General features: G+C 70.6%; 34 protein-coding genes. 20 read left to right on the top strand and 14 right to left on the bottom strand.

The features are described 5' to 3' along the window. Positions 1-645, top strand: a 645-nt coding sequence (locus AB0L65_RS60320) for an MATE family efflux transporter (protein ID WP_364266257.1), incomplete at its 5' end; no start/stop codon positions are given. Between the two features lie 5 nt (positions 646-650). On the opposite strand, the gene AB0L65_RS60315 is transcribed toward AB0L65_RS60320, so the two are convergent. From AB0L65_RS60315 to AB0L65_RS60300, 4 genes are all read right to left on the bottom strand, one after another. Next, positions 651-1310, bottom strand: a complete 660-nt coding sequence (locus AB0L65_RS60315) for a GNAT family N-acetyltransferase (protein WP_364266254.1) — start codon at positions 1308-1310, stop codon at positions 651-653. 287 nt (positions 1311-1597) lie between these two features. Next, positions 1598-2416 carry a site-specific integrase gene (locus AB0L65_RS60310; protein WP_364266251.1) on the bottom strand — a complete coding sequence of 273 codons (819 nt, stop codon included), beginning with the start codon at positions 2414-2416 and terminating at the stop codon, positions 1598-1600. Positions 2417-2643: 227 nt separating this feature from the next. Continuing rightward, a complete protein-coding gene (locus AB0L65_RS60305) occupies positions 2644-3768 on the bottom strand; it encodes an erythromycin esterase family protein (protein WP_364266248.1) in 1125 nt (374 codons plus the stop codon). After that, on the bottom strand, positions 3765-4352 hold the full coding sequence (locus AB0L65_RS60300) for an NAD(P)H-dependent oxidoreductase (protein WP_364266245.1): 588 nt from the start codon (positions 4350-4352) through the stop codon (positions 3765-3767). Before AB0L65_RS60300 ends, AB0L65_RS60305 begins: the two co-directional genes overlap by 4 nt. A gap of 103 nt (positions 4353-4455) precedes the next feature. On the opposite strand from AB0L65_RS60300, the gene AB0L65_RS60295 reads away from it, so the two are divergent. Then, on the top strand, positions 4456-5121 hold the full coding sequence (locus AB0L65_RS60295) for a TetR/AcrR family transcriptional regulator (RefSeq protein WP_364266242.1): 666 nt from the start codon (positions 4456-4458) through the stop codon (positions 5119-5121). 312 nt (positions 5122-5433) lie between these two features. Then, positions 5434-5913, top strand: a complete 480-nt coding sequence (locus AB0L65_RS60290) for a hypothetical protein (protein WP_364266239.1) — start codon at positions 5434-5436, stop codon at positions 5911-5913. A 194-nt stretch (positions 5914-6107) separates the two neighbouring features. Here the strand turns inward: AB0L65_RS60290 and solA are convergent, their stop codons facing one another. Genes solA through AB0L65_RS60260 form a run of 6 tightly spaced genes read right to left on the bottom strand, consistent with a single transcriptional unit; the run spans position 6108 to position 12418 of the window. Next, complete coding sequence (gene solA, locus AB0L65_RS60285; protein WP_364266236.1) at positions 6108-7298, bottom strand: N-methyl-L-tryptophan oxidase; 1191 nt, start codon at positions 7296-7298, stop codon at positions 6108-6110. Then, complete coding sequence (locus AB0L65_RS60280) at positions 7295-8827, bottom strand: NAD-dependent succinate-semialdehyde dehydrogenase (protein ID WP_364266233.1); 1533 nt, start codon at positions 8825-8827, stop codon at positions 7295-7297. The genes solA and AB0L65_RS60280 overlap by 4 nt, the downstream gene beginning before the upstream one ends. Beyond that, positions 8802-10064: an aspartate aminotransferase family protein gene (locus tag AB0L65_RS60275; protein WP_364266230.1), complete on the bottom strand. Its 1263-nt coding sequence runs from the start codon at positions 10062-10064 to the stop codon at positions 8802-8804. The genes AB0L65_RS60280 and AB0L65_RS60275 overlap by 26 nt, the downstream gene beginning before the upstream one ends. A 53-nt stretch (positions 10065-10117) precedes the next feature. After that, on the bottom strand, positions 10118-10531 hold the full coding sequence (locus AB0L65_RS60270) for a hypothetical protein (RefSeq protein WP_350740211.1): 414 nt from the start codon (positions 10529-10531) through the stop codon (positions 10118-10120). Beyond that, complete coding sequence (locus tag AB0L65_RS60265; RefSeq protein ID WP_364266227.1) at positions 10515-11105, bottom strand: GNAT family N-acetyltransferase; 591 nt, start codon at positions 11103-11105, stop codon at positions 10515-10517. Before AB0L65_RS60265 ends, AB0L65_RS60270 begins: the two co-directional genes overlap by 17 nt. Next, positions 11102-12418, bottom strand: a complete 1317-nt coding sequence (locus tag AB0L65_RS60260; protein WP_364266224.1) for a cation diffusion facilitator family transporter — start codon at positions 12416-12418, stop codon at positions 11102-11104. The genes AB0L65_RS60265 and AB0L65_RS60260 overlap by 4 nt, the downstream gene beginning before the upstream one ends. 485 nt (positions 12419-12903) lie before the next feature. On the opposite strand from AB0L65_RS60260, the gene AB0L65_RS60255 reads away from it, so the two are divergent. The 11 genes from AB0L65_RS60255 to AB0L65_RS60205 all read left to right on the top strand — a co-directional run bounded on the left by AB0L65_RS60255 (position 12904) and on the right by AB0L65_RS60205 (position 25233). Further along, positions 12904-13578: a haloacid dehalogenase type II gene (locus tag AB0L65_RS60255; protein ID WP_364266221.1), complete on the top strand. Its 675-nt coding sequence runs from the start codon at positions 12904-12906 to the stop codon at positions 13576-13578. A 16-nt stretch (positions 13579-13594) separates the two neighbouring features. Next, positions 13595-14875, top strand: a complete 1281-nt coding sequence (locus tag AB0L65_RS60250; protein ID WP_350740199.1) for an FAD-binding oxidoreductase — start codon at positions 13595-13597, stop codon at positions 14873-14875. A 37-nt stretch (positions 14876-14912) separates the two neighbouring features. After that, positions 14913-15857, top strand: coding sequence for an ABC transporter permease (locus tag AB0L65_RS60245; RefSeq protein WP_350740196.1), 945 nt, complete (start codon positions 14913-14915; stop codon positions 15855-15857). Next, complete coding sequence (locus AB0L65_RS60240) at positions 15844-16776, top strand: ABC transporter permease (protein WP_364266217.1); 933 nt, start codon at positions 15844-15846, stop codon at positions 16774-16776. The genes AB0L65_RS60245 and AB0L65_RS60240 overlap by 14 nt, the downstream gene beginning before the upstream one ends. Before the next feature lie 113 nt (positions 16777-16889). Next, positions 16890-17693, top strand: a complete 804-nt coding sequence (locus tag AB0L65_RS60235; protein ID WP_364266214.1) for a GntR family transcriptional regulator — start codon at positions 16890-16892, stop codon at positions 17691-17693. Next, positions 17690-18694: an ABC transporter ATP-binding protein gene (locus tag AB0L65_RS60230; RefSeq protein ID WP_364266211.1), complete on the top strand. Its 1005-nt coding sequence runs from the start codon at positions 17690-17692 to the stop codon at positions 18692-18694. The genes AB0L65_RS60235 and AB0L65_RS60230 overlap by 4 nt, the downstream gene beginning before the upstream one ends. Then, a complete protein-coding gene (locus AB0L65_RS60225) occupies positions 18691-19719 on the top strand; it encodes an ABC transporter ATP-binding protein (RefSeq protein WP_364266208.1) in 1029 nt (342 codons plus the stop codon). The genes AB0L65_RS60230 and AB0L65_RS60225 overlap by 4 nt, the downstream gene beginning before the upstream one ends. Continuing rightward, the gene (locus AB0L65_RS60220) at positions 19716-21209 is read left to right on the top strand and encodes an aldehyde dehydrogenase family protein (RefSeq protein ID WP_364266205.1); all 1494 of its coding nucleotides are present in this window, start codon (positions 19716-19718) and stop codon (positions 21207-21209) included. The genes AB0L65_RS60225 and AB0L65_RS60220 overlap by 4 nt, the downstream gene beginning before the upstream one ends. Before the next feature lie 123 nt (positions 21210-21332). After that, positions 21333-22865 carry an ABC transporter substrate-binding protein gene (locus tag AB0L65_RS60215; RefSeq protein WP_364266202.1) on the top strand — a complete coding sequence of 511 codons (1533 nt, stop codon included), beginning with the start codon at positions 21333-21335 and terminating at the stop codon, positions 22863-22865. Next, complete coding sequence (locus tag AB0L65_RS60210) at positions 22862-23959, top strand: tartrate dehydrogenase (RefSeq protein ID WP_364266199.1); 1098 nt, start codon at positions 22862-22864, stop codon at positions 23957-23959. Before AB0L65_RS60215 ends, AB0L65_RS60210 begins: the two co-directional genes overlap by 4 nt. Continuing rightward, entirely contained in the window at positions 23956-25233 is a 1278-nt protein-coding gene (locus AB0L65_RS60205) for an amidohydrolase (RefSeq protein ID WP_364266196.1), read from the top strand. The genes AB0L65_RS60210 and AB0L65_RS60205 overlap by 4 nt, the downstream gene beginning before the upstream one ends. A gap of 51 nt (positions 25234-25284) precedes the next feature. Here AB0L65_RS60205 and AB0L65_RS60200 read toward each other — a convergent pair whose 3' ends face one another. Beyond that, entirely contained in the window at positions 25285-28785 is a 3501-nt protein-coding gene (locus tag AB0L65_RS60200; protein ID WP_364266194.1) for a carboxypeptidase regulatory-like domain-containing protein, read from the bottom strand. A gap of 8 nt (positions 28786-28793) precedes the next feature. Next, positions 28794-31397, bottom strand: coding sequence for a M4 family metallopeptidase (locus tag AB0L65_RS60195; RefSeq protein WP_364266191.1), 2604 nt, complete (start codon positions 31395-31397; stop codon positions 28794-28796). 290 nt (positions 31398-31687) lie between these two features. On the opposite strand from AB0L65_RS60195, the gene AB0L65_RS60190 reads away from it, so the two are divergent. After that, a complete protein-coding gene (locus AB0L65_RS60190) occupies positions 31688-34570 on the top strand; it encodes a choice-of-anchor L domain-containing protein (protein WP_364266188.1) in 2883 nt (960 codons plus the stop codon). Positions 34571-34673: 103 nt separating this feature from the next. Here AB0L65_RS60190 and AB0L65_RS60185 read toward each other — a convergent pair whose 3' ends face one another. Continuing rightward, positions 34674-35660, bottom strand: coding sequence for a polyprenyl synthetase family protein (locus AB0L65_RS60185; protein ID WP_364266185.1), 987 nt, complete (start codon positions 35658-35660; stop codon positions 34674-34676). Between the two features lie 104 nt (positions 35661-35764). Further along, positions 35765-35944, bottom strand: a complete 180-nt coding sequence (locus tag AB0L65_RS60180) for a hypothetical protein (RefSeq protein ID WP_364266182.1) — start codon at positions 35942-35944, stop codon at positions 35765-35767. Between the two features lie 201 nt (positions 35945-36145). Here AB0L65_RS60180 and AB0L65_RS60175 point away from each other — a divergent pair, with 201 nt between their 5' ends. The 5 genes from AB0L65_RS60175 (at position 36146) to AB0L65_RS60155 (ending at position 41695) form a co-directional block, all read left to right on the top strand. Further along, positions 36146-36907, top strand: a complete 762-nt coding sequence (locus tag AB0L65_RS60175; RefSeq protein WP_364266179.1) for a phosphotransferase — start codon at positions 36146-36148, stop codon at positions 36905-36907. 194 nt (positions 36908-37101) lie between these two features. Then, positions 37102-38226 (top strand): ThiF family adenylyltransferase, encoded by a 1125-nt coding sequence (locus AB0L65_RS60170; protein ID WP_364266176.1) that lies wholly within the window; start codon positions 37102-37104, stop codon positions 38224-38226. A 245-nt stretch (positions 38227-38471) separates the two neighbouring features. Next, positions 38472-39374 (top strand): LysR family transcriptional regulator, encoded by a 903-nt coding sequence (locus AB0L65_RS60165; protein WP_364266260.1) that lies wholly within the window; start codon positions 38472-38474, stop codon positions 39372-39374. A 348-nt stretch (positions 39375-39722) separates the two neighbouring features. Continuing rightward, positions 39723-40667: an alpha/beta hydrolase gene (locus tag AB0L65_RS60160; RefSeq protein WP_364266173.1), complete on the top strand. Its 945-nt coding sequence runs from the start codon at positions 39723-39725 to the stop codon at positions 40665-40667. Between the two features lie 32 nt (positions 40668-40699). After that, positions 40700-41695: an NAD(P)H-binding protein gene (locus AB0L65_RS60155; protein WP_364266166.1), complete on the top strand. Its 996-nt coding sequence runs from the start codon at positions 40700-40702 to the stop codon at positions 41693-41695. Positions 41696-41765 lie beyond the last annotated feature (70 nt).

Genomic DNA, 41765 nt, shown 5'->3' with positions numbered 1-41765 from the left:
ACGAGAGTCCTCTCGGGCGGGCGACCGGCAGTGAAGCAGGAAGGCCAACCGGCGACGGTTGGAATCCCCCTCGTTCACGAGGGGGAGGAGGTCAAGGGTGGCGCGGCCTACGCCGCCGCGCGGACAGGGGTTCAGGGCGCTGCCGCCCACGCGATCCTCACGTCGCTGGCCGGGCCCCTCGGCCTGACCGCCTTCGCCGTCGGGCAGGCCGCGACGCCGGAGATCGCCAGAGCGACCTCCCCTGGCGAGGCCCGCCGCGTCAACCGGGCGGCCATGACGGTCGCAGCCATCGGCGTGCTCGCGGGCGCGCTCATCGTCCTCTCGCTCGGCGAGCCGGTGTTGGGCCTGTTCACCTCCGACGCCCGGGTGCTCGCCCTGACCCTGCCCCTGTTACCGCTGCTGGCGGCCTACACCCTGGCCGACAACTGCGGGATCGTGATGGCCACCGGCCTGACGGGTCTCAAGCGCTCGACCTGGACCCTGGGCTCGGCCATCGTGGGGAACGGCCTGCTCGCTCTGGCCATGACACCGGTGACGACGGCCTGGGGCCTGGCCGGCCTGTGGATCGCGTTGACCGCCGGTCGCCTGCTCGTTCTGGTCACGCAGACCGTCGGTTTCATGCGGCACAGCGCACGCGCTCAATGACAAGCTCAGCGGCTCGACGGCACGTCCAGGCCCATCAGGGGCAGGCAGGGCTCAAGCCCGTCGATCTGGACGGGAACGGTGCGGTGCCGCTCCCACGCGTCCCTGGTCAGGCGCAACCGGTGCTCCACGACCATCCTCCCGTCGAGCGCGTGCCGCCAGTGGCCGTCGGGCTCGTAGCCGAGCTTGCGGGAGACGGCCAGGGAGGCGGCGTTGTGCTCGAGCGCGCCTGACAGCGCCACCTCGGCGGCCAGACCGGCGAAGGCGAGGTGGAGTACGGCGGCCCGCATCTCGGTGCCGATCCCCTGCCCCTGGTGGCGGCGGCCGAGCCAGGAGGTGGTGCGTACCTGACGCGTGATGCCCAGGTCCCGGGCGGAGAGGCTCTGCTGCCCGGCCACCACGCCGTCCCGGAACACGGTGAGGTCGAGCGACCACTCCTGCGGCGTCCACGCGCCGAGCTGCCGCCAGTGGTGGTGGACCACACTGCGGGCGGCCTCGGCGGGCGGGGCGTCGGTCCACCGCACGAGGAACGGTGAGGCGTCGGGGTCATGGACGCCGTCGGCGGCCAGCTTGGCCAGCTCGGCCAGTTCCTCGGGCGAGGGCAGCCGCAGTTCGAGCCGCGGCGTGGTCAGGCGCAGCCCGGCCGGCGGAAAGTGATCGACCAGCATGACCCCATCGTGATCGCTGACCGGCGGCACGTCATCCGAGTTTCCGCCCATCCCGAGACCACGTTCGACGACCGCTTCATTCGCGTCGAAGGGGTCAGAGGTTCGAATCCCCTCATCTCCACCAGACCAGGAAGATGCAGGTGAGAAGGGTCTTTGGAGTAATCCAGAGGCCCTTTTCGCATGTCTGGAAGTCGATGGGAGCCAATCGGGGAGCCATCTCAGTCGGATTCTCTACCCGTGTCGGCTGTCGCCGAAGATGGTGTTCATCGTGTGGGCACCCTTGGTGATCACCGGTCTGAGCTGGTGCCGGTAGACCGCTTCCGTGACGCTGGTGCCCGCGTGCCCGCGTGCCCGACGAGATCGGCGATGGTCTCGATGGGTACGCCTTGGTCACTCATGATGGAGACGAATGAGTGACGTAGTTCTCGGGGGCTCCAGGCGGTTCCGGGTCCCGCTCGTTTGGCGATCTTGCGGAATGCCCGCCGCACGTTCGAGGCGTTCAACGGGGTGCCGACGCTCGTGCAGAACACCAGTTGGTGATCTTGCCAAGCCTCGCCGGCCTTGAGCTTGGGCACGGCTTGGCGGGTGTGGTGTTGTCGGAACGCCTGCGCCGCGAGCTTGGGCAGTTCGAGCGTGCGACGTGACTTGCGGGTCTTGGTGTCCCCTCCTTCTCGATCGGCACGCCATACGTGGATGGCGAACTTCCTGTGCTTGAACCCCACCTCCGTCACCGGATGCCAGGTCTTGAGGCTCGGTATCCAGGCGACGACGTGATCCCAGCGCAGCGCGCGTGCCTCCTCGGTGCGGACTCCCGTGGTGAGGCTGATCACCACGTAGGCATGGAGTTCTGAGACCTCGGCGGCCTTGAGCACGGCCTCTGCCTGTTGCCGCGTGAGTGCCTTGCTGGGGCGTCCATCCGTACCGGTGGGGGAGGTGACCAGCGCGGCAACGTTCCTGAGGACCATGTCGCGTGCCTGAGCTTGCCGGATGGCTCGCTTCAGGACGCTCTGAATCTCCCGGAGAGTGGTGGTGGCCAGCGTGTTGGCGAGCTGGTCAAGCCACTCATCCACATGATCGGCACATAGCTGCTTGAGCTTTCTTCTCACGCCTGTCTTCGGGTTCGGGGACAGGACGGCCAGGCCACTTGCGCCATGTGAGCGGGGAGAGCCGGAAAGGTGGGCGGGGAGGGGGCGGGGGGCGGCCGCGAGGTGTTATCGCACCGTCGAGCTCGTCAGAAGTGCTTGGAGTTCGGCGGGGCCGGGGGCTCCGGAGAGGACGGGTGTGCCGTTGATGGGACCTGGTTCAGCGGTACGTCGGACTCCTCGGCGCGCCTCTACGCGGTCAACCAGTGGACGGCGGACACCTGGCGCAGGTGAACGAGCACGTCGAACGCGGCGGGCAGGGAGGCGACGGCGAGGTGTTCGGCCGCGTCCCTGGAGGGGTCGTAAACGCCGCTGATGACGCGGGCCTTCATCGGCCCGTCCCATCCGCCGTCACGCAGGTCGAGCCAGTGGGCGGGCTGGTCCGTGGCGCCGAGGCGGGCGTCGAGCCAGTCGGGGGCCGGTTCCGGGACGGTGACGGCACCGAGGTCGCCGTGGTGGAAGCCGATCGCCACAGAGACGTAGCGGGTGCCGTAGTGGTCGCGCAGCACACTGCCGAGCGTGGGCTGGGGGCCGCGTTGGGGTGCCACACCCAGGGTCGCCGGAGCCGCCGAGGTGTGCGCGATGCCGTCCCAGTAGGCCACGCGGCGGCCGGTCCGGTGCTGGTGGTCGATGATCGTGTCGGCCCAGGTCTGGGGGTCGTCGCCGGCATAGTTGTCGCGTCCGGCGACGCTGCGCTGGTGGAAGTCCACGATGAGGCGCATCCGCTCCAGGACGTCGTCGCCGGGCAGTTGCTCGATGATCGCGAGTGCGTCGCGGGCGTGTTCGGCGAAGGGACGGCCCGGGTGCAGGCCTCTGGCCCGCTGTACGTGCTCGTCGGTCTCGTGGGCGGTGCGGATGGGCTCCAGGTGGGCGGCCAGTTCGGCCAGCCGGTGCGGGGCGGTACGGCGAGCGTGCTCCATGACGGCGTCGTAGTCGGCGGGCTGTGCTTGGGCGGGCTTGACCCCGAAGATCCGGACCGGGTCGTCCGGGTGGTCCTGGTTGAAGGCGCGGATCCACTCCAGCGCCGCGGCCATTTCGGCGGTGCGCCAGGGCCGCCAGGCGCCGGCCAGGGCGGATGGCGCCGTGCCCGCGCCGCCGGTGACGTACGCGTCGAGGGCCGTCCCGACGGAGGCGTTGTCCTGTACGGCCAGCGCGCGGAAGCCGTGCCTGCGGACGAGGCGGCGGAAGAGCTGGTCGCGCACCTGGAAGGTCTCGTGAGCGAATCTGGTGGACTCGCCAAGTCCGGCGACGGTCGCGCCGGTGGCGATCGCGTCGGCCAGGTCGTCGAGCGCGGTCTCGGTCATCAAGATGGTCATGCCGGAACTCCTTCACGGATCGGTGCGAGCGCCTGCGACCAGGCGACGACGTCGTTCAGCAGGGCGGTGAGGGCGGTGTGCTGGTGCGGGCCGGGGGTGAGGTCGCCCGGCTCGGTGGGGGCGGTGAAAGCGAAGTCGTGGTGCAGGGACAGCGCCACCTGGCTGCGTACGGTGGCGACCTTCAGCTCGGCCAGGATCAGCCGGAGGTGCTCGACCGCGCGGGTCGCGCCGTGCAGGCCGTAGCCGACGAAGCCGGCCGCCTTGTCGTTCCACTCGGCGTAGACGAAGTCCAGGGCGTTCTTCAGTACGCCGGGGATGGAGTGGTTGTACTCCGGCGTGACGAACACGAACCCGTCGTAGCCGGCGATCGTCTCCGCCCAGCGGATGGTGTGCGCCTTGCCGTACAGGCCGGACGCCGGCGGGTGCGGCTCATCCAGCAGCGGCAGGCCGAAGTCGGCGAGGTCGATGATCTCGAAGTCGGCCGCCGGCTGCTCCCGCGCGGCGACTTCGGCCACCCACTCGGCGACGGTGCGGCCACGGCGGCCGGGGCGCGTGCTGCCGACAATGATGCCGATCTTGGTCATGGATGTCTCCTCAGCTGAAGGGTGTTGCACCGATCGGTGTAGACGTTACGCCGATAGGAGTAGCGAATGCAAACGTCGGTGTAATCGGTTAGGCTCGGGGAGCGTGACCGAGAGAAAGAAGCCGGTCGGCCAGCCGGACAAGCGCCGGGCGATCATGGCCGGGGCGCTGGCCCTGTTCGCCCGCGACGGCTACACGCGCGCCGGGCTGGACGCGATCGCCGTTGAGGCGGGGGTGTCCAACCGCACCATCTACAACCACTTCACCGACAAGGCCGAGCTGTTCCAGGCGGTGATGCAGGAGAGCACGCAGCGGGTCGCGGACACCATGGTCGACATCATCGACCGCCATCTGACCAAGGTGATCGATCTCCAGAGCGATCTGATCGACTTCGGACTGGCCTGGCTCGGCGTGCTGACCTCCGACCTGGCCCCGCACTTCGCGCTCATCCGCCAGATCAACGCCGAGATCGAGCACATCCCGCCGGCCGCGCTCAAGCTCTGGCAGGAGACCGGCCCCGGCCGTACCCGGCGCGAACTGGCCGAACGCCTGCGCCGGATCGCCGAGCGCGGCGACCTCACGATCGATGACCCCGCTCGCGCGGCCGGGCACCTGATGCTGCTCCTCTCCGCCGACAACCTCACCGACCGGGCGGACCTCCACAACGAGGACGCGCTCCGGAAGATGGTCACCGCAGGGGTTTCGACCTTCCTGTACGGCTATGCGGAACGGACCGCGGCTGGCGGGCGCGCTGCCGCTGACGGCTCGTGATGCGGTTGCCAGGACGGGAAACGATCAGTTCGGTTGCGGGAAGCGATCTTTCTGAGCCTCGGTTTCGCGAGGTCGCACCCTCTCGTGAACACCCCTGGTGGCCCGGGCCAGCCGCTCGGGCGTCAGAGGGCAGGCCTTTGTCGGGGCGGGGCGGGCCGGGGTGGGCGGACCGCGGGGGCGGGGCGGGGGCGGGTTCGCTTAGGTGGGCAGGGCGGTGGCGTGAATGCCGACGTCTCCCTCGTAGCGCTCGCCCTTGATTGCCGGGCGCGTTGACCGGCAGCATGATCGCTTGGTCGAGGAGGTGCAGGTGGCATGGCACTGTCGTACGTACGCGGCTGCCTGAAGAGCATCGTGGTTCCGTTGGCTGTCGTGCTCTTGATGGTGGGCCTGGGGTGGGCCGCGCCGCGCTTCTTCTTCGGCCCCCATGTGTCGCGCGTAGACCCGGCCGTGCTCTCGGAGTTACGGGCCATCGGCCGGGTGGTCGGCGAAGACGCCAGCGTGGGTCACGCGTGGGAGAACACTTACGTCGAAATGAACGACCTCGTGGTCTTCCTCGATGGAAACGCTAAGGAGGACGTGGTCACCGAGGTCGAGCGTCGGCTCAAGCAGCGTGGCTGGCACATATCGCGCAGGGAGCCGCCCGAGATCTGGCTGGAGTCGGCCAGATGGCCTTCCGCCCTCGTCACGGTTGAGCGGCTCGAAGAGACGCACATGAGCAGCGAACTGCGCGTGCAGGTCACAGGCGCAGGGCTGCCCGTGAAGAACATGGCGTACATAGGTGTCCAGCCGTGAGCCTGTGGCCCCCTGAACAGGAACGCCAGTGGAGATTTGGCCGCCTCCCGCCCTGCTCCGACATGAGCCCGAGCGGTAAGCGATCTTCCCATCCCTCTCGCGCGCGGCCGGAGTGACGCTCCCCTGCGCCATCGCCCTGGCGAACGAAGGGGTTGGGGAACGCCCTCACCGTCCCCTGAGGCTGGGCGATCTGCTCACACTGTCGCCGAGCGGCCCGGTGCGAATTGCCGGATTCCGGCCTCGGTGGCGCCGTCCGCCAGGAGGTCGCCCAGGGCCTCGCCGATCGCCGGTGCGTACTTGAATCCTCCGCCCGAGAACCCGACGGCGACCGCGACGTGCGCCGCGCCCGGGAGCAGCCCCACGACGGGCCGGCCGTCCGCTGTGTACGACTCCACGTGCACCGAGGCCTGCACCGGACGCGGGTTGAGCCCGGGCAGCCAGCGCCCGACGACATCGCGGATCTCCGCCAGGTGGTCGGCGGTGAGGTGGGGATCCGGGCGTGCCGGGTCGGCCACCTCCGGGTGCGGGCGGCTCTTCACGCCGATCTTCACCGTGGCGCCGTCCAGGCTGGGAAAGCCGTAGATGGAGGCGCCGTCCGGCATGGCGACGCGTTCGAAGACCGGAAAGCGTTCCGCGTCGTACAGCGAGAGGTCGTCCGGCACGAACCAGGTCTGCGCCAGCCGGCGCGCGGTCAGCCCGGCCACTCCGATCGCCTCCCGCAGCCCGTCCGGCAGCAGCGTGGCCGCCCAGGCGCCGGGGGCGATGACCACCGCGTCGAACGTCTCGCTGTGCGGCCGGTCCGCGCCGCTTCGGCAGGTCAGCCCGACGGTCTCGGACCTCACGTCGATGTCGAGGACCTCGGTGTCGTGGCGCACGGTCGCCCCGAGCGTCGTGGCCTGTTCGATCGCGGCGAGGATCGCCGGCTCGGGACGGAGAAAGCCGGTCGCGGGGTCATGGACGGCGATGTCCTCGTCCTCGACGGCGTGCTGGGGGAAAGCCTGCCGCAGGTCCTGTGCGTCGAGGACGCGATGGACCAGCCCCCAGTTCTCGCAGCTGGTCACGGCCTTCCGGACCGAGGTGCTGCCGGCGGGGCCGAGGATCAGTCCGCCGGTCTGCTGGAGCAGACGCCGTCCGGTCGCCTCCTCCAGCCGGCGCCACAGCTGCTCGGCCCGGAGGACCAGCGGCGGCAGGTCCGGGTCGCCCATGCTGATGACCGCGAACCGGCGGCTCTGCCCGCCGGAGGCCCCGCGGTGGTGCGGGACGCCCCAGCGGTCGAAGGCATGCACCTCCAGGCCGCGCTCGGCCAGCTGCCAGGCGGCCATGCTCCCCGCCGCTCCGGTCCCGATGACCGCCGCCCTCCTTCGAGCGGTTCCGGCGAGTCTCATGAGGCCAGCGCCGGGGCGGCGAGGTACTTGAGGTTCTGGTATTCGACGAGTCCTTCGGCGCCGCCTTCCCGGCCGAGCCCGGACTCCTTGATCCCGCCGAACGGCGCGGCCACGTGGGACAGCAGCCCCCGGTTGATGCCGACCATGCCGCTGTCCAACCGGCCGGCGACCCGGGCGATCCGGTCGCCGTCGCGCGCCACCAGGTACGCCGCGAGCCCGAACGGGGTGTCGTTGGCCAGCGCCACCCCCTCGTCCTCCGTCCGGAACCGGCGGATGCCCGCGACCGGGGCGAAGACCTCCTCCTGCTGCAGGAGAGCGTCGGCGCTGAGGTGGTCCAGCACCACCGGGGCGAACCAGCTGCCGGGTCCGCCAGGTACGTCGGCACGCCCCAGCAGCGTCGCCCCCTTCGCGACGGCGTCGTCGACCAGCCGGTCGGCCTTGGCCACCGCGCGGTCGTCGATGAGCGGGCCGAGGTCGACGTCCGAGGTTCCCAGCCCGACCCTGATCGCGGTGAGAGCCTCGGTGAGGCGGGCCGCAAACTCGTCGGCCACCGGTTCCTGGACGAGGAACCGGTTGGCCGCCACGCACGACTGACCCCCGAGGCGCATCTTGGCGATGACCGCCTCACGGACCGCGAGGTCGAGGTCGGCGTCGTCGAAGACCAGGAACGGGGCGTTGCCGCCGAGTTCCATCGACGTGCGCAGCACGTGCGCGCCGGCCTGCTGCAGCAGCAGTTTCCCGACGGGGGTGGACCCGGTGAAGGACACCTTCCGCAGCCGTGGGTCGGCGATGAGCGTGCCGCAGACCGCCCCCGGGTCCGTGGTGGTGACCACGGTGAGGACTCCTGCCGGGACCCCCGCGTCCCGCGCGAGTTGTGCGAAGGCCAGCGTGGTGAGCGGGGTGAGCTCGGCCGGTTTCAGCACGACCGTGCAGCCGGCGGCCAGGGCGGGCGCGACCTTGCGGGTGGCCATCGCCAGCGGCACGTTCCACGGGGTGATGAGCAGGCAGGGGCCGACCGGGCGCGGGGCGGTGACGATGTGCCAGCCGCCGTCGGGGGTCGGGGTGCTACGGCCGGAGCTGCGGACCGCCTCCTCGGCGTACCAGCGGACGTACTCGGCGGCGTAACGGACCTCGCCGCGCGCCTCGGCGAGAGTCTTGCCGACCTCGAGGGTGATGAGGGCCGCCAGGCGCTCCTCGTCGGCGAGCATCGCCTGGTAGAGCCCGTACAGGATGTCCGCCCGCCGCCGGGCCGGGGCGGCCGCCCAGGCGGGGAAGGCGTCGTTCGCCGCGGTCAGCGCGAGCAGCGCGTCACCCGGTTCGCAGTCGGCGACGGCCGCGACCGGCCGGCCGAGCGCGGGGTCGGCGACGTCGAAGGTCCGCCCGGAGCGCGGCGCCGTCCACCCGGCGGCCAGGAAGCCGCCGGGCAGCGACGCGGCCGCGGTCTCCGTGAGGTCGCGGTGCCGGGCGATGTCAGCCGGCCGCAGCGCCGACGACTGCGCGGGCTCAGGCGGATTCGAGGGTACGGGCACGGTCGAGAGCAGACTTGAGGACGTCGGCGGCACGGGAGATCTCCTCGGCGGTGATGACGAACGGGGGACTGACGTGCAGGGAGTTGTCGGCCAGCAGCCGGGTGAGGACGCCCTGCTCCCGCGCGGCGCGCAGTACGGGCCGTGCGTCGACGTCGGGGGCGAGCTGGACCGCCGCGAGAAGTCCGGCACCGGCCCGGACGTCGACGACGGCCTCGTGGTCGCACAGCGGGGTGAGGGCCTGGGCCAGGACGGGCTCGAGGTCCAGGACGCGCTCCAGCAGCCCTTCCTCCTCGAGGATGCTCAGGTTCACCTCGGCGGCGACGCAGGCGGCGGCGTGGCCCGAGTACGTCAGACCGTGGCGGAAGGTCGGGGCGTCGGGGGTTTCGGCGAAGAAGGGCTCCCAGACGCGCCGGGACACCAGCACGCCGCCCAGCGGCAGGTAGCCGGAGGTGATGCCCTTGGCCATGGTGAGGAGATCCGGCTCGATGCCGAAACGCTGGCAGGCGAACCACTGCCCGACCCGCCCGAAACCGGTGATGACCTCGTCGGCGATGAGCAGGATGTCCAGGCGGCGGCACAGTTCGGCCAGCCCGGTGAGGTAGCCGGGCGGGGGCAGCAGCACGCCCCCGGTGCCGATGATCGGTTCGGCGATGACGGCGGCGACGTTGTCGGGTCCGAGCCGGAGCAGCTCCGTCTCGGTGGCGGCCAGGTCGTTCCACGGCACGCGGGCGGTCTCGGGGATCAGCGAGTCGCTGCCGTACCCGTCGCGGTTGCTCTGGATGCCCGTGATGCTCGTACCGAACCCGTGCAGACCGTGGTAGGCGTGCTGCCGGGAGACGATGACGCGCTTGCCGGGCCGCCCGGCCAGCTGCCAGTGCCGGCGCGCGAGCTTGCAGGCGGTGTCGACGGAGTCGGAGCCGCCGCTGGTGAGGAAGACCTTCGCGTCGGGGATGGGGCTCAGCTCCGCGAGGCGCTCGGCGAGCCGGATGGCGGGGCGGTTGGCCATTCCCTGGAACAGGTGGTACGTCTCCAGAACGGTCATCTGCCGGCGGACGGCGTCGGCGATGCGGGTCCGGCCGTGTCCGACGTTGGCGTGCCACAGGCCGGCCGGCAGGTCGAGCAGGTCCTGGCCGTCCTCGGTACGCACCGAGGCGCCCCGCCCCGACGCGATGACCGTGAGGGTTTCCTCGATGGTGGACATCGCGGTCTGCGGATGCCACAGGCTGGTGCTCGTCAAGAAAGGCTCCTCATCACATCGGGGTGGGGACTACGGGTGGGGAACGGTGCAGGTCAGGCGGCGACCACGACGTCCTCGACGACCTCGGCGTGGATGTGCAGCATCCGGGCCACCAGGCCGTTGCCGCGGGTGAACCTCAGGTCCTCCGGCGCCACGGGAGCGTCCGCGCCGGTGAAGAACGCGGCGCCCTGGTCGATCGACTTGTCGGACTTGTCATCGGGGTAGAGCGGGTTGATCGTGTTCTCGATCTTCGGCCACAGGGCCCGGGCGGCCTCGGTGCTCTCGAACTCCAGCGTCATCACCAGCGTGTTCGGGATGAGCTCGCCGGCGCACTCGCGCAGGACCGAGCCCCCGAGGTAGCCGGGGTGGCCCTCGAGGCTGCGCAGCCAGTCGACGAGGCTGGTGCGGGCATCCTCGATCTTGGTGGGCTCGGCAACGAAGATGAAGACGTCACGACGCTTGGACATGGTGTTCTCCTGTCTCGCCAGTGCGGTGGGGGTGGCTGTGAGGGCTGCGCGGCAGGTCGTAGAAGACCGCGCCGCTGGCTCCCTGCGTGTCGTCATGGACGAGCCGGGCGCCGAAGGACTCCCAGAAGGCGATGGCGCCCGGGGAGTGGCGATAGGTGTGCAGAGCGATGGCCTGGTAGTGCCCCTCCTGGTCCGCGCGGTCGAGAACCGCGCGGACCAGGGCCCTGGCGATGCCGGCGCGGCGGGCCTCCTTGCGGACGTAGACGCGTACGAGCTGGCCGTGCCGGCCGTCCTCGTACCGGTCGACGACGTGTTGCGGGGTGAGGCCGGGCTTCAGGCGTCCGCTGCGGATGCCGCCCGTCGCCAGGACCTCACCCGTGCCGTCGTCGGTCACCACCAGGAGGAAGGGGCCGTTTCCCGGGGCGTAGTGGGTCAAGGGGTCGTCGACGTCGGCGTGGATCCGCGGGTCGTAGGCGTCGCCGAAGTCCTCGGCGATGCTGCGCCGCATCACCGACTGGGCGCCGGGCAGGGTGCGCTCGCTCAGCGGGTGGATCGACCATTCCACGGGAGTCACCCCGCTCCCTGCGTGGCGACCTTCGCCCGGTACGCCTCCCTGGCCTCCTTCGAGGCGTGGTGGCCGGACAACTCGTGGAGGTCGTCGGGGATCACGCCGTCGAAGGTGGGATGGACGTGGACGGTGACCCGGTCGAGGTTGCCCACCGCGTGCATCAGGGAGTGCTGGACGTTCTCGGCCACGGCGTGGGCCTCGATCATGCTCAGCCCGTAGTCGAGGCCGATCTCGGCGTCTCCCTCCATGCGGTGACCCGACCAGCGGACGCGGACCTCGCCGACGGACACGACGCCGTCGACGCCCGCGATGGTGGCGCGCATCCGGTCGATCGTCTCCGGCTCCACACCGTCCATGAGGCGGCGGACGATGATGATCAGGGAGTTGACCAGGATGCCGCTGATCGCCACGGCGATGAGGAGGCCGACGATGGCGTCGGCGCGGTCGAACCCGAGCCACACGCCGACCACGCCGGCGATGACGGCGATCGAGGTGTATCCGTCGGCGCGGGCGTGCTGGCCCTCGGCGATCAGCGCGGCCGAGCCGATGCGACGGCCGGTCCGGATGCGGTACACGGCCACCATCTCGTTGCCGAGGAAGCCGACGAGCCCCGCGGCGAAGACCCACCACAGGTTGGTCAGCGGGTGCGGGTTGATCAGCGCGTCGATCGACTCCCAGATGATCAATCCGATCGAGGCGACGATGACCAGGGAGATGAACAGCCCGACCAGGTCCTCGGCGCGCCGGTAACCGTAGGAGTACTTCTTGGTCGCCGCGCGCCGGCCCAGCCGGAAGGCGATGATCAGGGGGATCGTGGTCGCGGCGTGCCCGAGGTTGTGGATGGTGTCGGCCAGCAGGGCGATCGAGCCGGACACCGCGACGATGACCATCTGGCCGATCGCGGTGGCCATCATGCCGGCCAGCCCGATCCAGGCCGTGCGGATCCCGTCCTGGGCCGACTCCTCGGCGCTCTGGATCGCTTCGTTGGCGTCGTGGGCATGCGGGATCAGCGTGTGCTTGACCCGCGCCCACAGGCCGGTGCCGTGGTCGTGGCCGTGGTCGTCGCCGTGGCCATGTCCGTGCCCATGTCCGTGGCCGTGCCCGGTTGCGGCCGAAGCCTCGGGCTCGTGTCGATCGTGATCGGAGTGGCCGTGCCCGTGCCCGTGGCCGTTCGCGGCGGCGGCGGGAGCGTCGTCGTGCGGGTGGTCGTGGCCGTTCACGGGGGCGGCGGGAGCGTCATCGTGCGGGTGGTCGTGGCCATGTCCGTGGCCGTGGCCGTGGCCGTGGCCGTGATCGTCTGGGGTCGTGGAAGCTCGCATCGAGAGTCCATTCATGCCGGCGGAGGGTGAGTCGCGGGACTGGGTGAGTGAGTCGCGGGGGCCGGAGGGGGGTCGCGGGGCCGGGAGGGTGAGTCGCGGGGCCGGGAGAGGGGCGGTCGGCTGCCGAGTGGCGTCTGCCGCGCCATCACATCTTGTCCACAATAGCCAGCGACGGTCAACTGTTGTCAACAATCTTCCGGAGATGAAGGCCGTACGGGCAGTGAAAATCAGCACCAATACCAGGCAATCAGCTCCTGAAGATCGACAGAAGCTGCGGAAACATACTCGTTACAAGCAGGCGGCTCGGAATTGTTGACAGCAGAGAAACGGATGCTTAGCGTTCCAGACACCACACGGCCGGTCGCCTCGGCGGCTGACACCGAGCGTGACATCTCGCCGCTCGCACCGACGGACTCCGGCTCTCACCGGACCGACCACCGACGCTCCCACTCCCACCGGACCGACCCCCACCGGAGGAACTGCTCGTGGACCTGACCAGCGTGCGCCCCAAATACATCACCTTCGACTGTTATGGGACCCTGACCAGCTTCGATCTCAACCTCACCGTCAAGCCGCTGGTCGCCGACCGGATCTCCGAGGAGGACATGCCGCTCTTCCTCAAGGACTACCGCGCGTACCGGATGGACGAGGTGCTCGGCGAGTTCAAGCTCTACCCCGACGTGCTCAAGGACTCCTTCAGGCGCACCTGCGAACGCTGGGGCATCGGCTACCGTGCCTCCGACGGCGAGGCCATCGTGGCCTGCGTGCCGACCTGGGGTCCCCATGCGGACGTTCCCCCGGCCCTGGCCAAGCTCGCCGACGCCTACCCGCTGGTGATCCTCTCCAACGCCGTCGACGAGACGCTGCGGCACAATGTCGACCAGCTCGGCGCCCCCTTCCACAAGGTGTTCACCGCCGAGCAGGCCAGGGCGTACAAGCCGCGCTACCAGGCCTTCGAGTACATGCTCGACCAGCTGGGCTGCGAACGCGACGAGATCGTGCACGTCTCCTCGCACATCTGGTACGACCTGATCCCCGCCCACGAGCTGCGGATCCCGCACAAGGTCTACGTCAACCGCGGCTACGACCCCTCCACCCCCTTCTACCGGTACGCCGAGACCGCCGACCTGTCCGGCGTCCCCGCTGTGCTGGGTCTCTGATCGGAAGGAGGACGTCGTGAAGCTGACCAGCTACTGGCTCGACACCGCCGAACCGGCCGGCGACTTCCGCCGTGCCGAACTCCCCGAACAGGTCGACGTCGCGGTCATCGGCGCCGGGTTGACCGGCCTGTCCGCCGCGCTGCATCTCGCCCGCCGCGGCGCCAGCGTCGCCGTGCTGGAGTCGCACACCGTGGGCTGGGGAGCCTCCGGCCGCAACGGCGGCATGGCCACGACCGGCCTGGCCATCTCCTTCCCCGCCGCGGTCAAGCGGTACGGCGCGGAGCGTGCGACGGCGATGTTCACCGCCTACGACGACGCGATCGACACCGTCGAGAAGATCGTCACCGACGAGGAGATCGCCTGCGACTTCGTGCGGTCCGGCAAGCTCACCCTGGCCGCCAAACCGGCGCACTACGCCGCACTGGAGCGTTCGGCGGAGATGATCGAGAGACTCATCGGCCGTTCGGTCCAGCTGGTCCCCCGCGGCCGCATGCGTGACGAGCTCGGCAGCGACCGCTACCACGGCGCGCAGGTCGACCCGAACGGGGCGGGCGCCCACGTCGGGAAGCTGGTCATGGGGCTGGCCCGCGCCGCGGTCGGCCACGGGGCCCTGGTGGCGGAGAACGCCGCGGTGACCGGCGTCCGCCGCGTCGGCCCGGGCAACGGGCATCGGGTGCAGACCACGCGCGGCGTCCTGACCGCCTCCGACGTGCTCATCGCCACCAGCGGGTACACGGGGTCGCTGACCCCGTGGCTGCGCCGCCGCATCGTGCCGGTGGGCAGTTTCATCGTCGTCACCGAACCCCTGCCGGACGACCTCGTCGCCCAGCTCATGCCGCACCGGCGGATGGCGTCGGACACCAAGAACCTGCTGTACTACTTCCGTCCCACGCCGGACAACAGGTTGCTGTTCGGCGGGCGGGCCCGGTTCGCCCTGTCGGACGCCCAGTCGGACCTCAAGAGCGGCGAGATCCTGCGCAAGGCCGTCACCGAGGTGTTCCCGCGGCTGCGTGACGTCCGCCTGGACTACTGCTGGGGCGGGCTGGTCGACATGACGATGGATCAGATGGTCCACGCCGGCGTACGGGACGGGATGCACTACTCCGTCGGCTACAGCGGCCACGGGGTCCAGATGGCCACCCACATGGGCAAGGTCATGGCCGACGTCATCGGCGGCGACCCCACGGTCAACCCCTGGAAGGGGCTGGCGTTCCCGCCGGTTCCCGGCCACTTCGGGCCGCCCTGGTTCCTGCCGGCCGCCGGGGCGTTCTTCCGCGCGCTCGACGCCGTGCGCTGATCGATCCGCGAACGTGTGACGACCCGGAGGTACCCGAGTGTTGTACGTGCTGAGACGGTTCGCCGTCCTCGTGACGACCCTGCTGGTCGCCTCTTTCCTGGTGTTCCTCATCCCCTACGTCACGCCCGGGGACCCGGCCGCGCGGATCCTGCGGGCCAGGGTGGGCGACCTGGTCCAGGACCCGCAGACGCTGGCCCGCCTCCGGGTCGAGTACGGGCTGGACCGGCCGCTGCTCCAGCAGTACCTGTCCTGGCTGGGCTCGGCGCTGCAGGGTGATCTCGGCCGGTCGTTCACCAACGGCACGGAGGTCCTCCCCCAGCTGATGCGGGCGTTGTCGGTCACCGCCTCGATCGCCGTCATCGCCCTCCTGCTCGCCCTGTTCGTGGCGGTCCCGCTGGGAGCCGTCTGCGCGGTACGGCGCGGAACCCCGCTCGACGGCGCGATCACCGGCGTCACGCAGGCATTCGTGGCCGTCCCGGAGTACTGGCTCGGCCCGGTCCTGGTCCTGGTGTTCGCCCTGCAGCTCGGCGTCCTGCCCTCCTCCGGCTGGCACGGGGTGGAGTCGATGGTGCTTCCCTGCCTGACCGTGGCGCTGCGGCCGATGAGTTACTTCACCCAGGTCGCCCGCTCGTCGATGATCGAGGTGCTCGAGGCGCCCTACATCACCGCCGCCCGCGGGCGCGGGCTGAGCTTCGCCCAGACCATGCTGCGACACGGGCTGCGCAATTCCGTCCTGCCGGTCCTGACCCTGTTCGCGGTCTGGCTGGCCGGCCTGCTCGGCGGGTCGGTCGTCGTCGAGGTCATCTTCGCCGTACCAGGGGTCGGGCGGCAGATGTACGACGCGGTCATCAACAACGACGTCCCGCTCATCCAGGGTGGGGTCGTGGCGGTCGTCGGCCTGGCCGTGCTCATCACCACCCTCACCGATGTCCTTTACACCGCCATCAACCCGAACGCGAGGACGAGCCGTGTCCGTGCTTGACGTCTTCGGCGACGACGCCCGTCGCGACGAACCCGGCGCCGCGCCGCCGCCGTCACCGTCGCCGTCATCGGCCGAGACCGCCACCGCCCCGGCGCGCCGCGGGCGCGGAACGTGGCCGCCGGCCTTGCTGGCCGGGTCCGTCCTGTTCGGGGTGATCGCCACGCTCCTGCTGCTGGCACCGTGGCTGGCGCCCTATCCGCCGGCTCAGCAGGACCTCGTCGCGCGCCTGGAAGGCAGCTCCGCGGCCCACCTGCTGGGCACCGACCACCTGGGCCGCGACGTGCTCAGCAGGCTGCTGGACGGGGGCCGGTTCTCCCTGGCCGTCGCCTCGGTCACGCTGTTGATCTGCGCCGTCACCGGCACTCTCGTGGGGTTCGTCGTCGCGCGGCGAGGTGGCTGGCTCGACACCGTCGTCATGCGCGTCACCGACATCCTGCTGGCCTTCCCCGAGATGGTGGTCGCGCTCTTCCTCGTCGCGATCCTCGGCACCGGTGACCTGACGCTGGTGCTCGCCCTGACCATCGGCGGGTGGACGCCGTTCTGCCGGCTGGCCCGCGGCGTCGCGCTGGAGATCAACGGCCGTGACTTCATCGAAGCGGCTCAGGCTCTGGGGTGCTCGGGGTGGTTCATCATCCGCCGCCACCTGCTTCCCAACGCCCTGCCCCCGTTGCTGGCCCACGCGGCAGTGCGCTTCGGCCACAAGCTCATCACCGTCGGCGCCCTGTCCTTCCTGGGACTCGGCGTCCAGCCACCGTTCTCCGACTGGGGGTCGATGTTGTCCGAGGCCATCCCCTACCTGGACCGCTTGCCCATGCTGGTCCTGGCCCCAGGTGCCGCGATCTTCATCGCCGCCCTCAGCGTCACCCTCGCCGGTCGCGGCCTGGAGACGCGCCGGGCCCGGGCAGGGCGGTCCACATGAGCTGCGGAGTCCCGCCGCACCCGCGCGGCGGTCACACTGGAAACGATCACGCGCTCCTGCGGCTGGAGAGCGCGAGCGGTGGGAACGGACCACGAACCCGGAGAAGCACACTCATGAGCCAACAGACCCCGGCCCCGGCGGGCAGGACCTCGAAGCGGACGCTGACGGAGGTGGTCACCGGGCTGTTGCGGGACCGCATCCTCGGCGGGGAGTTCCCGCCAGGGACCCAGATGAACGAAGTCGAGCTCGCGGCGTACTTCGAGGTCTCGCGCGGCCCGTTGCGCGAGGCGATGCAGCGTCTGGTGCAAGAAGGCCTGCTGGTCAGCTACCCCCGCCAAGGGGTCTTCGTCCCCACCCTGACCACGGAGGACCTGGAGGACATCTTCGTCGCCCGCCAGGCGATCGAGCGGGAGGCACTGCGCCGGGTCACCGCCCGAGGGGTTTCCGCGGGCCTGGTCGCCGACCTCGAGGTGATCGTCGCGCGGATGAGGGACGCCGTCGGCCACGCGGACGAGAGCGCGCTGGCCGCCCTCGACCTCGCCTTCCATCGCCGGCTGGTCAGCGCCGCCGGCAGCACCCGGCTGGATCGGCTGTACGGCCTCATCGCCAACGAGATGCAGCTGTGCTTCCGGATGATCGTCGACAGCTACAGCGACCGTTCCAAGCTGTGGGCCGAGCACGAGCAGTTGCTGCACGTCATCGCCAGCGGCGACAGGTCCGCCGCCAAGGCGCTTCTGGACCGTCACTTCGCCGAGGCCGGCGAGCTCCAGCCGGGGGCATCGGACCAGCCGCCCAAGCAGCGCCTTCTCCCTCACTCGCATCGCCACCAGGATCCGTCGGCCTCTCATGAACACGCCGACGGCTACCGCCACGGCGACGACCAGGAAGCCCCACCGCATCCCCGGGAGCAGCCATGAGCGCGCGTCTGGAGGTCCGCGACCTCACCGTTCACGCCGGGCGGCCCGGACAGGCCCCACCCATCCTCGACCACGTCAGCCTGACCCTCGATCCCGGCGAGGTGCTGGCCGTGGTCGGCGAATCGGGGTCGGGCAAGAGCATGACCGCCCACTCGGTGCTGCGCATGCTGCCGGCCGGATTGCACATGCACGCCGAGGGCCTGCGGCTGGGCGATCTCGACCTGCTCGCCGCCTCCTCACGGGCGTTGGACGGCGTACGCGGCCGGCGGATCTCCATGCTCTACCAGCAGCCCAAGCGCATGCTCGACCCGACCGCGACGGTCGGCAGCCAGGTCGCCGAGCCGCTGCGCAGGCATCTCGGCATGGGCAGGCAGGCCGCCCGCCGCCGGGTCGTGGAGCTGCTCGCCGCGGTCGGGATCCCCGATCCCGACCGCCGCGCCGGTGAGCATCCACACCAGATGTCCGGCGGCATGGCCCAGCGCGTCATGATCGCCATGGCGCTGGCCGCCCACCCGGACGTCCTCATCGCCGACGAGCCCACCACCGCCCTCGACGTCACCGTCGAAGCGCAGATTCTCCGGCTGATCGCCGCCATGCAGGTCGAGACCGGAATGTCGGTCCTGTTCATCTCCCACGACGTGACCACCGTCGCCTCCATCGCCGACCGCATCGCCGTCATGTACGCGGGCCGCATCGTCGAGGACGGACCGGCCGCCGAGGTCATCACCGCCGCCGAGCACCCTTACACCCAGGCGTTGCTGCGCTGCTCCACCCTGCAGACCGACGACACCGGCCATCTGCACACCATCCCCGGCAACGCCACCGCGGCACGCGCCGTCAGTCACGGCTGCCGCTTCCGCCCGCGCTGCGACGTCGCGGCCAGCGACGGGGAACTGGGCTCCCACTGTGACACCGAGGAACCCGATCTCGCCGGCTGCGGCACCCGTCGCAACTCACGCTGCTGGGTCACCATCGACCCCCGACGACAGGTCCCGGCATGAACGACCCCGCGCAGAGCTCCCACATGAGCTCCGAGATCGCCGTCATCGACCATGTCACCAAGCACTATCCGTTGGCGCGGAACGGCTTCGGACGCCGGCCGCACGTGCACTCCGTCGACGACGTGTCCCTGACCATCCGCGAGGGGGAGGTACTGGGGCTGGTCGGCGAGTCCGGCTCGGGCAAGAGCACTCTGGCCCGGCTCCTGCTCGGCCTCGTACCGATCGACTCCGGACGGATCGAGGTCGATCGGCTGAGGGTCGGCAAGCTGCGCGGCGCCCAGCTCCGTCAGCTGCGCCGGTCGGCGCAGCTGGTCTTCCAGGACCCGCACTCCGCGCTGGACCCGCGCATGACGCTGCGGGAATCGATGCTCGCCCCCCTGCAGCAACACCGCATCGGCACGCCGCAGGAACGCCTGCTGCGGGTGACCACCGCGCTGGCGGAGGTCGGCCTGGACCACAGCTTCCTGGAGCGCCGGCCGGGCGACTGCTCCGGAGGGCAGCTGCAGCGGGTGGTCATCGCCAGAGCCCTCCTGCTGGAACCCAAGCTGCTCGTCTGCGACGAGCCCGTGTCGGCCCTGGACGCCTCGGTGCAGGCGACCATCCTGAACCTGCTGGTCGATCTGCGCCGGTCGCGCGGGCTGAGCATGCTGTTCATCTCCCACGACCTGAGGGTGGTGAAGTTCCTCGCCGACCGGGTGGCGGTTCTCTACCTCGGGCAGATCGTGGAGACGGCCACGCACGACGACATCTTCACGGGCGCCCTGCACCCCTACACCCTGGCGCTGCTGCACTCGGGTCAGGGACACCGCATCGACGCCGGTGAGCCGGACCAGCTGAAAGGCGAACCACCCAGCCCCGTCTCCCCGCCTCCCGGCTGCCGCTTCAACACCCGCTGTCCGCTGGCCACCGACCATTGCCGCACCGAGCAACCCGACCTCGTCGACAACGGAAACGGCCACTACGTCCGCTGTCACCGCTCCGCGGAGAGCCGGAGCCGGCTGGTCGTTGAGGAGATCCCCGCATGAGCCTGATGACCGGACAAACCGCCCCGTCCGCCGCCACCCGCTGGACTCCGCCCGGTAAGGCGTTCGCCGGCGGACACTGGCGGGAGACCGAACGGCACACCGCCGTCACCGACCCCGAGACCGGCGCCTTCCTCGGCGAGGTCGCCGACAGCACCGCCGCGGAAGTGCGCGCGGCCGTCGACGCGCTCGTGGACACCTTCCGGGCCGGCACCGCCGCCGACCGTGCCGACTGGCCGCTGTGGCAGCGCCGGGAGGCCCTGCACCGTGCCGCCGACCTGCTGAGGCGGCAAGCCGAACGGTTCACCGCCATCGTGGGCTCCGAGGGTTGCAAGACGATCAGGGATGCCCGCCGGGAGGTGGCCCGGGCGGCGGAGACCCTGCAGCTGTCCGCAGGTGCGGGACACGCCCTGCAGGGCGCCAGCGTGCCGTTCGAGGACACCTCCCGCGGCGCGGACCGGCTCGGGTGGAGCAGCAGGGAACCACTCGGGGTCGTCGCCGCCATCACCCCGTTCAACGACCCGCTGAACCTCGTGGCGCACAAGGTCGGCCCGGCACTGCTGTCCGGCAACGTCATCGCGGTCAAGCCGCACGAGGCGACGCCGCTGTCCGCGCTCGCCCTGGCCGAGCTGCTCCTCGAGGCGGGCGTTCCCGGCGACCGGATCGCCGTGCTGCCGGGCGGCCCGACCGCCGGGCGGGAGCTGGTGTCGCACCCCGGCGTCGACGTCGTCTCCTTCACCGGCGGGATCCGCACCGCCGACGAGGTGGCCCGCCTGGCCGGCGCCCGAACCCTGCTGATGGAGCTGGGCGGGTCCAACCCCGTCATCGTCGACCACGGCGTGGACCTGATGGCGGCCGCGCAGGCGATAGCCGAAGGGGCGTTCGGGTGCGCGGGACAGAACTGCCTGTCGGTGCAGCGCGTCTACGTGGTCGCCCGGCACTACGACGAGCTGCTCGGCCACCTGACCCATATGACCTCGCACCTGAGCGTCGGCAGCAAGCATGACGAGACGACCGACGTCGGGCCGCTGATCGACGAGGCGGCCGCGCGCCGCGTGGAGCGCCGGGTCGAGGAGGCCGTCGCCCGCGGCGCCGTCGTACGCGCGGGAGCGGTCCGTCAGGACGCCACGTACCAGCCGACCATCCTCACCGACCTCGCCCCCGACGACCCCATCGTCACCGACGAGATCTTCGGCCCCGTGGTCAGCGTGCTGCCCGTGGCCGATCTCGACGACGCCGTGAACCAGGCCAACCGCGCGGCCACCGGCCTGCAGGCCGGGGTCTTCACCCGCGACACCACCGCCGCCCTGCGCACGGCCCGCCGGCTGCGGGCCGGCGCCGTAATGATCAACGACACCTCCGACTTCCGCATCGACGCCATGCCGTTCGGCGGTTTCCACCGCAGCGGCATCGGCCGGGAAGGCGTCACCAGCGCCGTCGTGGCGATGACCGCACCCAAGGTCATCGCGGCCCGGCTGACCTCCATCAGCTGAGCTCCCTCACCGGCAACTCCTCATCCACTGCCCATCCGACCGGGACACCTGAGCGTCGACCGGTCATGCCGTGGTGCCCGATCCCTTGCTCTCCCCCCAACGACGTTCAGAAGGAACACCAGCATGGCACGCACCTGGAAAACCCTCGCCGGCATGTCGACAGCCCTCGTCGTGCTCGCCGGCTGCTCGTTCGACTCCGGCACTCCCGAGGCCACCGCGAGCGGCGGCGGCTCCAAACTGATCATCGCCGACCTGTGGGCGCCCGACTCCGGGTACGCCCTGGAGACTGACGACGCCTTCACCCTCACCCGCGCCGGCTGCCTGGAGACCCTGGTGGCCGTGGACAAGGACAACCACGCCCAGCCCGCCCTGGCGACGGAATGGAAGCAGACGGAGCCCAAGTCCTGGACGTTCACCATCCGTGACACCAAGTTCCAGAACGGCACCGCGCTCACCGCGAAGGTCGTCGCCGACGATCTCAACCGGCTGCTGAAGGCCACGGCGCCGCCGCGCAGCTTCGCCCCCAGCGTCATCTCCGCGGTCACGGCCGTCGACGACCGGACCGTACGGATCGACACGCCGGAGGAGGATCTGTTCCTGCCGCTGCGGGTCAGCGTCCCGAACACCGGGATCCTCGCCCCCGAGGCGTTCTCCGGCACCACCACGAACCCGGTCGGCACCTGCACCGGACCGTTCAAGATCACCAGCATCGGCACCGGCCAGTCGCTGTCGCTGGCCGCCAACGACGGCTACTGGGGCGGGGACGTCGCCCTCGGCAGCGCGGAGATCCGCTACGCCGAGAGCGGCGCCACCCGCGCCACGCAGCTGCGTGCCGGTGAGGTGTCGGTGGCCGCCAACCTCCCCGTCACCACCCTCACCACCCTGAAGGGCGACAACAACATCACCCTGCAGCAAACCGCGCTGCCCCGCACCACCGGCCTGTACCTCAACACCCGCAAGGCCCCTTTCGACAAGGTCGAGGCGCGCCGCGCGATCCAGAAGGCCATCGGGCTCGACGCCATCGTCAAGGCCGTCTACGAGGGCACCGCCACCGCGGCCGCCGGGCCGTTCACGCCTGACGAGCCGTGGACGCCGGCAGGGCTGCAGCCCGTGCAGGGGAACGCCGCCGACGCCAAGGCCGCCATGGCCGCCGCCGGCATCGACCCCGGCTCGCTCGGCTTCGAGCTCATCGCCTATTCCGACCGGCCCGAGTTCGCCGACCTCGCCCAGGTGATCCAGGCGCAGCTGGCCGAGGCCGGCATCACCGTGAAGATCCGCACCGGGGACTACGCCTCGGTCGAGGACGACCTCATGGGCGGCAATTTCCAGGCGACCCTGCTGTCCCGCAACCACCTCATCGACCTGCCCGAGCCCATCAGCGTTCTGCGCTCGGACGAAACCTGCAAGGGCAGCTTCAACCTCGCCGGTTACTGCAACCCGAAGGTCGACGAGCTCGTCAAGGAGGCCGGGAGCACGGCGGACCCGGCCAAGCGCCACGACCTCTACGGTCAGATCGCCACCCAGCTGGCCACCGACGTGGCCTTCGTCCCGCTCGTCCACGAGAGCCTCACCATGGGCGTCGCGGACACCGTCAAGGGCCTGCCGACCGACCCGCTGGAGCGGACCCTCCTCACGAAGGACACGAAGCTGTCGTGACCACGACCTCCCCGGAACACACCGGCCCCGGGACGGCACGGCGCTACGTCGTCGACGTCGTCCCGGGTGACGGGATCGGCACCGAGGTCGTCCCCGCCGCCGTGCGCTGCGTCGACCACCTGGCCGCGACCTTCGGGTTCACCGTCGAGTGGCGCGAGCGCGCGTGGGGGTGCGACCACCACCGGGCGCACGGGCGCATGATGCCCGTCGACGGCCTCGAGCAGCTCGCCTCCGCCGACGCCATCCTGCTGGGCGCCGTCGGCGCGCCGGACATCCCCGACGACGTCACCCTGTGGGGGCTGCTCATCCCCATCCGCCGGGAGTTCGTCCAGTACGTCAACCTCCGGCCGGTCCGTTCGCTGCCCGGAATCCGCTCGCCGTTGCGCTCGGACGCCCCGATCGACCTGGTCGTCGTACGCGAGAACGTCGAAGGCGAATACAGCGAGGTCGGCGGCCGGGTCAACCGCGGCCGGCCCGGCGAGTTCGCCGTCCAGGAGGCGGTGTTCACCCGCGCCGGCATCGAACGGATCGCGCGCTTCGCCTCCGACCTGGCCCTGCGGCGTTCGGGCCGGCTGATCTCGGCGACGAAGTCGAACGGCATCATCCACACGATGCCGTTCTGGGACGAGGTCGTGGCCGAGGTGGCCGACGGCAGCGGGGTGCGGCTGGAGAAGGTCCTCATCGACGCGCTGGCCGCACGCCTCGTACTGCGGCCGGAGAGCGTCGACGTCATCGTCGCCTCCAACCTGTTCGGCGACATCCTCTCCGACCTCGCCGGCGCCCTGGCCGGGTCGATCGGGGTCGCGCCCAGCGCCAACCTCGACCCGACCAAGACGTACCCGTCGATGTTCGAGCCGGTGCACGGATCGGCGCCCGACATCGCCGGCATGGGCATCGCCAATCCGGTCGGCACCCTCTGGGCGGCGGCCATGATGCTGGATCATCTCGGCGAATCCGACGCCGCGGCCGGTCTCGTGTCCGCCTTCGAGCACGTCCTCCGTGCGGGGACCGCCACCCCCGATCTCGGCGGCACGGCGAGCACCGAGCAGTTCACGACCGCCGTCGTCCACGCCCTCGCCGCTGGAACATCGTGAGCACGCGCCGGCGATCCGGGGCCCGGCCGGATCCGCTGGACGCGACCGCCGTCCGGCGTCAGCTGCACCGGCGGCCCGAGGTCGGCTTCCTCGAGATCGAGACCGCGGATCTAGCCTGGAGCCTCCTGTCCGACCTGGGCTGGCGGCTGCGCGGCGGCGGCGACCTCGTCGACGTGCACGACCACCCCGGACTGCCGGGCCGCGACGAGCTCGACGCCGCCGCCCGGCGGGCCGCCGCGCAGGGCGTGCCGGCGGAGTCGGTGCACCGTTTCCGTGACGGGAGCACCGCCTTCGTCGCGGAGCTGCACGGCGCTCGCCCGGGTCCGCTGGTCGGCCTGCGGGTGGACATGGACGCCCTGCCGATCCAGGAGAGCCGCTCCGGCGGCCACCACCCCGAGGCCGGGGGTTTCGGCTCGGACATCGACGGCGCGATGCACGCCTGCGGGCACGACGGGCACGTGGCCATCGCGCTGCGGGCCGCGGCCCTGCTGTCCGACGGGCAGTTCGCCGGCACCGTACGGCTGCTGTTCCAGCCCGCCGAGGAGGGCGTCCGCGGCGCCGCTCCCATGCTGGCCGCCGGGCTGGTCGACGAGGTGGACGTCCTGCTGGCCGTCCACCTCGGCTTCGGCACCCCGGACGGATGCGTCGCGGCCGCGACCGAGCTGTACGGGACCTCGAAACTGCGGGCGGAGTTCACCGGGATCGCCTCCCACGCCAGCGGGGCGCCCGAACAGGGCCGCAGCGCCCTGCTGGCGGCGGCGTCCGCCGTTCTGGGCCTGCACGCTCTGCCCCGCTACGCGACGGCGACGACCCGCGTCAACGTCGGGACGCTGCACGCGCCCGGCGCGGCGAACATCGTCAGCGCCCTTGCCGTCCTCGGCGCGGAGGTCCGGGCCGACGCCGCCGCCGAGCACGACGACCTGGAGCGGCGCGCCCGCGACGTCCTCCACGGCGCGGCCGCCATGCACGGGGTCACCGTGGACATCGCCAGAACCGGCTGGGCGACCAGCGCGACCACCGACGTCGCGATCCTCAGCAGGATCGAGACCCTCGCCCCGAGCCACGGCCTGCGGCTTCTGCCGCCGCGTCCCCTGCGCGCGAGCGATGACGCGACGCTGTTCATGCGGCGCGTCCAGGAACGCGGCGGGCTCGCCGGATACCTGCTCGTGGGCGCGGGAACGTACGGACCGCATCATTCGCCGACCTTCGACCTGGACGAGGCCGCGCTGGCCCCGGCCGCCAACCTCCTGGCCGCGCTCATCCGATCCTGGTGACGTCGCCCGGGCATGGCGACCGCCCGTCAGCGGGCGGTCGCCGTCCGGCCTTCAGCTCTGAGAGGCCGGCCGGACCTCGAAGGCCGTCTCGGGGTCGAGCGTGCCGCGGATCAGCAGCACGTCGGGCCCGTAGGCGTTGGACACCGCCACGACGCCCTCCCCGTTGCGGATCCGCGGGTCGTCGGGCAGGTCGCCGTACTGGAACACCATGCGGCCGTCGGGGTGGAGCACCGCCTCGAAGGTGAGGCGCAGGCCGGTGCCCTTGAGCAGGACGCCGCGCCACTCGACGACGAACGCGCCGTTCACCGTCGCGGTGCGCACCGAGGACTGGTCGTCGTAGTCCAGGTTGTCGGTGTACGGCGCGGCCCAGGACCACTCGCCGGTCAGCGCGTCGTAGAAGAGCAGCATGCCGAGACCGGTGACGCCCACGCTGGTGAAGGTGTCGCCGGAGAGCGGGAAGGAGAAGGGCAGCGGCACCATCTCGCTGGTGGTCGCGTTGACGTTGCGCACCTCGGTGCCCTCGACCCACGCGCGTGGCTTGCGCGTGCAGGCGAAGCCGGAGTCGTCGACGGGCATGCCCTGGGTCAGGTCGACGACGAGGTCGCCGGTGACCGTCAGCCGTTTCTGGACGATCACCTCGCAGGCCCGGGCGAACACCTGGATCCACTGGGTGCCGCCGTGGACGCCGGTCAGCCGGTAGGCGCCGGTCTCGTCCGTGGTCGCGGCCGCGATGTTGCGGTCCATGACGGCCACGCTCACCCCGGGGAGGGGTTTGCCCGAGCTGTCCCTGATGACGCCGGAGATGTCGCTGCTGCTGGGATACAGGGTGATGTCGAGGTCGATGACCTGCCCCTCTTCGCCGAGCGTGACCTTGGAGGAGTAGTACTCCCAGTCGGCGGCGGCGATCGACACCGTGTACTCGCCCGGCAGGGGGAACAGGCGGTACGCGCCGGTGGCGTCGGTGACGGCCTGCTCCATGAGCGTCGAGTCGTTCGGCATCGCGTAGCCGACCTCGATGCCCTTGAGAGGCGTGCCGGCGGGGTCGCGCACCACGCCCTGGACGACGCCCGCGCCGTAGAAGCGGATGCCCATGCCCGAGCGCAGCACGGGCACGTTGCTGGAGTACTCGAAGCCGAGCGTCCCCGTGCTGTTCTCGATGCCGATCGTGGCCGAGGAGCCGCGTGGCATCAGGCCGCTCGACAGCGATTTGTACTGGATGAGGATCTGCCCGTTCTCGTGCAGTTCCGCGGAGAAGGTGAGGCGCGCCGTGGGCTGGGAGACCAGGGTGACGTTGCGCCACTCGACGAGGTAGCGCCGGTTGGGCGCGGCACCGAGGGTGGCGGTGAGCACCTGCGCCGAGGAGTCCACGACGAGGTCGTCCCAGAAGGCGTAGATCGCGGAGTTGGGCAGGCCGCCGCTCGGGATCGCGCTGTTGATGGACAGAGTGCTGAGCCGCTGGAAGTTGATGAAGCCGTTGGTGGAGATCCACGCCTTGGTGTACGGCTTGCCGTACAGCGGGAAGGAGAAGGGCAGGGTGACCGCGACGCCCGCGTCGTCACCCGTCAGCGCCAGCGGGGTGGTGCCCGACTCCCAGGTGAGCGTCGGGATGACGTCGCACTTGTTGTTGAAGGCGTCCTTGCGCAGCGGGGTGTCGATCTGGAGGACCTCGTCGGAGTCGACCACGAGCGTCACCGTGGTGGAGGCGCCGCACCGGGCTCCCTGCACGTTCACCCGCCAGGTGCCGACGGGGACGCCGAGCATGGCGAAGGCGCCGTCCGACTCGGTGGTGACGGGGGCGTAGGGGGTGCCCTCGATGCTGACCACCGCGCCGGGCAGCGGCTCGCCGCCGGACTGCCGGACCTCTCCGTAGACGTCGTAACGCGGGACCGTGGCCAGGGACAGGTTACGGGTGGCGGTGGCGCCGGCGACCACGGTGGCGGTGCCGGTGGCGGGCGCGAAGCCGAAGGCCCAGGCGGTGACCTCGTAGGAGCCGGGAGGCAGCGGGATGCTGAAGGTCCCGTCGGCGCCGCCGGTCAGGGTCCGCTTGACGCCGGAGGCGGTCAGGGTCACGGTCGGCTTCGGCACGGCCGCGCCGGTGGCGTCGCGGACGGTTCCGGCGAGCGTGCCGGTCTGGCCGCGCGGCGCGAAGGTGACGGCGGCGAAGGCGTCCAGCCGTCCCTGCCCCCACACCCGGTTGTTCGCGCTGTCGCCGCCGCAGCTGTAGTCGGTCACGTCCACGGCGGTCTCGTCCAGCGCCCGCCTGGTGGCGGCGATGTCGCCGCGCAGGGTCGGCGCGGCGGACCACAGCAGCGCCACCGCTCCCGCCACGTGGGGCGTGGCCATGGACGTGCCGCTGTAAGCCGAGTAGCCGCTGCCCGGCACGGACGAGCGGATCGCCACGCCGGGCGCGGCGATGTTGGGCTTGATCGCCGTACCTTCCGGGTCGCCGCGGCTGGAGAAGTCGGCGATCTTCCCGTCGGACTGGTAGGCGCCGACGGCGTAGGTGTTGGCGTAGTCGCCGGGCGAGTGCGCGGTGGCGCACTCGGGGCCGGCGTTGCCCGCGGCGAAGAGCGGGAAGATGCCCGACGCCACCCAGGAGTTCACGATCTCCTGGTAGAAGGGGTCGCCCGCGTCACCGCCCCACGAGTTGCTCACCAGGTGCGGCGCGAGGTCGGGGCGCGGATTGTTGCCTTCCAGGTCGGTGGGCGCCAGCATCCACTGGCCCGCCTCCAGCAGGAAGACGTCGCTGCACCTGCTCGTCTCGCAGCCCTTGGCGCTGATCCAGGTGGCGCCGGGCGCCACGCCGATCCCGCCCGCGCCGACGATGGTGCCCATGGTGTGGGTGCCGTGCCCGTTGTTGTCGCACGGCGTCGCCGAGGGGACGCCGCAGACCAGCGTGGGGTCGAACCAGTTGTAGTTGTGGTCGTAGCTCCCGTCGGCCTTGCGCCCGCGGTACTGCCCGGCCAGGGCGGGGTGGTCGTACTGTACGCCGGAGTCGATCGTGGCGACGACGATGCCCTCGCCCTTGGCTCCGAAGCCGGACCAGACGCGCGGGGCGCCGACAGAGTCCACGCCCCACTCCACGCCCGCGACCTGGGCCGCGGCCTTGGCCGCGCGCTCGGGCTCCGGCAGCGAGACGCTGCCGGCCGGCCGTACCCGGGCCACGTCGGGCCGCTCGGCCAGCCGCTTGACCAGGCCGGCGTCGGCGCCGCGCACCAGCACGGCGTTGACCAGCCAGTACGGCGTGAAGATCGCCTTGGAGTCCTGGAGGAAGGAGCGCAGGCCGCGCTGGCTGCGCTCGGCGGTCGAGCGCAGCGTGCGGAACCCGTGCTCGGCCTTGGCGGCATGCCCGCGTAGCGACTTCCCGCCGGACAGGTCCGCCTTCTCCTTGAGCATCACGAACACGTCGGTGGTGTCGTGCTCGGCGAGCTTGGCGGCGACCGCGCGGTCGAGCCGGTCGGGCAGGGGGTCGTTCGCGGCGGCGGCCGGTACGGCTGAGCCCAGCAACAACGCGGGCACCAGCCAGAGGGCCGTCAGGAGGCGGCGGCGCATGTGTTTCCTTAGTCGAAGAGTGATTCGAGGTAGGCGTACGCCTCGTTGACCGACATGCCGACCATCGACTGGATGTTGGCGTACTCGAGTTCCGAGCGGGCCAGAGCCGTCCAGGTGCCGTCGCTGCCCGCGTCGATGTCAGCCTCGAGGTAGGCGTCGACCAGCGCGTTGATCTCGTCGATCTGCCCCTGCGTGACGGTCGTCAGGTCGCCCTGCGGCGTGTTGACCGTGCGGAAGGCCGGTTCCATGCTCTGCATGAGGTGGGCGGTCTGCCTGCGGAGCGTGTCGCTGGTGGTGAGGAGTTCCATGGCGCGGCTGTTGGCCCGGGCGTACAGCTGCGCGTAGTGCATGACGGCGCCGGACTCGGCGTTCTCGAAGATGTCGCGGACGCGCAGCAGGCTGGCCACCGTCGCGTCGGTGCCGGCGCCGCCGGGGTCCAGCGCCTCCAGGCCGACGCCGGTCAGCGACTCGTCGGCGAAGCACATGCACTCCTGGCGCGGCGACTCGTAGTTGCCGTCGATCCCGACCGCGCCGAAGGCACGCCAGGCCTCCAGCATCTCGGGCGAGTTCTTGCCGTACAGGTCCGAGGCCGCCTGGATGGCGCCGGCGCGTGTGTCGGAGAAGCGCGAGCGCGGGCCGAGCTGGGTGGTGAGGTCGCGGTAGGCGATCTCCTGGGTCTTCTCGATGCCGATGCGGGTGGCCAGGATGTACCAGGCGTGGCTGGGGATCAGGCTGTTGAAGTGGACCCAGCCGCCGTCGGCGCAGCCCAGCCAGTACTTGCTGTAGTGGTCGGGGTGCGGCTTGCCGTCATAGCTGAGCGCGCTGGGGTTGGCCAGGTCGCGGATGACGCCGAGCGAGCTGCCCTCGCCCGCCTTCCAGTTGGTGCTGCCCTTGACCTTGTACTCGGTGAAGGCCGCGAAGACGTCGGAGAAGCTCTCGTGGAGCGAGCCGCCCTGGAAGAAGGAGAACAGGCCGGCGCTGGAGTGGGTGACGCCGTGCTGCCACTCGTGGGAGACGATGGTGAGCGTGGCGGTGCCCTCGCCGAACATGGTCTCGCCGGTCAGCGGGTCGAAGAAGGCGTTCTTGACCGGCTGGTGGTTGCGGTCGTTGGAGTAGCGGGCGTAGGAGTTCATCCTGGCGCCCTCGCCGTCCCAGCTGTCGCGGCCGAAGGTGCTCGACAGGTAGTCGTAGAAGCGGCCGCTGTGGTCGTAGACGGCGTTGACGTCGGGCTCGGACACCGGGCCCTCGCCCTCGGTCCTGGCCGGGCCGCCGCTGGGGCGCGGGTTGTTGTTCAGGTCCCAGACGCTGCGGTTCTTGTACTCCAGGTGGCCGGGCTCGAACTTGACGATCCGCCCGGTGCTGAGCGCGTCGACGTAGAAGACCGTCGAACGGCCGTCGTCGGCGGCCATCGGCACCCGCCAGACCAGCGTGGCCGCCACCGGCTTGCCGGGGTCCGGCTCGTCGGGCAGCAGCAGGAGCTCGGGCGCCGCGCCCGCCTTCGCGCCCGGCATGGCCCGGCCGGCGGCGGTCACGGCGGATCCGGCGTCGAGGGTCGGCTTGGTGCCGGTGGGGGCCAGGTCGGGGATGAAGTTGTTGGTCAGGCTGAGCACGGTCTTGCCCTTGGCGTCGCGGTGGACGCCGACCCGCGCGCCGTACACCGGCACGCCGTCGACCTGCTGCTGGAACCAGTCGTGCTTGAGTCCCAGCGGGTCCTTGGGCCTGGCGGGCAGCTCCGTGAGCTGGGCGACGGGGTCCTTGGACGCGAGGAGCCCGGCGTTGGCGCGCAGCCAGCTCTTGACGTCCTTGCCGGCGGGGCTCTGCAGGCTCAGCATCGTGGGCACGCCCAGCCAGGGGTCCTTGGCCATGGTGACACCGGTGTCGGCGGCGATCTTCGCTCCGTCGGAGGCGTTGGAGACCCCCACCTTGGCGAGCGCCTCGGTCACGCCCGGACGGAAGTAGCCGACCGGGGCGGGCTCGGGCGGGCCCGCGGCCGCCATGGTCACCGGCAGCTCGGTCCTGGCCTTGGCCGGAGGGGCGGCGACCGCGGAACCGGAGACGGAGAGCTGCGCGAGCAGCAGGACGGCCGCGCCGGCGGCCACGACCTTCACGCGGCGCGCCGCCTGGCCGGCCAGCCCCACGGCGAAGCACCAGGCCAGGGCCAGCACGAACGCGATCGGCCAGGGTGTGCTGACGGCCGCGAGCTCGCCGGGCGCCACCAGGGCGGTGACCGTGGCCGTGGTGGTGATCACGGCGGCGTACCCGGCCGAGACGGCGAGCAGCCGGGCCCTGCCCCGGGTGAGCAGGCCGGCCGTCAGCCCGGCCGCCACGGGCCCGAGCGCGAGCAGCACCATCGGCGAGCCCTGGAGCAGGAAGCGCAGCGGCCAGATCCGGCCGCCGGAGGAGAGCGTGGCCGACCACCAGTCCACCGGTCCGCCCGTGGCGGCGGCCGCCGCGGTGGTGACCCCGTTCACGCTCCTGGCCAGGAAGCTCCCGACCAGTCCTTCCGCGCCGCTCACGAGCAGCGCCAGCATCCCCCAGGTCACCGCGACGCAGGCCGCGGCTGCGAGCCCACCCGCCCATAAGGCACGGAAAACGTTTTTGGCCAAGCGCATGGCATGCTCCACACAGGTGCGGGGGGTAACGGGAAGGGTGCAGACCGCCAGCACACAGGCATGCGTCGACCAGTGCTCACGGGGGCTGTAGGGAGGCCAGGGGATTGATCACCTGGAGTATTGAGCCTCCGTCATGTTCCGTCAATATCCATTTTTCGGACTTGACCGCGTACGTGTTGATGTATACGTTTTCTCCGCTTTGATCTTGGTGTCGCTGGTCCCGGCCCGCCGTGACACGAACGCCCGGAGCGAAGTCCGTTCTCACGGCCCGACCCAGCCTGGAGCAGCCGATGCGCCGCAGGTTCTTATTGGTCATGCTCGCCGTCGCGATGGCAGGGACCGGAATGACCGCCCCCGCCCCCGCCCTCGCCGATCCCGTCAGCCCCTCCCCCGCCCCGTCCCCCGCCTCGTCCAGCGCCCCGTCGACCGGCGCACCCTCCTCGGAGCGCCACACGATCTCCGTCGGCAGGCCCACCGACCGCAAGACCGCCCGCGAGCGCGCCGCCAAGGCGCGCGAGGCCCGGAAGACCCGCTCCGCCGACGTCACCACGCTGGACGTCGACGCGGGCAGCGTGACCCCGGTGGGCACCGGCGCCGACGGCGCCAGGGCGCTGGCCGGCGCCCTGGTCGGCGACAGCAGCCTGGTCACGGCCTCCTACGTCACCACCCCGCCCGCCACCGGGACCAACGGCCTGGGCACCGGCATCGGCGGCCTCTCCGGCACCGGCGCCCTGCTGACCACGGGCGACGCCACCCTCGCGCCGCAGGCCAACCAGTTCCACTCCGACGGGCGCGACTCGGGCGGCGGCAAGGTCCGCGGCGACAGCGCCTACGACGTCACCGTGCTCCGGGTCGACCTGGACGTCCCGTCCTGGGCCAAGTGCATGACCTTCGAGGTCAAGTACTTCAGCGAGGAGTTCCCCGAGTTCGTCAGGTCCGCCTACAACGACGGCTTCGTCGCCGAGTTGGACCGCACCACCTGGACCACCAACGAGTCGACCATCCTGGCGCCGGACAACTTCGCCTTCGACCCCTCCGGCAACGTCATCTCCACCAACACGACCGGCCTGCTGGCGATGACCGCCTCGGCCTCGGCCGGGACGACGTACGACGGGGCCACGCCGCTGATGAAGGCCTCAACCCCCATCACCGGCGGGTCGCACAAGCTCTACCTGTCGATCTTCGACCAGCACGACGCGGTCTACGACTCGGCCGCGCTGGTGCGCAAGCTCACCTACACCCAGGACGAGCCGGCCGAGTGCGGCACCGGCGCCAAGCCCGTCACCAAGCCGGTGATCTTCGTGCCGGGCATCATGGGGTCCAAGCTGAGGGACGCGAGCACCGAGTACTGGCCGGGCACCCTGACCAAGCTGCTCAGCCTGAGCGACTCGCACCTCGACAACATCATGCTGAACGACGACGGGGAGACCGACGCCAAGGGCAACGGCGTCTACGCCCCCGAGGTCATCATGAAGATCCTCAACATCAAGTCCATCTACGCGGGCACCGTCAGCCACCTGCAGAACGCCGGGTACGTGCTGGGCGACATCGAGAACCCGCAGCCGGGCGAGAACCTCTTCCTCAACCCCGTGGACTGGCGCAAGTCGTCGGACCACAACGCGGACCAGCTGCTGGACCGGATCGAGTCGGTCCTGCAGGCCACCGGCGCCGACCGGGTCAACATCATCGCCCACTCCCAGGGCGGGCTGGTGACGCTGGCCGCCACGCGCATGCAGCGCTCCGTCGGCAAGATCAACCGGATCTCCACCATCGCCACGCCGTACCTGGGCGCCGCGAAGGCGCTGGGCGTCATGCACTACAAGACGCCCTGCGTGATCGACCTGACCGCCGGCCGCTGCCTGCTCAACAGGAACCAGGCCGCGAAGATCACCAAGAACTTCCCCGGCTTCCTGGAGCTCCTGCCTTCCGACAACTACCACACCGTGGTCGAGCCGCCGGTCAACCGCGTACCGGGCGGCCCGCTCACCCCCGACCAGGTGCGCGACATGCTCAGCGACAAGAACCTGGCGCTGATCGACAAGGCCCGCGCCTGGCACCGGGCGTCCGACGCCTGGAACCCCGCCGAATCCAGGGTCGGCCTGACCCGCCTGGTGGGCACCGGCGTGACCACCCCGGTGAGCTTCGACGAGTTCCCCGAGGCGCACTGCAACGAGAAGAAGGGCTGGTGGGACGGCTGCGTCAACGGCACCGGCGTCATGATCAACTGGAGTGACCTCGGTGACGGCACCGTGCCGCTCGGCTCGGCCCGGCTCACCGCGGGGCTGCGCGGCAACTCCGTGGTCCAGCCCGCCTACTCCGGTATCGGCCATGTCGAACTGCCCAACGAGTCGCAGGTCGTCTACGACGCCGTCAACGCCATCCAGGGCGAAGGACCCGCCACGGCCGCCCTCGCGGCACAGCAGGACGACAGCGTCCAGGCGGCCGCCGCCGGCGGGCTCACGGGCACCGAAGTGGAGATCAGAGGCCCGGTCAACCTGCTGCTCACCGACGCGGGCGGGCTGCGCACCGGGTTCACCGACCCGGCGACCGAGGTCGAGCTGGAGGACATCCCCGGCAGCTCCTACGCCGCGGGCGTCGGCCCGTACAAGCGCATCTCCGCCTTCCTCCGCCAGGGCAGGGCCGCGGCCACGATCACCTCGACGGACTTCGGCTACGTCTACCTCCGGCTGCGCACGTACGAGAACGGCGTCATCACCTCGACCATCCCGTACGAGCCCATCCTCATCGGGCCGAACGACCACATCACCCTCAACGGCGGCGGCGTCACGGTCCCCGCGACCCGGGTCTCCGTCACGCCGTGCGACTCGGGCTGCCCGGCCCAGGACCCGCTGCCCACGGTGACGGGTTCGGCGGCGGACGACGAGACCCCGCCCGACACCGACGTCACGCTCGGGTACGACGAGTACGACGGCAGGAAGCGGGTGCACGTCGACGCCTCCGCGACCGACGCCGGCGGGTCGGGCGTGGGGCGGATCGAGTGGGCCATCGTGTCCAGCGATCCGGACGACACCCCGCAGTACTCCACGTACGGCCTGCCGTTCTACTGGATGAAGCCCACCGGTTCCACCGGGACCTGGACGCTCCACCTGCGGAGCATCGACAAGGCGGGCAACATCGACGGCTCGTACGTGAAGATCCCGCTCAACCTCTGACCGGGACCCCACGGGGACGCTGACCCGGCCCGCGGCGACGGTCCCGGGTCAGCGTCCGCGCATCCGGCCCGGCGCGTCCCGGGTCGGCGTTCGCGGGTTGCTGTCAGGCCGCGCGGGAGGACACCAGCTCGCACAGAGCCTCCAGGACCTGCTTGGCCGGGCAGTCACGGAGCCGCCCGGCGGCCGAGCGCGCCTCGGCCGCGTACCTGGCCGCCTCCGACCCGGCGGCGGCCAGACCCGCCGACGAGCGCAACAGCTCCAGCGCCTCGGCGTGCAGCTCGGCGTCCTGGAGCGGGCCGGCGGCCAGGAGCTCGCCGAGCCGCCCGCCCTCGCGCAGCGCCAGCAGGGCGGGCAGGGTCAGCACGCCGGCGCGCAGGTCGGTCCCCGCCGCCTTGCCCGCCCTGTCCGCGCCGGAGACGATGTCGATCAGGTCGTCGGACAGCTGGAAGGCCACGCCGAGCGCTTCGCCGTACTCCCCCAGCGCCGCGACCGTGCCGGCGTCGGCGCCCGCGCAGATGCCGCCCAGCCGTACGGACAGCGCGATGAGGGAGGCGGACTTGTCGCGTACCACCTCCAGGTGGTGGGCGACGGGATCCTGGCCGGGACGCGGGCCCGCCACCTCCCTGATCTGCCCCATCACCAGCCGCTCGAACGCCTCCGCCTGAGCGCGGCGCGCCTGCTCGTCCAGGCCCAGGCTGAGCGTGGCGGCGCGGGCGACCAGGTGGTCGCCGGCCAGAATCGCGATCTTGTTGTTCCAGCGGGTGTGCGCGCTGGGCACCCCGTGGCGCAGCGGCGCCTCGTCCATTACGTCGTCGTGGTACAGCGAGGCGGCATGGACGAGCTCGACGACCGCGGCCGCGTCCAGCACCGAGTCGCGCTCCGGGTCGCCGAACTGGGCGCCCAGCAGCACCAGGAGTGGGCGCCACCGCTTGCCGCCCGCGCCCAGGAGGTAGCCGGCGGTCTGGCTCACCAGGGGGTCGGGCGATTCCACGGCTGCCACGTGCAGCCTGGCCTCCACTTCGGCCATGCTCTTGCGCAGATGTTCCGCCAGGTCAGGGTCGGTTAACTTCAGCTGCTCGATAGCCGACATATCCGCCTTCTCCGTGATATTTCATGATCCGGCAGACTCTAACCCTGAGATCCGCGCCACGGGGAGATGTCGTAGTCGGCGTCGAGCTCCGTCCTGCCGAACCGCTACACGTTCCCGAACAACGCGAACATGAAGGAGCCGGTGGAGCCGAGCAGCAGACAGACCGCGCCAAGGGCCGCGCCCACCGCAACCGCGAAGATCCGCGTGTCACGAGGCCGCCCTGCCGTGACGGCTCCCCCGACGGCGCCGGACCGGCGGCCGCGCTGATCAAGGGGGGACGTCACTGCGCCGATGATCGCATGTCATCGCGCCCTTCACGGGATCATGGACAGCCTCAGGCGAGAAAATTAGGGTGGAGATCGCTGGCCGACACATGGCTGACCCGGGGACCGGTGATATGCGGATTTTTCGGCAGATCTGGCCGGCCGTTCCCAGCCCGGACACCGTACGCGCACTCGCCGCCGAGATCGCAGCCCGGGACGGCCATGGCCGCTGACCGGCTCATGGGCGGCAACGACCAGGCCGTGGTGCGGATCGGCGCCACGGTGCGGCGGCCGGTGCGCGCGTGGTCGGCGTCGGTTCACGAGCTCCTGCGGCACCTGGAGCGCAAGGGGTTCGGCGGCGCTCCCCGCGTCCTGGGCGTGGACGCGGAGGGCCGGGAGATCCTCACCTACCTGGCGGGCGAGATCGCCGGCGCGCCACCGTGGCCCGCGTGGGCGTGGAGCGAGGACGCGCTGGTCCAGGTGGCCCGCTGGCTGCGCGACTATCACGAGGCCGTGGCCGACTACGTGCCCGCTCCCACGGCTCGCTGGCGGCTCGGCGGGTCCTGGACCCCGGGAACGATCATCGCGCACAACGACGCCGGGCCGTTCAACGCCGCGTGGCACGAGGGCAGGCTGACCGGCTTCTTCGACTGGGACTTCGCCGGGCCGGTCACACCGGACTCGGACGTGGCGTGGGTGGCCATCGCCTGGGTGCCGCTGTACGCCCGGCGCGCGGCGACGGCCGACGGATTCCGCGACGACGCCGCCCGGCCGGAGCGGCTGCGCCTGTTCCTCGAGGAGTACGGCTGGCGCGGCGGCCCCGAGGAGATCGTCCGCGAGGCGCAGGCGCGCCTGCGCGTGCGGGCCGGCCAGATACGCAGATATGGCCGCGGCCCCGACGAGCTTTACGTCCAGCTGTACGAAGGCGGCGTCGCCGACGACCTCGACCAGGCGATTCAGGAGTTGTCCGAGTTTCCCTTGTAAAAAACTCTGTCATGGAGAGAATGCAGTGAAGGAATCCGTCCGGACGTAAGGTGGGGCCATGCGAAGACGTCCTGTCATGGTGAAGCTCGAAGAGACGAGCATGCGCGTCGGCGCCGTCACCGCTTCGAATTCCGCCGGCAACTGACAAGCGTGCGGGTGAGGTGTTTTCACCTCACCCGCACTCGGAGGAACACGTGACGGATTGGCGCCCCCGCCTGCGGGAAAGCGTGATCGTCCAGACCGAGGGCGACGAACTGCTCTTCCTCTGCACGGCGGACAGAACGGTGAAGAGATTCGCCGCCGACGCCTTTGTGAAACGGGTGATAACACTTCTGGACGGCACTCGCACATATGCCGAGATCGAGCGGTCCGTCGGCGACTCGCAGCCGCTCGGCGAGGTGCTGCAAATCCTCACGGAAGAGCGGCTGCTGAGCCGGGTCGGCCACCTCGAGGGGTCGTTCGCGCGGCTCGGCGACGATCGCGCCCAATTCTACGACCGCCAATTGCGGCTGCTCCAGGATTTCTGCGACCAGGGCCTCACCGACCTTTCCAGCGGCGTGCAGTTGCAGGAGCGTGTCGACCGCTCGACCGCGGTGGTGTGCGGGGTCGGCGGGCTCGGCGGCTGGGTCGCGCTCTCCCTGGCGAACGCGGGCGTCGGCACCATCCGCCTGTGCGACTTCGACCGGGTCGAGCCGTCGAACCTGACCCGGCAGACCCTGTTCTGCGTCGCCGACGTGGGAGCGCCCAAGGTCGAGGCGGCCGCGGCCAGGCTGCGGGCCGCCAATCCCTTCGTCACGGTCGAGACGTTCGACCGGCGCGTCACCTCCGCCGCCGACCTCGCCGACCTGGTGGACGGCGCGCACATCGTGATCAACGCGATCGACCTGCCCACGCCCAACGACACCTCCACCTGGGTCAGCGAGGCCTGCTGGCCGGACGTGCCGCACATCCTGGGCACCGGGTACGCGTACCACATCGGGGTGCTCGGCACGACGGTCCTGCCCGGGGAGACCGCGTGCTGGACCTGCGTCCGCGCCGAGACCTTCGCCGACCACGGGCGCGGCCGGATGGAGTCGCTGGTCGGCAAGAGGCAGAAGGCAGGCGCCATCGGGGCGCTGTGCGGGCTGGTCGGCACGATTCTGGCCTGGGAGGCGATCCGGGTCCTGACGGGGTTGCCCCCGGCGCTGAGCGGACGGTGGAGCGAGGTGGACTTCTGGCCGCTGGAGATCCGCTCACGGCCCATCCCGAGGCGGCCCGACTGTCTCACTTGCGGAAAAGGATCTCCATACGAGCGACCGGACGGCCCCGACCACCCCTGACGGAACCGAGATCAAGCGCTACCGCCCGGAGGACGGCTTCGAGTTCCGCAACGCGATGATCGTCGGCGAGCCTCGGACACCTGCCCCGAGGATGCTGCGACGTCGGGATTCGGGCTCTGCCGGTTGAGGCCGGCGCATGTGCCGCCGAACCGGACGGTGGCGTCCGGCCCCGTAGGAGCGCCGGTGGAGGTGCCAGGGCCGATTTCCGGTCAATCCTGGTGGGACGTAAAGTTGGCCGTGTGGAGATGCTGCACTTGCGGTATTTCATTGCCGTCGCAGAGGAGCTGAACTTCTCCGCCGCGGCTCGCAAGCTGCACATGGCGGCTTCTCCCTTGAGTCAGCGAATCAAGGATCTTGAGCACGAACTCGGGTACCGGTTGTTCGACCGCAGCACCCACCACGTCACACTCACGCCCGCCGGCAATGCGCTCCTTCCGATAGCGCGCGACGCGCTGGATCGGGTCAACTCCATCGAGTGGCGGCTGCGTGAGGCGATGCGCCCACAGCGCAGCACCGTACTCTTCGGCATGCCTTCAGGTGTCCACCCGGACCTGCGCGAACGTGTCGATATCCTCACCGGGCGGGTCACGGAGCGGTTCGACCTCAAACGTTGGCCCGGCACCGCCTCGACCCTCATCGCCGCCGTGCGCGACGGCCGCCTGGCGCTGACGCTGGCGCGGCTTCCGGTCAGCGAGCCGGGGCTGGATCAACTGCTGGTGATGTCGGAGCGGCTCGGCGCGGTCGTGCCGGCGGACCGGTTCGCCGGACGCGACTCGGTCGCTCTGGCCGAACTCACCGACCTGCCCTATGCCGGTTTCCCCGCGGAAATGACTCCCGCCTATTTCAAGCAGCTCGACGGCCAGCTGTCCGAGCTCGGTCTCAAGGAACGGATAAAATTGACCGGCCGGAGCTACGACGGGCTGACCGAGATCATATCCGGCGGGCTGGCGTTCTCGATTGCCATGCTGGACGACAAGAGCCCGATACACCAGTACGGCATGGAGAATGTGGCCGTCCTCCCGTTCGCGGACTTCCACCCCCGGCTTGACACGGGGCTGCTCTGGCGTCGCGATCGCGCCCACGGCGGCGACCTCGAAGAACTCGTCGAGGTGGCCCGCGAGATCTTCGCCGAGCCCCTCAGCAGGTGACCGGTCCGGGACCAGGGACAAACAAATCGCGCCGAAGCGGTATGACCATTGCCGTCATACCGCTTTTCGCATTTTGCACATTCCGTTTTTCCTCCGTCGCGACTAGCTTCGACAGCGGCTGAAATGAGGTGCCGAGACAGCGGCACGTAGAGTCCGGAGGAAAATCGATGGCGAATATCACCGACACCATGGCAGCACGCCTCGACTTCGTCACCCGCATCGACGGCTCAGCGCCCCGATGACCCCGCAGGACCGGTTCCGTTCGGCCGGAGCGGGGCACAGGACTTCATCCCTTGGTCCGCGCTTGCGGACCTGCGACGCCACGAAGGCGGCTTGGAGGTCGGACGCATGGCACAGGTGACACAGCGACCGTCGGCGGACCTGTCCGTCGGGGACTCCCCGAAAGGTGAGTCCTCCCCAGGGGAGCGTGTCCGTCGACGGACCGTTCTGGCAGGCGGGCTGGAGGTTCCGATCCTTGAGGCCGGGAGCGGGCCGCTCATCCTCTGCCTCCATGGATTTCCCGACCATGCCGCCAGCTGGGTTGGGCTTCTCGACCGCCTTGCACGGGACGGGTATCGGGCGGCCGCTCCCGCGCAGCGCGGATACTGGCCAGGCGGCGCGGCGCCCGACGGCTCCTATCGCGCGTCGGCGACCGGGCAGGACGTCCTGGACCTCATCGAAGCGCTCGGGCACGAGCGAGCGGATCTCATCGGTCACGACCTCGGTGCTCGGGCGGCGTACGCGGCAGCCAACCTCGACGCGGCACGCGTCCGCAAACTTGTCGGTATGGCGGTCCCCCATGGCCCTCGACTGCGAACCGCCTGGCTCGCCGACGGTGACCAGCAGCGACGCAGCTGGTACATGTTCTTCTTCCAGACAGCCCTGGCGGAGCCGGCCATCGAGCTCAACGACTTCGCCTTCATCGACCGGCTCTGGCGAGAATGGTCACCCGGCTACGAGCTGCCGGATGCGGAGCGTTCCGCGCTCAAGGAAACCCTCCGCGGTCCCGGAGTCCTGACCGAAATCCTGGGCTACTACCGCCAGTTGTTCTCGCCCCCCGCGGACGAGGCGACGCAAGCCCTGGAAGCGCGGGCAAGCGGTCCCATCACCGTCCCGTCGCTCTACCTCCACGGGGCCGACGACAACTGCATCTCCGTGGATTTGAGCGACGGCATGGACACCCTGTTCAAGAACGGCTTCGAACGCATCGTCGTACCCCGTGCAGGCCACTTCCTCCACCTTGAGCAGCCCGAGACGGTGGCCGACCACATTCTGGGCTTCCTGAACAGCTGACCCAACCCCCGAACAGACGAGAGGACAAGTCGATGCCAGAACGCGATCCCATTCTGATCACAGGTGCTGGAGGCGAAGTGGGCTCTGTGAGCAGAGTGATGGTCCAGATGCTGCTTGCGCAGGGCAGGCGAGTGCGCGCGTTCGTGCGGCGCGACGACGAACGCGCGCACGCACTCCGCCGGGCGGGGGCCGAGGTGATTGTCGGTGATCTCCTCAACGTCGCTCAGGTGACCGCCGCGCTGAAGGGCTGCCGGCGCGTCTACTTCAGCATGAGCCTGTCGCCGTACTACACCGACGCCGTCACGCTGATGGCCGCGGCGGCGCGGGCCCAGGGCGGAATAGAGGTCTTCGTCAACATCTCCGAGTACGAACAGTCCTACATGACGTTCGAGAAGATGACCGCGTCGGACGAAGAGCGGCGTGCCTGGCTCGGCGGGCTCGTCACGGACTGGTCACCTCAGCAGCGGGCCCACTGGATCTCCGAGCAGGTGCTGGACTGGTCCGGCCTCCCGACTGTCAACGTACGGGCGACCATCTTCGTCGAGAATCCCATCCTGACCATGCTGGCGCTGGAACCGCTGCGCCACGGAGAACTGCGCCTGCCTTTCGGCCCTCAGCGGGTCGCGCCCATCGCCGGCCACGACGTGGCGGAGCTGTGCGTGAAAATCCTGGTCGACCCGGCGCCGCACATCTCGAGGTCCTACGCGCTCACCGGACCGGAACTGCAGGACATGCACGGGTTCGCGGAGGACTACGGCGCCGCGCTGGGACGCCAGGTGGCCTACGTTTCCGAGAACGTCGAAACGTGGAACGAGACCTACGTGGACGGGGCCCTGGCCGGGAACCCGCATGCAGCCGAGCACTTGAAGACCCTGACCAGGCTGGTCGCCGGCGGCCGTTACGACGTCGTCAGCGATGAGTTGGCAACCCTGCTCGGGCGCCGGCCGAAGGACGTGCGGTGGGCGCTGCAGAACAATCAGCGCATCCAGCGACTGAAGGCTAACCTGCGGCTTTCACGGCGAATTTGAGCCGACCTGATCGTTCACATAAGAAAAGTGCCCTTGAGCTGGGATGATCGGACTTGTCTAAGGCCCCGTC

This window comes from Nonomuraea sp. NPDC052116 (genome assembly GCF_040680035.1).
Lineage (GTDB): Bacteria > Actinomycetota > Actinomycetes > Streptosporangiales > Streptosporangiaceae > Nonomuraea > Nonomuraea angiospora_A.
Note: the sequence above shows the minus strand (reverse complement) of the source record. Positions and strands in the feature narration are given on the sequence as shown.

Coding starts and splice junctions, on each gene's coding strand:
- AB0L65_RS60270 (WP_350740211.1), bottom strand. CDS start 10,531: ATGTCCAAGCGTCGTGACGTCTTCATCTTCGTTGCCGAGCCCACCAAG.
- AB0L65_RS60160 (WP_364266173.1), top strand. CDS start 39,723: ATGGCACAGGTGACACAGCGACCGTCGGCGGACCTGTCCGTCGGGGAC.
- AB0L65_RS60175 (WP_364266179.1), top strand. CDS start 36,146: ATGGCCGCTGACCGGCTCATGGGCGGCAACGACCAGGCCGTGGTGCGG.
- AB0L65_RS60235 (WP_364266214.1), top strand. CDS start 16,890: ATGAGCCAACAGACCCCGGCCCCGGCGGGCAGGACCTCGAAGCGGACG.
- AB0L65_RS60305 (WP_364266248.1), bottom strand. CDS start 3,768: ATGACCATCTTGATGACCGAGACCGCGCTCGACGACCTGGCCGACGCG.
- AB0L65_RS60230 (WP_364266211.1), top strand. CDS start 17,690: ATGAGCGCGCGTCTGGAGGTCCGCGACCTCACCGTTCACGCCGGGCGG.
- AB0L65_RS60260 (WP_364266224.1), bottom strand. CDS start 12,418: ATGCGAGCTTCCACGACCCCAGACGATCACGGCCACGGCCACGGCCAC.
- AB0L65_RS60165 (WP_364266260.1), top strand. CDS start 38,472: ATGCTGCACTTGCGGTATTTCATTGCCGTCGCAGAGGAGCTGAACTTC.
- AB0L65_RS60315 (WP_364266254.1), bottom strand. CDS start 1,310: ATGCTGGTCGATCACTTTCCGCCGGCCGGGCTGCGCCTGACCACGCCG.
- AB0L65_RS60195 (WP_364266191.1), bottom strand. CDS start 31,397: ATGCGCTTGGCCAAAAACGTTTTCCGTGCCTTATGGGCGGGTGGGCTC.
- AB0L65_RS60200 (WP_364266194.1), bottom strand. CDS start 28,785: ATGCGCCGCCGCCTCCTGACGGCCCTCTGGCTGGTGCCCGCGTTGTTG.
- AB0L65_RS60155 (WP_364266166.1), top strand. CDS start 40,700: ATGCCAGAACGCGATCCCATTCTGATCACAGGTGCTGGAGGCGAAGTG.
- AB0L65_RS60220 (WP_364266205.1), top strand. CDS start 19,716: ATGAGCCTGATGACCGGACAAACCGCCCCGTCCGCCGCCACCCGCTGG.
- AB0L65_RS60225 (WP_364266208.1), top strand. CDS start 18,691: ATGAACGACCCCGCGCAGAGCTCCCACATGAGCTCCGAGATCGCCGTC.
- AB0L65_RS60290 (WP_364266239.1), top strand. CDS start 5,434: ATGGCACTGTCGTACGTACGCGGCTGCCTGAAGAGCATCGTGGTTCCG.
- solA (WP_364266236.1), bottom strand. CDS start 7,298: ATGAGACTCGCCGGAACCGCTCGAAGGAGGGCGGCGGTCATCGGGACC.
- AB0L65_RS60300 (WP_364266245.1), bottom strand. CDS start 4,352: ATGACCAAGATCGGCATCATTGTCGGCAGCACGCGCCCCGGCCGCCGT.
- AB0L65_RS60215 (WP_364266202.1), top strand. CDS start 21,333: ATGGCACGCACCTGGAAAACCCTCGCCGGCATGTCGACAGCCCTCGTC.
- AB0L65_RS60185 (WP_364266185.1), bottom strand. CDS start 35,660: ATGTCGGCTATCGAGCAGCTGAAGTTAACCGACCCTGACCTGGCGGAA.
- AB0L65_RS60190 (WP_364266188.1), top strand. CDS start 31,688: ATGCGCCGCAGGTTCTTATTGGTCATGCTCGCCGTCGCGATGGCAGGG.